The following is a 57,671-nucleotide window of genomic DNA, read 5'->3' as shown; positions in this document are numbered from 1 at the left end:
GGCGTTCCATCAGGTAAAACCCAGCGACATGATACCCGAGCTTCAGGGAAGGTTTCCCATCAGGGTTGAGTTAAAACCGTTAACAAAGGATGATTTCATAAGGATATTGAAAGAGCCAAGAAATGCGCTAATCAAGCAATACAAGGCGCTCCTTGATACAGAGGGCATAGAGCTTACCTTCAGTGATGATGCCATAGAAAAGATCGCAGAGATAGCAGAAAAGATAAACAAAGAAACAGAAAATATAGGGGCAAGAAGGCTCCATACGCTGCTTGAGAGACTCCTTGAGGATATATCCTTCGAGGCGCCAGACATAGAACCCAAAAACATAGTGATAGACGCAAAATATGTCGAAGAGAAGCTCTCAGGCATTGTGGAGGATAGGGATCTAAGCCGCTATATCCTTTAGGGAAGCTGCCCTGCCCTTTCGCCTATGAATTCACACAGCCTATCTATACCCTTCTTTTTCTTTGAGGATGTCAAGAAGTAATTGAAGTTGCCTATCTGCTGCTTAAGGTAGGATATGCTGGCCGAAATGGATTTTTGGGTGGATTTATCGGTTTTGGTAAAAACCACACTAAAAGGCTTTTTGTAAAACCTAAGCCAATCAAGAAAAACCACATCGCTATCCATCGGTAAGTGTCTTGAGTCTATCAAAACAAACACATGGTAAAGCAGATTCGAGTTTTTCAGATAATCCTCGATGGTCTTTCTCCACTTATTGCGCATCTGCTTTGACCGCCTTGCATAACCGTATCCGGGCAAATCGATAAAATAGAACCTGTCGTTGACCTTTATGGCGTTTATCATTATGGTTTTTCCGGGATTTTTGCTTACATAGGTTATTTTTCTGTTCAAAATGGCGTTTATAAGCGACGATTTGCCAACATTGCTCCTGCCCGCAAAGGCAATCTGGGGCAGCCCGAGGAGCCTTGCATCCTCATAACTGCCCTCAAAAACAGCCTTTTTAAAAGCTAAACATCCATCAGCTTGACCTCGTTGGTCGTTGTATCCAAAATCGCCAGCGTCCTTCTTTTGCTCAAACATCCGCATAACTCCCCGGGGTTTATTATCATTCCCCTCTGGGTCTTTCTTATGTCTATCCTGTGCAGGTGACCATACAGCACATAATCGTATTCGTTTGCAAGTCTATTAATGCCAAACGGTTCATGCATCAAGACAAAATCCTTACCGTCGATCTCAACCTCATAAGGTGGCTTAAACAGCTTACCCTCGCTCTTCTGCTGCAAGAATAAAACCTCACCGTCGTTGTTGCCAAAAACACCAATAAAATCGCTTTTTAGCCTATTGAAATAGTCAAAACAGAACGGCGACACAATATCGCCTAAATGGATCGTAAGCTGAACGCCCTCACTATTCAAAAGCTCAACAGCCCTATCGATGGCCTCTATGTTGTCATGACTGTCCGAGATGATGCCGATTATCATTCCACATCACCTATAGCCTTTGCTATCAAATCACCCATCTGCTGGGTGTTCACCTTCCTTTTGCCCTCACTCATGATGTCTGGGGTTCTATAGCCCATCTTAAGCACCATATCCACCGCCTTCTCTATGATTTCTGCCTCCTTATCGAGCTTAAAACCGTATTTAAGCATCATGGCTGCAGACTCTATCTGGGCTATGGGGTTTGCTATACCCAAACCGGCAATATCCGGGGCTGAACCGTGTATCGGCTCAAACATGCCCACCTTACCACCGATCGATGCAGACGGGAGCATGCCGATTGATCCTGTTAACATGCTGGCCTCATCGGATAATATATCGCCAAAGATATTGCCCGTAACGATAACATCAAACTGCTTGGGGTTTCTTACAAGCTGCATAGCGGCATTATCAACAAGCAAATGGTTGTATTCAACCTCAGGATAATCCTTTGCCACCCTATCCACCATATCACGCCACAGCTGGCTCACATCAAGGACATTGGCCTTATCGACGCTGGTAAGCTTCTTTCTCCTTTGCATTGCAAGCTCAAAGGCAAGCCTAACGATGCGCTCTATCTCAGGTTCGGTATAGACCATTGTGTTTATGCCCTTCTTAACACCGTCCTCTTCAACTATGCCCCTGGGTTGACCAAAGTATATACCACCGGTAAGCTCCCTAACCACCAAGATATCTATGCCCTGCACCACCTCGGGCTTCAATGTGCTTGCATCCACAAGCTCATCAAATACCCTGGCAGGCCTCAGGTTAGCAAAGGCATTCAGCGCCTTTCTGATCTTGAGCATGCCCGTCTCCGGCCTTTTCTGGCGTGGCAGATTATCCCATTTAGGTCCACCCACAGCACCGAAAAACAAAGCATCGCACGACAGGATCTTCTCAACCTCGCTATCAGGCAGCGGGTCGTCAAACTTATCCACGGCTATACCACCGATATAGACCTTCTCATAAACAAACTCGTGATTGAACTTTGATGCTATCTCATCCAAAATCTTTATGCCCTCTGCAACAACCTCAGGGCCTATACCATCGCCCTCTGCAACCGCTATCCTGAATTTAGCCATAACCCACCTCAAACATTCAGTAATTTTTTAGCATAGCCAAACAGGCCGCCGCTTTCTATCAACTGCTGCATGAATTCTGGTATAACACTGGATTTAAACACCTTGCCGTTTTTCAATATAATTATCTCGCCCTTGGCCGTATCAACCTCTATCTCATCGCCCTTTTCAAGCTCATCAACAACATCGCTTTCTAATATGGGCAGACCTATGTTAAAGGCGTTGCGATAGAATATCCTCGAAAACGACTTAGCTATAACACAGGCCACGCCGCTTGCTTTAATGGCAATGGGTGCATGCTCCCTGCTTGAGCCGCTCCCGAAGTTATAACCAGCCACTATAATATCGCCATTTTTTACCTCTTTGGCGAAGCTTTCGTCTATATCCTCCATACAGTGCTTTGCAAGCTCTGCGGGGTCTGATGTATTTAGATACCTTGCAGGTATAATTACATCCGTATCCACATTGTCTGGATAGACCCAGACCCTTCCCTTTATCTTCATCTTACCACCTCATCGGGATGAATGATTTTTCCCGCCACGGCGCTTGCTGCCGCAACGGCCGGCGAGGATAGATAGACATAGGCCTTTTTTGAACCCATCCTGCCCACAAAGTTCCTGTTTGATGTGGATATACACACCTCACCGTCTGCCAAAATACCCATATATCCACCCAGGCACGGGCCACAAGTCGGCGTTGAGATAACAGCCCCAGCCTCTAAAAAGATGTCAAATAACCCCTCTTTCAATGCCTGTTTATAAACCTCAACCGTTGCAGGAATAATAATGAGCCTTACATATTTGGCAACCTTATTGCCTTTTAAGACCCTTGCCGCCTCTCTTAGGTCTGATATTCTTCCATTTGTGCACGAACCGATAAAGGCCTGATCTATCTTGATATCCTCCTTTATCTGGCTTATGCCCCTGGTGTTTGACGGCAAATGGGGAAAGGCAACCTGCGGCTCTATCTGGGAAACATCTATCTCTATTACATCGGCATATTCTGCATCCTCATCGCTTTTAAATATCGTATAGTCCTCCTGTTTTATGCCATGCTCACTTAAGTATTTAATGGTTATATCATCAGGTTCTATGATGCCGTTTTTAGCGCCTGCTTCAACGGCCATATTGCACATGGTAAGCCTATCCTCTACAGGAAGCCCGGCAATTGCCTCACCACCAAACTCCATCGATTTATACAAGGCGCCGGCAACGCCGATTTTTCCTATCGTATAGAGGATTAGATCCTTACCACCAACCCATTTGTTTCTCTCGCCTTTATAGATAAACTTTATACTCTCAGGAACCCTAAACCAGCTCTTGCCCGTTGCAAAGGCAAAACCCACATCGGTTGAGCCCATACCCGTTGCAAAGGCGCCCAATGCACCGTGGGTGCAGGTGTGTGAGTCTGCGCCAACTATCAACATACCGGGCTTGATGTATCCCTGCTCAGGCAGGAGTGCATGCTCTATGCCGACCTCGCCGCTTTCCCAATACAGGGGCAGCTTCCTCTCTTTAACAAAATCACGCATGATCTTGCACTGGTTGGCCGAGTTTATGTCCTTGTTGGGCGTAAAATGATCAGGAATCAAGGCTATCTTGTTCTTATCAAAGACATCAACGCCCAGCCTTTTGACAAAATCTATGGATATTGGTGCCGTAATGTCGTTAGCAAAGGCCAAATCCACATCGGCCAACACAATCTCTCCCGCCCTGAGAGAGTCCCTTCCGCTTTTTGCTGCGAGTATCTTCTGCGATATGCTCATCCCCCCCATAAAAACCCCCTTCTGCTAAACATTAAATATGGAGATATTCTCAAGCAGCGTCTTGATGTGATCGTTTAAGGCATCTATATTGCTCTTTAGTGAGGATATGGCCTCTATGAGCTGTTTTGAGCTTGACGAGCTGTAATCTATCTTCTCAATCATATCCCTTGAGCTCTTCTCTATCGCCTTTATGGCCTCGGCTATATCCCCTGTTGCCCTCTGGCTCCTCTCTGCTAAGTTCCTGATCTCATCGGCAACAACGGCAAAGCCTCGCCCTGCCTCCCCGGCCCTTGCTGCCTCGATTGCAGCATTTAGGGCAAGCAGATTGGTCTGGTCTGCTATGTCGCTTATCAGGCTCAATATGCTTTCGATATTCCTTGTTGCTTCACCCAGCTCCTTTGCCAGCTTAACAAGCTCATCCTGCGATGCCTGGAATATGTTTTCATTCCAGTCGTCTATCCTCTCAACGCCTTCGGCCGTTTTGTTGGATATATCATCGACAACCTCTGCCGATTCCTTAACACCCCTAACAATCGTCTGCAAACTCTCAATGATGGCATTTATCGGACCCTCTAAATCCTTAAGCTCGTTATCATCCGGTATATAGGCAGGCTCGGCTATATCACCGTTGGCAACCCTGTTTAGTACATCACGGATAACCGAGATATTCTCCTCAAGGTATCTCTTCTTCTCCGCCTCTTCCTTCCTTAGATCCCTCAATATGACATAGACATACAAAACCTCACCGTTCTTCACAATGGGCATGGCGTTAACCATCACCGGTATCTTCTCACCACTCCTGTGCATAATCGTGGCTCTTCCTATAACCACTTCCTTTTTCTGCATACACTCAACAACAAGCTTACAAACGGTGCAGGCCTGCGGATCCTCAGGCCATAGAACCTTTGCAGCAGAATCTATGTTGAACAGCTCATGATAGCTCCATCCGGTAACTTCTTCAAATGCCTTATTGAAATAGATAAACCGTCTCTGGGGGTTTACGGCAAATATGATAAAGAAATTCTCCCTAAAGAAACGCCAGCAGTAAACATCGGTTGAGTATATCTCCAAAAGCTTCTCCACCCTCTTAACAAACGGCCCATTCTTCAACACTTCCTTGTCTTCCTGTGTCAGTTCCTTGGCCTTATCCTGAATAACCTCATCTACCAACCTATCCACAAGCTCCGACTTAAGCTCATCCCCTGCCGTATCACTCCTTTTTCTAAAAAACATACAGCTCCCCCCCTATCTAACTATAAAAACCTTTTCTTTCAACAGTTTCCCATTGTTATCTATAACCTCTAACTTCCATACGCCCCTCATGGATGGATAGATGGTCTTGTAAGACCAGGTTCTAAACCTAAAAGACGGCCTTACGGATAGCCTAACATCAAAATGCCTATCATCCAGCACCCATCTGTGGATGATGTATGTCTTATCCCTTATGTCTTTAAGCGTGGTAAGGCAATAAATGCGATCACCCTCCTTAAACTCGTCCGATTTGGAAACGATCGCCCTGTTTTTTATGCCCAAACCACAAACAATCGAATCCACAACAAGCGCAAAGCTATTTAGGGAAAACATCAACAAAACCAACAAAGATACTATAACCCTCACCTTTTCACCTCTCTTGTTGTTTACAAGTTATTTTATATAAAAAAATTGTTGAATTGTCTATTTTTTGGAGCCTGTCCTGTCGAATACGCCGCTTTTGCCACCCTCTTTATAGAGCAATTGGATGTTTTTTATCTGAATGGATCTATCTATTGCCTTGCACATGTCGTATATGGTCAATGCGGCTATGCTAACGGCAGTTAAGGCCTCCATCTCAACGCCTGTTTTGTGGGTTATCTTAACCTCTGAGAATATCTTAATGGTGCAGTTTTTATCGTCCATCTCAAAACTTATATCCACACCCTCTATGGTTAGCGGATGGCACATGGGAATAAGATACGGCGTCTGCTTTGCCCCCATTATGCCACCAACCTGAGCAACGGCCAATACATCACCCTTCTTTATTTTGCCCTCTTTTACGGCAAGATAGGCTTCTTTCGATAGCTTTACCTCGCCGTATGCCTTAGCTATACGCAATGTGTAATCCTTATGGCTAACATCAACCATCCTCGCCCTTTTCTGGGCGTTAAAATGCGTAAAATCCATCACTAACCCCCAACAGCCGACATGCTTGAGTGTATATTCTCGCTCAACAGGGCATGTTCTTTAGGCTTGATCCTGATAGCCTCTCTAAGGAGTCTCTTAAGTCTATCCTTATCACCCTTCCTTGCTGCTTCTTTTATGGATACCCTATCGGGGTGTCCTAAGCATGGCAGGATAGCCCCATCGCTTGTTAGCCTGATTCTATTGCATACGCTGCAGAAGGTCTTAGAAAGCGGTGTTATAAAACCGACAAAGCCATCGCCAACGCTATAGTAAACAGAAGGCCCGTTGCTCTTTTTATCGGCCGGCTTCAAGGTGTATCTTGTCTCAATTATGCTCTTTATGTCGTTTATGCTGATAAAATAGCGCTGCCAGTCCTTAACCACATCGGTCGGCATAAACTCGATAAACCTTATATCGACACCCCTATTTAGGGCAAACTCCATCAAATCCAGCACCTCATCGTCGTTTACACCCCTCATGACGACGGTGTTTATCTTGGTATTTTTAAAACCCAACTCATCCAATACATCAAACCCCTCAAGCACATCCTCTATATTGCCAAGCCGTGTAATCAGTCTAAACCTATCGGGTTTTAGCGTATCAAGGCTAATGGTTATCCTATCAAGGCCTGCCTCCTTTAGGCCCCTTGCATACTTTTTTAGCAGGCTTCCGTTGGTCGTTAGAGATATTTCATCTATGCCGTTTATGCTTTTAAGCATAGAAACGAGCCCATCGATGCCCTTTCTTACCAAAGGCTCGCCGCCTGTAAGCTTTATCTTGTTAATGCCAAGCTCGGCTGCAACAAGGACAAAAAGTGCTATCTCCTCATAGCTCAAAATCTCACTCATGGGCTTCCACTCTATGCCGTCCTTAGGCATACAATAGATACACCTGAAGTTGCACCTATCCGTTATCGAGATGCGAAGGTAATTTATGCGCCTGCCGAATCTATCTATCAGCTGTTCCATATTTCCAACATCCTTTCAAAATGAGTTTTATCGTTAGCCAGAACATCCCTGACACTAACAAAGCCCCATGCGGGTATGTGTTTTATTGATTCTATATTATCCAAAGCTATACCGCCAATTAAAAAGGCCGGATAGGGGCTTTTGATTACCATCTCTTCAGCAAGCTCAACGCCCAAAGTGGGATGGGGCTTATCCTTCGTTGTCGTGGCAAACACAGGCCCGACGCCTATGTAATCGCAGCATGAGGCATGCTCAACATCCTCAAGGCTATGCGTCGAAAGGCCTATAATGAAGCCTTCAGGAACGATCCTTCTAATCTCGCACGGCGGAAAATCCTTATCACCCACATGAACGCCGTCTGCCCCAACAAGGAGCGCCAAATCTACCCTATCGTCTATGATAAAAACCACACCGGCATCCCGTGTCAGTTTTCTGATTAGCTCAGCCTCCCTTAGCATCTGCCTATCGGTTTTATTCTTGCAGCGGTATTGAATGATCTTGGCGCCAAAGTCTATGAGTTTTTTGGCAGACTCAACGCAGCCAAAACGCTCATCGGTTATTCCATAGAACCCTTTTGGCAGATCCATCTTGCAGCCTCATAAATATCCTTAAAAATCAATCTTGCCTTCGTTGAATCCCTATACCTTTCACCGTATCCGGTCAAAACCAGCACAGGCTCAATGCCTGCATTTATGCCCAATTCAACATCGCTCTCCTTATCGCCTATCACAAACGAACCATCCTTTGAGAGATTAAAGTCCCTTATGGCCTCATCGACCATACCGGTTTTGGGTTTTCTGCATGAGCAGTTATCCTCAGGCAGATGTGGACAGAAATAGAAACCGTCAATCAGACCATCGACCATCTCATTTAAGAGGTTATTGGCCTCTTTTACAAACTCAGAGGAGAAATAGCCCCTCCCAACACCCGATTGATTGGAGACAACGATGATCTTAAACCCGTTATCCTTAAAAAGCTCAAGCGCCTCCCTTGCCCTATCTATAAGCCTTATATCCTCAAGCCTGCTTAAGTAATTAACATCCTCTATAATCGTTCCGTCTCTGTCCAAAAATACAGCCTTCATTCCTTCCACCTGTTATGCATCCAGAAATACTTATGGGGTTGTTTTTTAATCCAATCCTCAAACCGCTCATAGACCCTATCCATAACCCCCTGGATAGCCTCCCTTTTTGGCTTATCCGTATCGCATAGGATAGCCTCTTCAATCACAATTGTAAAGCTATTGCCATCCTCTTTTAGATAGGCGGGCAAGACAGGCACGCCGAGCTTGCATGCAAACACACCAACACTCTCGCTAACCTTAGCCTTCCTGCCAAAGAAGTTCACCTTAAAAGAGCCATCGCCCCCTGCCTGATCAATCAGAATGCCCAAAACCTCGCCCCTTTTCAACATCCTGATAAACTCAAAAGCGCTCATGCGTGATGATAATACCCTGTTGCCGCAGGATGAACGGATAGACTCAACAAGCTCATCGACGCTTTTGTTATCAATAGGCCTTACCATGATATTTATGGGCTCCTTAAGCACGGCAAAGGCGCAGACAAGCATCTCCCAGTTGCCAAAATGGGCGGTGGTGAATATAACACCCCTCTTTAAGGATTTCGCCTTTAGATAGTTCTCATAACCCTCTACGGTGAAGTGTTTTTTTATAAAATCCCTATTCTGGAGGTATTTTACATTAAATGCAACCATATCGGCAAAATAGAGATAGCTCTTAAGTGCAAGCCTTTTGTAATCCCCGCCGATGGCAAACCTTATGTTATTTTGCGTAATCCTTCTGCGCTTTGAGAGTATAAAATAGACCAGAACAACAACCGCTCTGAATAAAGCCTTCAGACAACAAAGCGGCCACAGCCTCAAGAAGCGATAAATGAACCTCAACTCAAAAGCTCCCTGTATATGGATTCAAGCCTCTCTATCTTCTTTTCTGCCAACAGGTTATCCAGGGCAAACCCTTTCGCTCTATCAGCCATAGACTCCCTATCGGCAAAGACCATCCTCTCCATAGCATCACTCAAGGAGTCTGCATCGGGTTTAGCTAAAATCCCCCTGTTATCGGATAGAAGCTCAACAACACCACCAACGGCGCTCCCTATAACAGGAACCCCCAACAGAAAGGCCTCGATTACAACATTGGGAAAGCTCTCCTTAAACGAAGGCACAACCAGGGCATCAAAACCGTTCATAATATCGACCGCATCGGTCCTAAAACCGAGTGCCTTAACCCTATCCTCAATACCCATGGCCTTAGCCTTATCCATCAGCATTTCTGTATCCTTGCCCACAAAAACGAGCATGGTCTCTTTTAGGTCCAGCCTAAAGAAGGCCTCAAGCAACAGATCATGCCCCTTGTAAGAGGAGTAATTGCCCACAACACCAAAGACAAAACCCCTAAAACCAAATCTATCCCTGACCTCTTTTTTATCTATTCTTCTTATCCTGTCGATATTTGCCGCAGAATAGACAACCCTTATCTTGTCTTGCCTGACAAAATGCCTCACCAAAACATCCCTAACGGCTTTTGAGTTTGCTATAAACAGATCGATCCTGGGGTTTAGGTATTTAAACAGGTTTCTTGTTGGAAACAGAACGCTCCTTTGAACAACAAGCTTCTCTTTCTTTCTAAACATCAACGCCCACAGGCCTATCTCATGCCCTTTAGAGTGGTGGGTGTGGACAATATCGACAGGATTGTTCTTTAAAAAACCCCTAACAACCCCAGCAGAATACAAAACCCTATCCTCATCTATAAAGACAAAACCTACACCCTTACCCTTTAGCCTTTTGTGGATGGGGGAGTTGTAAACGCAGGCAAGATATACCTCATGCCCTCTCTCCTTAAGCCCCAAGCAGTTTATGATTGTCTGATTTACACCACCGGAGAAGTTTGTGGCGGATTCTATGTTAAGTATCCTCATTGCCCTTTAAGAAGGTCTTTAAAAAGGAAGCCAAACCATCGACATCGTTTATATCAAAGCACTCAACGGGCAGATCAAGCCTCTCATCCGATGCAACGGCAATGATGTTTTCTATTCCCCGATTGATAAGCAAATCCCCACCCTTCTGTCTTCTGTAAACCTCAATCTTTGCTATATCACCGAGCTTATACCCCTCAACAAACACAATATCACAATCGCCAAAAAGCCCCTTTATCTGGTCTAAATCCTTCTCCTTATCCCTATCCTCTATCAGGGCAAACTTCTTGGATGAGGATAGAACCACACGCTTGGCGCCTGCATGCTTCATCCTGTATGAATCCTTACCCGGATAGTCAATCTCAAAGCCGTGGGCATCGTGCTTTATGGCACCGACAACATACCCATCGTAAGAAAAACGCCTTATCAGCTTCTCTATGAGGGTTGTCTTGCCCATGCCTGAATGGCCTACAAAACCGATAAAAAACGGCTTCATCTCTCTAAAAGCTTGCAGATAAAGTTATAGACCCTCTCTGTCGATGAGATGCTCAGTCTTTCCTGGGGGGTGTGCGCATCCTCTATATTCGGCCCCAATGAGATCATATCTATCCCTTTTTTCTTTGAGCCTATTATGCCGCATTCGAGGCCGGCATGTATAATCTCAACGGCCGGCTTTTGTCCGTACATCTCACCCCACAGATGAACAGCCTTCCTCAAAAGGTGAGAGTCTTCGTTTGGAGTCCATGAGGAATACCTGCTGTGTCTTCTAAAGGAGCAGCCAAACTCGCCCGCTATCCTCTCTATAACACCCGTAATCTCATCAAGGCCATCCTCCGTTAAGCTCCTCTGGTTTGTCGCTATATCCAGCCTATCCTCAAGCAGTTCAACTATGGCCAGGTTGTTGGATATCATGGGGATTTTATCATCATACATCCTATAAACGCCGTGTGGCAATTCCTTTAGAAGTTTAACAATAGCCAGAAAATCTGCTTTAGAGACGGGCTTTTTATCAAAATCCCCGTCAACAAGCTCTATTCTTATCTCTTCATTGGGGTATTCATCCCTGAATTTCTGCCTCAAAAACGACAATACACCCTTAAGCCCATCCAGGTTCTTTGCATACACCTCCGCCTCTGCATAGGCAGGTATGGCGTTTCTCATCTTGCCGCCTTTAAGATGCACAAGCTCAACAAACTCAAATGCCTCGCTCAATATCTCGTTTATGAGCTTTATGGCATTAGCCCTCTTTTTGTTAATCTCCATACCTGAATGTCCGCCAAGCAACCCAGAAACCGTTATCCTAAACGGCTTGTCCACTTTGTAATCAACCCTTGATACCCTCAACGACAGCTCGCTATCCTCACCTCCAGCACAGCCTATAACAAACACGCCTTCTGTTTCTGAATCTATGTTTATAAGCTCGCAGGCCTTGATCATGCTGCCGTCTATCCTTGATGCCCCAACCAAACCGATCTCCTCATCAGCCGTAAATATCAACTGAAGCGGCGGGTGCTTTGAATCCCTATCCAATGCTATAGACATGGCCATCGCCAGGGCTATACCGTTATCGGCGCCCAGCGTTGTGCCGTCTGCCTTCAGCCAGTCGCCGTCTGCATAAACCCTTATCGGGTCTTTGGAAAAATCGTGGTTCGATGTATCGCTTTTTACGCAAACCATATCCATATGGCCCTGAAGGGCCACAACTGGCCTGTTCTCATATCCCTCTGATGCAGGCACATCTATAAACACATTCAAGGCGTCATCCTGCCTGCAGTCAAAACCGTTCTCTTCTGCCCACCTGCACAGATACGACGACATGGCAGAGCAGTTTTTGGAGCAGCGTGGAATATTAGATATCTCTTTAAAAATATCAATAACCCTATCTATCATAGAAACATCTCCTCAAATTCCTTTTTCTTCTGTTTACACTCATACATCATCTCCTCAACGGTCTTACCCGGTATGAACTCAGAAAACGACACATAGTAATTTATGATCCTCTTCCAGCTGCTCATAAAGAACTCTTCCTCAGATAGTTTATCTATGACAAAATCCTTAACCCTCTTCTTCACCTCAACACTAAACACAGCGGGCTCTATCTCATCATCATAGACAAAATAGAAGGCATCCGGCTCGACCCTTGCCAAAAACCTCACCTCTTTCATCGACTTTAAGGCCTCGGCTGTGTATATGATGATCTTATCGCCTATATCCATGGAATAGCTGTAATTGATATAGCTTAGGTTCTTTATGTCAAAGTAAAACACCCAGAATTTTTTGTTGTCCTCTATAAACTTAGAAACCCTCTCTATAAACTGCTTTCTCCTTAGAAGGCCTGTCATGTAATCGGTGGTGAAGATCCTCTTTCTGATCTCCTCTATCTCCTCAGGCACAAACTCCCTCTTCTCCTGATAGCTCTCTATATCGTAATAGGTCTGTCTCAAAACATCCAATACCCTGCCCACGATGTTTTGATCCAGTCCCTTTTCCATCTCGACCAAGACCTCCAAGGCCCTATCGACCGACAGCTTCTTTCTGTATGGCCTTGTCGATGTTATGGCATCAAACACATCGGCTATAGCCAAGATCCTTGCGCCTATCGGTATCTCATCGCAGACCAAGCCCTTGGGATAACCGCTACCGTCGCACCGCTCGTGATGATACCTAACAAAATAGGCTATACTGTCAAACTTCTTTATGTTCTTTATTATCTGGTATGAAAACTCGGCGTGGTTCTTTATGATCCTGTATTCGTTGGGCGTGAGCTTTCCAGGCTTTAAGAGTATGTTATCCGGTATACCGATCTTGCCTATATCGTGAAGTATGCCGGCTAAATATATCATATCCTGGTCCTTCGCAGACCAGCCCAACTCTTTTGCCATGGCCTTAGCATACAAAGCAACCCTCTTTGAATGGCCCTTGGTGTATGAGTCCCTTGCCTCCATCATCAATATAAAGGATTCTAAGAAGCTCTCCTCCGTATCGGCCAGCCTATCGTTCAATATGGATAAATTCTTTGCCGCAACCAACATAAAGGCCAGATGGGCAGCTGAGTTCTGCAGGGCCAATTTGAAATCGTGGTCTATGTTTATGTTCTGGCCAAAGCCAAAGCCCATAGCCACAATAACCTTATCGTTGTATCTTACAGGAACAAAGAGGGCAGATTTAATCTGAAAGCTCTTAAACAACCCCGAAGGTTTAAGGTTGTATTTCTCAAGCTGCGTGGCCTCCACCACCTCGCCAATGGAGTTCTCCCACATCCTGTATAGTATCCAATCCTTAGCCTCGGTATTATCGGTATAAAATATACACCTAACCCCCTCACCGTCCCTGCTTACAACGGCATATATATTCTCATCGGGGAAAACAAAACCCACGGCCCTGGCCCGTGTTATGTTGAGTATGTTTTCAAGGTAAGAGGAGACCCACTCCTTAAGCTCCTCCTTGTTAAAATAGTGCGGCAGCCGCTGGTTGTAAAAAAACTCAAACTCCTTCAGCATCAAGGAGAGTATGGTATCTGTCGCCTTGAGCTTTGAGTCGTAATACAAAGAAAAGGACATTACCCTGGCTATGGCCTTTAGAAGCTCAAGTTGCCTTGCGGTAAACCTCTTCTGCTCCTTAAGCCTGACCAGCAATAAAGCACCAAATACCCTATCCTCAAAGGAAACGGGCGTGCTTGCAACACATTTCACATCCTTCTTTACCCAAAACTCATCGGCAAACTCACTCTGCTGGTAATTAGAGACAACTATAGTATCGTTCTGTTTAATAGTCTTTGCAGCTATGGATGTATCGGGTATTTTGCACCGCCCAAGCTCCTCATCTGAGCAATAGCACTCAACTATCCTGTCATCCACAACCTCGGCAAAGAAGGCAGCATCTGCCCCAAAAAAGGCTGCAATCTCCTTTAATATGGGCTGCCAGCCCATCTTGCAATGGACACAGCTATGAAGAACCTCTATGATTTTTAAAAATTGATCCTGCTTATTCATCAATCACTTTCAAAAAAGGCCTTGTAAGCCTTGTATGTCTCAAACAGGTCGCTCTTTGAGGCTATCTCATACGGCGAATGCATCGAGATCAAAGCAGGCCCGCAGTCGATGACATCCATATTCCAGGCGGCCAGATATTTTGCTATCGTTCCACCACCGCCTTCATCCACCTTCCCAAGCTCGCCAATCTGCCAGTTAACATTGGCATCGTTAAATATCCTTCTTATCTTACCAACGAATTCTGCATGGGCATCATTTGCCATATATTTGCCACCGTGGCCTGTAAACTTGGTTAGCACAACGCCGTGATTCAGATAGCTTGCATTATCCTTCTCATGAACCTCTTTATACATCGGATTAACAGCGCCGTTAACATCAGCGCTCAAGACCTCGGAGTTCTTCAAAAACTCCGATATATGCTCAAAATTGGGCTCAAGACCCTGCTTCTTCAGTATTTCAACCACAACATCTAACAGAAACCTCGATTTTGCACCGGTGTTGCCGTCTGAACCTATCTCCTCTTTATCTATCATAAGGGCAACAATCGTCTTTGAATTGGCTTGGGATTTAAAGAAAGCCTCCTTTGAACAGAATGCGCATATCCTATCGTCATGTCCGTATGCAGCCAAAAGCCCCCTATCAAAACCCACATCCTTGGGCTTAAAGGCCGGCACTATAGACAGCTCTGCAGATATAAAATCCTCCTCCACGATGCCGTATTTCTCATTCAGGATGCTTAAAACATTGAGCTTAACCGTCTCCTTTTCCTGTTTATCCAGCGGTATGCTGCCGACTATAAGGTTCATCTTCTCGGCCTCAAAGGCCTCCTTTACCTTTTTATCATCCATAATCTTATGGGAGAGATGGGGCAATAGATCCGGTATGACAAAAACAGGATCATCATCGTTTTCGCCTATGTTAACCTCTAAAACATCACCGTTTGAATTAACAACAACGCCGTGTATGGCAAGCGGTATGTTAAACCACTGATACTTCTTTATACCGCCATAGTAATGGGTGTGGAATAAGGCGATCTCGGTATCCTCAAAGAGCGGATTCTGCTTTATGTCTATCCTGGGCGTATCTATATGGCTTGCGACAAGCTTCATCCCGAATTTATCGCCCAGCCTAATCAGTGCAATATTCTTACCCCTGTTTATAATAAAGAAATCACCCTTTTTAGAGAGCCTTCCAAATTCATCCCTTACATACCTAACCGTTTCCCTCTCGGTTTTGCACCTTCCTATAAAATCCTTGTATTTTTCGGCAAACTCAAAAACCTCACTCTTATACGATTCATCCTTCCAGCCGTTTTCACTCTTATATGCCAGCTTCTTTTTTATCTCTTCTATTCTTTCCTTATCCATTCTTACCCTCCTCTATCTCCTTATAGAGCATATCCCTAAGCTCCTTTATCTTCTGAAGAACCCTATCCTTCTCAACGGTCTGCTTCTTCCTATTCCTGCGTAAGGAGACCTCAACCTCTCCTTTTTCAAAGGCCTTCTTACCAACTATAACCCTGATGGGTATCCCAATCAAGTCCATATCGTTTAATTTAATTCCCGCACGCTCATCCCTATCATCATACAAAACATCAAGACCCTCCTGTTTTGCCTTCTCATACAGGGCATCACAGAAGGCAACCAACTCCTTATTTCGAGTATCGAGCGAGACGATCTCTATCTCAAACGGCGCAATGGAGATAGGCCAGATTATGCCGTATTCGTCGTGGTTCTGCTCAATCGCAGCCTGGGCTGTCCTTCCTATGCCTATGCCATAACACCCCATATAATAAGGAACGCTCTTGCCGTTTTCATCTAAGAATGTGGCATTCATCGCCTTTGAGTATTTCTGGCCGAGCTTGAATATATGCCCAACCTCTATGCCCCTAACCTTCTTCAATCTTCCCTTTTTGCATTTTGGACACAGCTCACCTTCCTTTACAAGCCTCAGATCGGCCGTTGGGCATTCAAAATCCCTGCCGAATTTAGCGCCCGTTAAATGATAACCCTCCTCATTAGCACCCACAACGAGGTTGTTTCTGTTTTTTATCCTTTCATCGCACAACACCTTAACGCCCTTGCCTGGAAAATCCACAGGTCCTATATAGCCCTTGGCAAGGCCGAGTTTTTCAAGCTCATCATCGCTAACCATCTCAAGCTCAACGCTGCCCGTTGCCCTCATGGCCTTGATTAGGTTCAACTCATCATCACCCTCAATAAAGAAGCAGAACACCTCGCCCTTCTCGTTCTTGTAAACTAAGGCCTTGGCCGAAAAGGCCGGGTCTGAGCCCAAAAAATCGCAGACATCCTTAATCGTCTGCTTATTTGGTGTTGCCACCTTTTTTAGCTGCATCTCCTCACCAGGCTCATCCTCCACTATGCTTGCTGCCCTCTCCACATTGGAGGCATAATTGCAGCTGTCGCAAACCACTATCTCATCCTCACCGGTCTGGCTTAAAACCATAAACTCCTCAGAGTCCTTGCCCCCGATAGAACCGGTATCGGCCTCAACGCTTCTGAAGGCCAATCCGCAACGCCTGAATATATTGTGATAGGCCACACTCATCTTTTCATAGCTTACATCCATTCCGGCCTCGTCCTTATCAAAGCTGTATGCATCCTTCATTATGAATTCCCTGCCACGCATAAGGCCGAATCTGGGGCGCAACTCATCCCTGAACTTCGTCTGAATCTGATATAGATTCAAAGGCATCTGCTTATAGCTCTTCACAAAGCGCCTGACTATATCGGTGACAACCTCCTCATGCGTCGGGCCAAAAACAAAATCCCTATCGCCCCTGTCCTTTATACGCAAAAGCTCCTTGCCGTAATCGTTCCACCTGCCGGACTCCTTCCACAACTCCGCAGGCTGGATTGCAGCCATGAGGATCTCTTGGGCTCCGGCTTTATTCATCTCCTCCCTTACAATATCAGAAACCTTCTTTATAACCCTAAGGCCAAGTGGGAGATAGTTGTATATACCGCTTGCGAGTTTTAATATAAAACCACCCCTTAAAAGCAGATTGTGGCTGACTATCGCAGCCTCTTTCTGATCCTCCTTCAGCGTGTATATAAACGATTCAGAATAACGCATCTTACCTCTCCTGCTTTATTTTTCTAACCCTTATCGGCTTATTCATATCGGGTGTGTATATTATCGTCAATGTCCTTAGGCCTATGATAGCCAAGATGACAACCGAGTATGCTATGGCCATCTTGAAGTTCAATTCATGATAGAATGTGGCAATCATAACCTCCCTTAAGACAAAAACGATCGCTGCATCGGCTATGTATGACAGCTTTATCCTTTCAAAATCGAAATAGGATATGGTGCCCCTGAAGAACTCTATCAATACAAACAGATTGAGCACCTCCTCAACGGCTCTGGACATGGTCTTATTGGGCGGCGGAAACGCAAATATGATGTCTTTTAGGTCAAATATAAGCTTAAGCAGGTAAAAGAGTATTATAACAAGGATAAGTATGGAGAGTATGTATAGGATAAAATCCATTGCCTTCTTGACTAAATCTACTTTCATGGTTGTAAGGATATATGAAAAAATAATTTAGGTCAAGAAAGAAGGAAGGCAAAAAATGGAGCGGATGACGGGACTCGAACCCGCGACATCAAGCTTGGGAAGCTTGCGCTCTACCACCTGAGCTACATCCGCCCAAACCGCTATAGATTTTAATCAAACAAACAAAAAAGTCCAGCCCCTTTTAAGGGGCTGGTGCATTGCTTATTCTATCCTGCAAGCCCGTGCGGATACTGGAATACTCCAGCCCACACAATCAGATACCTCAAAAGGAATCCACCTACCAATACCAGCAGGGAGGCAAAAACGGCCAAGCCCTTGGAATGCTCCTTTGTTGATGCATAAGCCTCAAGAATAAGGGGCATAATAAGACCCATAACAAGGAAGCCAATGGTAAACATAGGATTATGTAAAAGAAGCTGAGCGCTCTTCATAACGGCTGCATTGCCCAATCTTGCAAAATCGAAGTATGCAAATATTACAAGCAGTTCTAAGGAGATAAGGAATATATCGAATCCCTCTATAAAGTGGAAATAGTGATCGGCCTCATGGGATTTTAAGGCTGCCAAAACCCACATCAGCAAAGCACAACCCGTGGAGAATGCACTAACCGTAAACAGAACAGGTAAAGCCGGTGTGTGCCAGAATGGAATACCGACATTGGCATTGAGCAACAAACCGGTGTATGTTGTAACGCCGAATCCGCAGAACATAGCCAGATAACCCATCCATTTCTTAAATGTCTCCCAGCCGTAAAAAGCAGCCAGAGCGTAAAGAACACCGAAGATATAAGCACCATTAATGATAACCATACCGCGTGCGATCCAGGAGTGGCCTATACCTTTAACCCAGAAAGCCAAAAGGAACCTGAAGGGGTCAATCAAGTCAAGAACCAACCATATAAGACCGAAGCTCAATATGGCAAGACCGAGCATTGCAGTTCCAATGCCGAACCATTTGCCCATCTTAAATCTCAATTCACCCAATATACCCAAAGCCATAGTGGCTCCACCCAAACCACCGAAAAACAGATAGATGGCGATAAACCATCCCCATGTATGCTGTTGTACCAAATCCATTTTTCCCTCCTTTACTTTATATAGTAAACCTTCGGTTTGGCGCCCATATACTCGCCCAAAGGTTTAGCCTTTCCAGAATTAACAAGCTTTGCCGCCTCTGAATTTGGATCGTCCAGATCACCGAATATCCTTGCATGGCCCACGCATGTTGCAGCACAGCTGGGCTCCAACCCCTCTTCGAGCCTATCGACGCAGAATGTACACTTATCTATGTGAACCTGATGGTGCCTTGCATCCTCGCCAAAATAGAACTCATCCTTCTCTAAATCCTCTTTCTCATACTCATATCTGGCATCATAGGGGCATGCCTCTATACAGTATCCGCAACCTAAGCAGAGGTCGTAATCAATCAATACGATGCCGTCCTTGTTTATGTATGTAGCACCGGTTGGACAGACGGAATGACAGGGAGGATTCTCACAGTGCATACATATCGTTGGGAAGAAAACCTTTCTTACCTCTGGAAACTTACCTTCCTCAAGGGGTGTCACCCTCGTTCTCCACTTGCCTTCGAAATCTTCAGCCCAGAAAGGCGTCTGATTCCACTGGGAGCAAGCCGCCATACAAGCCCTGCACCCCAGACAGGAGCTAACATCCATTACCATTCCATATCTTGCCATCGTTTAGCCTCCGACTATATTTTTCTTATCTTGACCGTAAACTGACAGCTCATAGCAGAAGCTGTAACCGGCCCCAATCTATAAGGTATAAGCCTACCTAAATCAACACCCTTACCGGCAGCATAGGTAAGCTTCTTGTTTTGAACACCGAAATCACTCATTACATATACCGTATCTTCCCTTATACCCTCTGTTATATGAACAAAGGATTTTACCTTCTGACCAGATACGGTGTTTTCAACCTCTATCTTATCTCCCTCTTTAAGCCCGAGCCTTGCAGCTGCCTTAGGATTCATCCAGAAGCCGTAATTCTCCTCTTTATGCCTTTCAACAAGCGCATGCAACAGCGGGTTGTCGGCCGTTGTCAGGTATGTCATCTCAGGCACCTTACCGAATGCAAAGAAGAACTCATTACCCGTTGGTTTGTAATCCAATCCAGCGCCTTTTTTGTATTCAAACGGTATGAACTTCAATATAGGATCCCAGTGCGGATCCACACCATAGACATGATTGAAGTGTGCAAAGAGTGTGGAGTATATCTCGACCCTTCCTGAGAAGGTCGGAACGGGGACCTTGTAAGGCATTCCGGCTTCTTCCATCAACTCCTCTTTCTTCTTAAGAACCAAAACACCCTTCTCCTCCAATGCCTTCTCAAGCTGCTTGCTTGTCATGCCGAGCTTCTTTGACACCTCAGACAGGGCGATGTCTCTATTTGCCTTATACAGAGGCTTTTTACCCCTCCAGGCAAGTGCGTACTCCTTTGTTACAGTCTTCATATTCCAGCCGGTGAACTGGCTTACTATCATGGCTGCTGAGAAATAATCACCGCCTCTTTTGCCTGCGATGGCATTGGAGAGCATGCAATATACCTCATCGCCACCCTTAACATCGCCGATCTGGCTGACGCTTGGGAATCTCATTCTTATGGCCATGTCGCTGTTGGGCCCATCTGGCATGATCGTGCTGTATTTTTCAAGGTATGTCTTATCCGGCAGTATAACATCGGCGTATGCTGCCATATCGGACGGCAAAATCTCATCCACAACGACCAACTTCAGGTTGGGGTTTGTGAATGTCTTTACCCAGCTTTTATATCCATAGTAATCCTTCAACGGATTTGTAGAATAGATGTATGCAAACTTTATCTGATAGGGTTTACCGTTCCAGGTTAGCTTACCCTCAACCGCCTCCTGGAATCCAGCGTTTGTAAAGAGTGAGAACGGTATACCCTTCTTACCTTCCTTCTTTGCCCTGTATTCAAAATAGGCCCTGGAGAAATGGGGGTATCCTCTGAATAGAGGGAATTTACCTGAATACATCATACCCTCAAGCTTGCCTACCATTCCAAGCAAGCCCGGAGCCATAGCTGTTGCCATCAATAGATTCATGGGGTTTTTAAGCTGACCGGACTCATAGGCCTTGTGGAACCTCTCCATACCCTCTCTTAATTCAGGCGTATAGATCCAACCGCCAACCCTATCAACGCCTCCGATTAACACATTTATGATGGCTGCGGTCTTCCTTGCCTGAACAACATCCTCATACCTTCCGTCCATCCATCCAAGATAGACATTTGCAGGCCTGATTGTGCCCAACATCTCAGCTGTCTCTTCTATATCCTTTGCGGGTATATCGCACAGCTTTGCAGCCCACTCTGGTGTTGCATCCTTAACAGCCTCCCACAGGTAATCGAAGGCGGTTTTGGCTGGCTTACCCTGGAAAGTTAAGCCCTTTGGTGCAAAGAGAGCTGGCTTTATCTTTCTATTGCCTATATTATCATTTGTGAAGCCCTCAACCTCAACAACCTGCTCGGAGATCTCATCATATACATAGTATTTCTCGGCAAACGGCAATGCCTCAGGATTGGTATTCTGGCCGAACGCCTCGGGTGTGCCGTTGTTGTCAAATACAAGGAACGGTGCCGTTGTATACCTTCTTAAGAACTCCTCTTCATACCACTCATTCTTGATGATAAGCCTCAAAACGGCCATCAAGAACGGCATGTTTGTTCCGGGTTTTGCAGGAATCCATTTATCGGCCTTAGATACAGTCTCGCTCATCCTCGGGTCAACAACGATGACCTTCATTCCATTTCTTTTACCTTCAGCAAATCTGACAGCCCTTGAAACAGAGATACCGGTTAAAGCAGCGTTGCTACCCACGACCAACATGACCTTAGTGTTGTCCATATCCACCAGAATCTCGTCGTGGGATGTCATGGTTCCAACGGTTGCATTGGTTCCGGCATGCTCAGCCATAACGCACTGCTGCATAGGGGAGCCAATCATGTTTGGAGAACCAATGGATGCCAAGAAAGCGAACGCACCCAATCTTTCATAAGCACAGGCCCTCTGACCTGCAAAGATGGCAAATTCATGGGGCTGTATGTTGTGTTCCTGAACCTTCTTCCTGATGTACTCCTCCACCTCTTTCCAGGTGGCCTTTCTGAATTTCCACTCGCCCCTCTTTGAACCCTCAACCCTTATAAGTGGGTATTTAATCCTGTCGGGATTGTAAACAGTTCTAATTCCAGACTGACCCCTTGCGCAGATCCTGCCCCTATTGAGTGTGGAGTTGGGGTTTCCATCGATCTTCTGCGGTTTCTTAAAATCCCCATCAACCCTCGTTCTAACCTTAATGTCGCAAGCCGTGGAGCAGAAGCTACAGATGTTGGGGTAATACTTAATCTCACCCTTCGGCTTCTCATAGTGGGGTGTGTAAAGACCGGCTTTGGCAGACGGCTTAAAAAAGAGCAAACCGCCACCAACCAAAGAGGAGAGCTTCAAGAAGTCTCTTCTATTCAACGAGATCATAATTCAACCTCCGCCATAATTAATTCCCTATGTTTTACTCAAAACCCAGAACATTATACAGCCGTTAAGCTAAAAGTCAAACCGTTGTAAACGGTTTTAGTCGATCCTGGGCAGATAATCCAATGCCTTCTTAACCTCCTCCTCAGGGTATTCATAATCCTTCATCTCACCGGATAAGAACCTGTCGTATGATGTCATATCAAAGTGTCCGTGGCCTGAGAAGTTTATCAATATGGTTTTTTCTTTACCTTCTTCCTTGGCTTTTAAGGCCTCATCTATCGCACCCTTTATGGCATGGCATGTCTCAGGCGCAGGGACTATACCCTCCGTCTTTGCAAACAAGGCGCCGGCCTCAAACACCTCCGTCTGATTATAAGCAACAGCATCCAACAGCCCATCCTTCCTTAGCTGACTCAAAATGGGCGAATCACCGTGATACCTCAAACCGCCTGCATGGATGCTGGGTGGCATAAACCTATGGCCCAATGTATACATGTAAAGCAGCGGTGTCATCCTGGCCACATCCGCATAATCGTATGTGAATATACCCTTGGTTAGCGTTGGGCAGCTTGCAGGTTCAACCGCTACAACCCTGACATCCTTGCCGTTTATCTTATCCCTGATAAACGGCAAGCCCACGCCGCCTAAATTGCTGCCACCGCCACAGGGTGCAAATATAACATCCGGGTAATCGCCTATCTTTTCAAACTGCTTCTGCGCCTCAAGGCCTATTATCGTTTGATGGAGCAGAACATGATTCAAAACGCTGCCCAGTGCATAATTGGTGTTATCGTGCGTTGCTGCATCCTCAACCGCCTCGCTGATGGCAAGACCCAGACTCCCGGGATTATCAGGGTCTTCTTCCAACGCCCTCCTGCCCGCTTCGGTCTTGTTGCTCGGCGATGGATAGACCTCAGCACCCCATAGATGAATCATTGATCGCCTAAAGGGTTTCTGCTCATAGCTGACCTTAACCATATAGACCCTGACATTTAACCCCAACAAGGCACCGGCTAAGGCCAAGGCAGAACCCCACTGACCTGCGCCTGTCTCCGTTGTTAGGGTCGTTATGCCCTCCTTTTTATTGTAATAGGCCTGTGCTATAGCCGTATTGGGTTTGTGGCTTCCTGCAGGGGATACCGACTCGTTCTTATAGTAAATCTTAGCAGGCGTCCCTAAGGCCTTCTCGAGGTTGTAAGCCCTAACCAAAGGCGTCGGTCTCCAAATGGCATAAATATCCAACACCTCCTGCGGTATGGGTATCTCCCTTTGATTGCTCATCTCCTGCTCTATAATCTCAGAGGGGAAAATAGCCTTAAGATCGTCGGGGTTTATGGGTTTCATCGTTTTGGGATTTATCGGTGGTTTGACGGGTGTGGGCATATCCGGCAGGATATTATACCAGTACCTCGGCATTTCGTCCTCTTTTAAAAGCACCTTCCTCTCCATGGCTTTCTCCTTACACACACTTTATTCTCAAAGTGGGAGTATAACAAAAAACAGGCTTAATTTAAATAAAAAAGGAAGGAAGGCGGCCACACCGCCCGGTTTTTAGTCTTTCTGGGGCTTTCTAACCCTTATTGAAAGCTCGTTGAGTTGCTTTTGGTCCACCTCACTGGGGGCATCCGTAAGCATACAAACACCCTTCTGGGTCTTGGGGAAGGCTATAACATCCCTGATCGACTTCTCCTTAAGTATCAAGGTCATGATCCTATCAAAGCCCAAAGCCAATCCGCCGTGCGGTGGTGCACCGTATTTTAGAGCCTCAATTAAAAAGCCAAACTTAATCTGGGCCTCTTCATCCGATATACCCAACGCCTTAAACATCCTCTTCTGAACATCGCTTCTGTGGATCCTGATACTGCCGCCGCCTATCTCAACACCGTTTAGGGTTATATCGTATGCCCTGGCCTTAACCCTTGAAGGATCGCTTTCCAAATACTCCAAATCCTCCGGCTTGGGTGAGGTAAACGGATGGTGCATAGCCTCCCATCTGTTTTCATCCTCGTTCCACTCAAATAATGGGAAGTCCACAACCCAGACAAAGTTGAACTCATCATCGCTGGCAAGATTCAACTTCCTTCCTATCTCGAGCCTCAAGGCACCCAGGGAATCATAAACGACCTTTGGTGTATCGGCCATGAAGAACAACAGATCGCCCGGTTCTGCCTCAAGCCTCTTTAGGATGCCGTCTATCTCCTCTTTGGAGAAGAACTTAACGATGGGCGATTGAAGCTCATAGTTTGCCTTAACCTTTATCCAGGCAAGCCCCTTGGCACCATAGACGGCAACAAGCTTGGTCAGATCATCTATCTCTTTCCTGGAAAAATCTATACACCCCTTGGCATTTAAACCGTAAACAATGCCGCCCTTTTCAACCACATCCCTGAACACCTTGAAGTTGGTATGCTCAACTATGTCTGTCAGTTTTTTCAGCTCAAGGCCAAACCTCATATCCGGTTTGTCTGAGCCAAACCTATCCATGGCCTCCTGATACGAAATCCTCTCAAACGGGGGATTTATGTCAATGCCTGCCACCTCTTTAAATATGCTTGCAAGTATACCCTCGGTTATCTCTATTACATCGTCCTCCTCAACAAAGCTCATCTCAAGGTCGATCTGGGTAAACTCAGGCTGCCTGTCTGCTCTAAGATCCTCATCCCTGAAACACTTGGTTATCTGATAATACCTATCATAGCCTGCCACCATGAGCAACTGCTTAAACAGCTGCGGAGACTGGGGCAGTGCATAGAACTTGCCCGGTGAGAGCCTGCTTGGAACAAGGAAATCCCTTGCCCCCTCAGGTGTCGATTTTGTCAAAACCGGCGTTTCTATCTCGATAAATCCCTGCGAATGCAGATAGTTCCTTGCGGCAAATGCTGCCTTTGAGCGCATGATGAGGTTTCTCTGCATGTGGGGCTTTCTCAAATCCAAATATCTATACTTAAGCCTTACCTCCTCATTTACATGCACATACTCCTCAACGGGGAACGGCAGATTCTCACACTCTGAGAAAACCTTTAGTGTATCTGCCACAACCTCAACCTCGCCGGTCTTAAGGTTGGGGTTTACCGTGCCCTCAGGTCTATGCCTAACCCTGCCCTTAACGCCTATGCAGTATTGACTCCTGAGCTTTGAGGCCTCCTGGTGTATCCTCTCATTAACGGAAGGGTCAAAGACTATCTGGACTATACCCTCCCTGTCCTTTAAGTCTATAAAGATAACACCGCCGTGATCCCTCCAGTTTTGAACCCAGCCAAAAAGCACAACCTCTTTGTCTATATCGTCTGCTCTAACATCGCCGCAATAGTGGGTTCTCTTCAGTGAGCCTATCGCCATCTTGCCACCTCATCCTCTATAAATTTATTTACCTGTTTCTCCTCTTGTGTCGAATCGGCCATATCCCTGACAACAACGACGCCCTTATTCTTCTCATTCTCTCCAACTATAACAACAAAGCGGGCATTCATCTTGTCGGCCTTCTTTAACATCGACTTTAAGCTTCTTTTCTCATATTCCACATACACACCCCTGCCGGTCAAAGAGAGCCCCCTTGCTATGTCCATGGCATAGATATCCTCATCCAGGCTGGCTATATAGTAATCGATGCTTTGTGCCTCTTCCTCATCCATCAAGCTTATAAGCCTCTCGCAACCCGAGGCAAAGCCTATACCGCTTGTGGGTTTTCCACCCAACTGCTCAACGAGGTTGTCATATCTTCCACCGGCAGAAACCGTCCCCTGGGCTCCAAGCCTGTCTGTGATTATCTCAAAGACAAATTTGGTATAGTAATCAAGCCCCCTTACCAAGCGTGGGTTTTCCTCAAACTCTATGCCCAACGCTGAAAGATTGTCCTTAACCTTATTATAGTGATCCTTGCAGCTGTCGCACACAAAATCCGTAATCTTTGGCGCATCATTGGCAATTTGTGAGCAGGTCTTGTTCTTGCAATCAAGAATCCTCAAAGGGTTCCTCTGAAGCCTCCTTTTGCAATCATCGCACAAGCTATCCCTATGCGATTGAAAATACTCCTTAAGCCTTCTTGAGTATTCAGGCCTGCATTCCGGGCAGCCTATGTTGTTTATCTCTATCCTCAAATCGCTTATATTGAGCCTATCAAGCATAATCTTATCAACCAAGACCACCTCAGCATCCACAGCCGGGTTGTCTATACCAAATACCTCTATGCCTATCTGATGAAACTGCCTCAGCCTGCCCTTCTGAGGCCTCTCATATCTAAACATAGGCCCGATATAGTAATACTTCTTAAACGGATAGTTCTCTAAGTGGTTGTCGATAAACGCCCTTACCGTGCCGGCTGTGCCCTCGGGCCTAAGTGTAACCGACTCACCGCCCTTATCCAAAAAGGTATACATCTCTTTCTCAACTATATCCGTCGCCTCGCCTACGCCACGGGCAAACAGGGCGGTCTTTTCCAGTATGGGCGTTCGGATCTCCTTATACCCAAACGATTCAAGCGTCTGTCTTGCAATCCTTTCAAGCCTTTGCCATTTCTTTATATCCTGTGGTAAAATATCCTTAAAGCCCCTTAAGACCTCCATCTGCCTACCTCCAAAACACAACGAGTATCCACATGATTGCCTGTTTTGTCAAGACTTAAATGATATGAGACAATTTTGTATCCTAACTGACATTTTTGTTAATAAAAACCGTTTACATTTTACATATTTTTCCTAAAAATCCTTATAAAAACAACATTGGAACAACAAATGCTAATAATCGGTGATTTCGATGAAGGGGGTGGTTGTATGAAGAAGATCGAGGCCATTATTAAACCGTTTAAGTTAGATGCGGTTAAAGAAGCCCTGATGAACATAGGCATAAAGGGCATGACCGTATCGGAGGTAAAGGGGTTTGGAAGACAGAAGGGACATACCGAGATTTACCGTGGCGCAGAGTACATCGTGGATTTCCTGCCAAAGGTAAAGATAGAGGTGGTGGTTTCAGATGAAGTAGCTCAAGAAGCTGTTGAGGCTATCTTATCGAGTGCGAAAACAAACAAGGTGGGGGATGGAAAAATATTCATTATACCCGTTGAGAAGGCCATAAGGGTCAGAACGGGCGAGGTTGACAAAGATGCTATTTAAGGAGGTTGATATGGGATTGTTCAAAAGGACAACGCTATTGGGTTTACTTCTGCTTGCCATACCGTCTATAGCAAAAGCGGCCACACCGCACATCGACTCAGGCGATACGGCATGGGTTTTGATATCTGCAGCGCTGGTAATGATGATGACCCCGGCCGGTCTTGCGCTGTTCTATGGCGGCATGGCACGAAGCAAAAACATACTAAACACCATGGGCATGTCGTTTGTAAGCTATGGAATAGTTAGTGTTTTATGGGTCATATTTCAGTTCAGTTTGGCCTTTGGAGCAGATATAAACGGCATAATCGGCAACCTTAAGTATTTCCTTCTAAATACAGACATAAACACGGTTTTTAAGCCGACACATGTCTCTGTGTTTGCATTTGCCGCCTTTCAGCTGACATTTGCGGCCATTACCACAGCACTCATAAGCGGCTCTATTGTTGAGAGGGTCAAATTCAGCTCCTGGGTGGTATTCAGCATAATCTGGTCAACCATTGTATACACACCCCTTGCCCACTGGGTCTGGGGCGGTGGCTGGCTTGCCAAAATGGGTATAGCCGACTTTGCCGGCGGTCTTGTGGTTGAAACCTGTTCTGGTATTGCCGGATTGGTGTTTGCCCTCATGATAGGCACAAGGAGGGGTTTTAAAAAAATAGCCATGCCGCCCTCATCCATAGCCCTTACGGCATTCGGTGCGGCTATGTTGTGGTTTGGGTGGTTTGGATTTAACGCAGGAAGCGCCATCTCTTCAGGCGCACTGGCATCCAACGCATTCCTAACAACAAACACGGCAGGGGCAATGGGCGCAATAGCATGGATGATAATGGACTGGTCTGTACATAAACACCCAACGATCCTGGGTTTTGTCTCAGGAGCCGTTGCAGGATTAGTGGCTATCACACCCGCAGCCGGCTTTGTCAACAATGCAGGCGCCATCGTGATAGGATTTATAGCAGGCCTAATCAGCTGGGTTGCAACGGGCTATCTAAAATACAGACTGGGTTATGATGATTCATTGGATGTCTTTGGTGTCCATGGACTAAACGGCATCTGGGGCATGATAGCCATAGGGTTGTTTGCCGACCCGAAGGTTAATTTTGCAAGGGGCTTGATTTACGGTGGAAGCCATCAGATCATCGTGCAGCTTATAGGCGTTATAGCAACAATAGCCTTTGTGGCAGCAGGCACATTTATCTCTGTAAAGATAACATCTATCCTAACCGGTGGCCTAAGGGTCGATGAGGAGGATGAGATCAGGGGTCTGGATATAGCCATACACACAGAGAAGGGATTTGAACTTTAAAGGAATCAGGCCTGCTTGTGCGGCTTAATTGCCCATACAAGCAGGCTTCCTGCTATTGCAATCGCCACATTGAAGCCAAAGGCAACCCTGAAACCGAAATGATCCGCCAATGCCCCGACCACGCTGGGTGCAATGGATGAGCCTATCATCACCATCCCGAAAACAACAGCAATATTCGAATTAACCTTCTTACCGCCAACCTCGGCAGCAAAGGCGTGTCTTACAGGAATGGAAAGCGACATAAAAAAGCCCATAAAGAAGAGGAAAATCAGGCTGGGCTTTGATATAAACAAGGCCAGAAAGACACCCATCATAAAATAGCTTATGGAGATGGTCTGCCTTCTCCCTATCTTATCCGATATTGCACCGCCCAACGGCTGAGCCACAAGACCTGCAAGCAACATAACAGAGGCCTTCAGGTTGGCATCCAATATATTTGAACCGTTGGCGTAAAAATAGGCAGGCAGAAAGGAGGATATACCCCTTGAGAAAAACGGTATAACGATTGCAACAAGGCCGAGCATAAGCAGGTCTTTTGTTATGGTGCTTTTGAACGATGTCTTTATGGGCTGCTCCTCTATCCTGACAAAGACAAAGAGTATAAAGGCTATAACAAAACCCGGTATGGCCACAATCAAGAAGGCCTTTGTGCCGTATAGGGATAACAGATAACCCATGGAGATGGGGGCAAAGAAATAGCCCAAAGCCCCGCCAACACCGTTCAGGCCAATGGCCATACCCTTCTTCTCCTTAAAAACGCTGCTTAGAATCCCCATCCCCTGGGGATGGTATGTTCCAAGCCCAACGCCTATCAGGATCGTGGCAAAAAGCGCCGAATAATAGGAGTTGGACAGATAGAACAGAAGATACGACAAAGAAAGAATCAAAAAGCCGCCTATAAGAACCATTCTCCTTTTTGCATGATTCTCAGAGAAATGGGCAATCGGAGCCTGCAAAACAGCAGATAAAAAATAGGGCACACTCAGCAGCATGCCCGATTGCAGGTAATTTATGCCGTATGAGTTTTTAATTAAAGGAATGGCCGGCGCAATTAGAAGCGAATACCAATCGTTGACAAAATGGGCAAGCGCAATGGAAAACAGCAAAGCAAAGGGATTGACTAAAGCCCTCATTATTTGTTGACGCGCTCTACATACTCGCCCGTTCGTGTGTCTATCTTTATAATATCGCCTTCTTTTAAGAAAAACGGCACCTGAACAACGGCACCGGTTTCCAAGGTTGCAGGCTTTGTGCCTGTTGCTGCCGTATCACCCTTAAAACCGGGCTCTGTCTCAACTATCTTAAGCTCAACGAAGTTGGGCAGCGACACACCTATGGGCACGCCGTTATAGAGCATTACCGTAACCTCTTTATTCTCCTGGATAAACTTGGCCGCATCGCCCATAACATCCTCTGGAATGGAGTATTGATCATAGGTATTCAAATCCATGAACTGATAGCCGTCGTTGTCCTTGTATAGATACTGCATCATCCGCTCTTCCACCTCGGCCCTCTGAAGCTTGGTGCCGGATTTATAGGTCTTTTCAACCACATTACCGGTCTTTAGGTTCTTCAACTTTACCCTGACGAAGGCCTGGCCCTTGCCGGGTTTTACATGCTCATAATCGACAATTTCGTAAGGCTCACCTTCTATCTCGAGCTTAACGCCCCTTTTAAATTCGTTGGTTGCAATCATATCGGCCATGGCTTTCTCTCCTTTCTATTCCTCAAGTCCTATTGCTTTTGCGTTATTCTGCAAACACTCAGCCACAAAGAGTATGTGCTCACCCAAATCAACACCGAGCTCTTTTGCCCCAAGTTCTATATCCTCCCTGTTTACACCCCTGGCAAACGCCTTATCCTTCAGCTTCTTCTTAACCGATTTTAGCTTTACATCCTTTAGATTTCTGGTGGGTCTTACCAGGGCATAGGCATAGAGGAATCCGCTCAACTCATCCACGGCAAACAGCGTCTTTGCCATTAATGTCTTTCTCTCAACGCCCGTATAGTTCGCATGGCCTAAGATGGCCTCTATCATATCCTCATCAAGCCCCTTTTCCTTTAATATCTCAGCGCCCCTGTAGGGATGCTCATCGGGGTATTTCTCATAGTCAAAATCGTGCAACAGACCAACAATAGCCCACTTCTCTTCATCTTCTTTAAACTTTTTAGCATAGCACCGCATAGCCGCCTCAACGCAGGCTGCATGCTTCAACAAGCTTTCGCTCTTTGTGTATGTCTCAAGAAGCTTTTTTGCCTCTTCATAGGTCATAAGCCACCTCCCAAAAATTACCGCCTTTTAGTTTATATGAATTTTGCCATTTTTCAAGAAAAAGGTTAAAATGGGGCGCATGAATGTCTCTTTAATCGGCATGCCCTCCTCGGGCAAAAGCAGCATAGGCGTAATCCTGGCCAAAATGATGGGGCTTGATTTCACAGACACAGACATACTCATACAAAACAACACAAAGAAGACCCTGCAGCAGATAGTGGATGGTGAGGGATACCTGAAGCTGAGGCAGATAGAGGAGGAAACGATACTCTCCCTAAATGTGAAAAACAGCATCATAGCCACAGGCGGTAGCGTTGTATATTCAAAAAAAGCCATGGAATACCTAAAAGGCATAAGCCTGATTGTCTATATAAAGGTGGACTTTGATCAGATAAAGAAAAGACTCGGCGATTACAGCCTAAGGGGGCTTGCAAAACCAAAGGATCAAACAATATACCAGATGTATGAGGAAAGGACAGCCCTGTATGAGAGATACGCAGACATCGTGTTCGAAAACCACTTCGAAAACGCCACAATAGCAGCAGAAAAACTAAAAGAGATCTTAGATGAGGGTATCTAAACCGCTCCTTATCCTGCTTTTTTCCATATACCTATTTGCAGCGTTCTTCAATTTGGGCAAGATGTATTTTCAACATGAAGAGCCAAGAAGAGCCATCATAGCCCTTGAGATGAACTATACCCACGACTATATAACACCCCATGTGCTTGGCAGGGATTACTTTAGAAAACCCCCTCTGCACAATATAGTTATAGCGATGTTTTTTAAACTCTTTGGAGAAAATGAGTTCTCAGCAAGGGCTGTGTCCGTTTTGTCGATGTTTGGCATACTTCTGTTGATACTGCTTCTGCTTAAGGACACACTGGGGCTTGAGGCAGGACTGTTCGGGGCATTCTCCTTCGGTTTGTCATACATAGCCTATTTTCATTACGGTATGCTTGCAGAGACGGATATGTTCTTCTCCTTTTTACTGTTTGCATCAATGGTATGCATATTCTATGAGAGGATATTTTTGGGCAGCGTTATTACTGCATTGGCCCTGCTCACCAAAGGCTTGCCTGCTCTGCATTACTTCTATTTTACGCTTTTAAGTTTTGCCATCATAAGGAAAAACAAGAAACTCATACTATCAGAAAACACAATCCTGGGTGGTTTTTTCATTGTTGGCCTATTCACAGGCTGGCTTGCCCTTGTATCAAAGGGGGACATACACCGATTCAACTATGCTTTAGGGTTTATCATACAGGCATCGGGCAGCAGGGTGTTGAGCATAGAAAGGATAGGCGATGCCGTTGGACACTTTCTATTCTTCCCCTTAAACTTCTTTATTCATTACCTGCCATTCTCATTAACCCTATTGCTCTTTATAGACAGATCCATCAGGGATGGATTTAAGGAACTCCTAAAAAGCGAGCCGCAAATAAAGAGGTTGTTCGACTTCTTCCTGGCCGCCTTCATACCCAATTTTTTGGTGTATGCCATACTGCCCGATGGCAGAAGCCGATACGCCCTGGTTCTTTTTGCCGTGATCGCCATAGTTTTGGGTATACTCTACTATGAGCTGGAATACACAGAGACGCTTAATTTTAAAAAAATCATAAGCTGGTTTTTGATTTTTGAGGTGTTTCTGTTCCTGGTCGGCTTTGTCTTCTGTGCAGAGTTTGTCAAAAACCCGTCCTATTTGGGATGTTTGTTGGGTATCATAACCGCAGCAACAGGCATATTTATATTAAAAAAGGAGCTAACTCAACCTTTTGGCCTGCTTTTGGGGCTTGTAATACTCTCTGTTTCGCTAAAGTTCCTCTTCGATGCAACCTATAAGGGCTATCTTTACTCATACTATACCAATTACAGAAAGATCGGGGGCGATCTGGCAAAAATTGTTTTGCAAGAACGACCAAAGTATGTTATGACTGATGGTGGAAATTTGAGGCTGTTTTTCTATCTTGAGAGGGGCTTAAAGATGCAGATGCATCCAATAAACAGAAAGAGGAAAGGCGTAATTATAACAAGAAACAAAAACCTCATAAAGAAGCTCATAACAAAGGTTGAACTGCCCGACCACATATACTATGTAGGAAAAAATTAGGAGGTGAGTTTGATGAATAACTTAGATGAGAAAATCATATCAAAAGCCATTGTCGAAAGGTATATGAACAAGCTGATCGATTACCTGGAGTGCGATGCAGCCATTGTCGGCGGCGGACCAGCTGGATTGGTTTGTGCATACTATTTAGCAAAGGCCAATGTAAAGGTGGCCATATTCGACAAAAGGCTAACCATCGGTGGCGGCATGTGGGGCGGCGCAATGCTCTTTAACGAGATAGTCGTGCAGGATATAGGAAGGGAGATATTAGAGGAGTTTGGCATCAACTATGAGAAATATACAGACGGCTATTACACCGCAGACTCCATAGAGGCCACAACAACACTCATATCAAAGGCCGTTAAGGCGGGTGCAAAGATATTCAACGCCATAGAGGTTGAGGATGTTGTCTTTAAGAAGATAGACGGTCAATACAGGGTCAACGGTCTTGTGGTCGGATGGACAACCGTCAATATGGCCCATCTTCTGGTGGATCCACTGGTTATAACAAGCAAGTATGTTGTCGATGCAACAGGGCACGATGCAGAGATAGCCAGCATCCTAACACGCAAAGGGGGTATAAAACTCAACACACCTCAGGGTGTTGTGGTTGGCGAGAAGCCCATGTGGGCTGAGGTTGGTGAGCAGTCAACAATAGAGGAAACCCAGGAGGTCTATCCCGGTCTAATAGTGGCCGGTATGGCTGCGGTTGCCGTTAGTGGCTCTCACAGGATGGGGCCTGTTTTTGGAGGAATGCTCAACTCAGGCAAAAAGGCCGCACAGTTGATCATAGAAAACCTAAAAAAATAGAGAGCCCCCATTGAATTTCTGCAAAAAAGTGTTAAGTTTAATGTAAAGAAAAGAGAAAGGGGGAGCTTATGAATATAAACACATCTGTAAGCGGTATTAAAAATGCCTTTTACAGACAGGATGTAACGGCTAACAATGTGGCCAATATAAACACCAAGAACTACAAACAGATCAATGTCATAAATGAGGAAGCAGGAGGCGGTGGGGTTGAGGCCAAAACCACCCTATCCAAAGCAGCCCCCAATAGAAACGGCAACAATGTAAGCCTCGTTGACCAGACGGTTAACCAGATAAACAACCAGGCCCAAAACAAGGCCAATGTCAATGTGTTAAGGGCGCAAAACGAAATGATAGGGAGTCTAATCGACATCAAAGCCTAACAGCTTGTTGGCTTTGGGATTTTTTTAAAAAAGGGGAGTCTTCAGAGGCTCCCCTTTTTTGTTTGATTTACTTTTTTGCCCACAGGCCGTGGATATTGCAAAGCTCCCTTGCTGAAACCTCTTTCCCTTCAGGCACCTCAAACCTTGCCTCGGGTGCATCACCAGGACTTAAGAATTTCCTGTAAACAACACCGTCAACAATGAGCTCAATCCACTCTATATAGTGCTTCTCCTCCATTGGATGTGCCTGATTCTCACCCACCTTAACCACATAGGCATTACCCTCTCTTGCTATGAAGGGCACATGCTTCTCTGTGGATGAATCTGCTGTCTGTTCCTCTAAAAGCTTCATGGGTTGACCGCAACATACCAATGCATCCGCACCCTCATGAATCACCTCAACGATATTACCGCAAATATCGCACTTCCATACCTGCAACTTCTGTGTCATAACATCACCTCCTCTTGTTTTTTATATTTCAGGCTTATATTGCCTTTGAGCCAACTCTTTATCCACAAGCAGTATGCCGTGCTTGCTGTCTTCAACGAGTTTGAGTTTATCGATTATATCCCTGTCGTTCTCCTCTTCCTCGACCTGCTCATCAACAAACCACTGCAGCATGTTATAGGTCGCTCTATCTTTCAGCTTCTCAGCCAAATCCACAAGCTCGTTGATGCACTTTGTTATATGCTGCTCATGCTTAAGCGTCTCCTCCATTGCATGAAGGGGCGATTTCCACTCCTTTGGCGGCTCTGCAATTGCCTTAAGCTCTATCTTGGCACCCTGCCTTGACAGGTAATTAAACAACCTCATGGCGTGATCCGTCTCTTCCTTATACTGAACCATCATCCAGTTGGCAAAACCCTTAAGTCCAATAGAATCAAACCACGCAGACATCGACAGATACAGATACGCAGAATACAACTCCTCGTTTATCTGCTTGTTCAGCGCCTCTTCCATCTCTTTAGCAATCATCCTAAACCTCCTTTGCCTGGTAATAACATCTTTTTGGGCTTTCTATCCTGCCCTCTTTCTTAAGCTTTTTTATGATCTTTTCGATTTCCTTCTTATCGGCATTGAGCATCTCGGCAATATCCTTTGTCTTTAGAGGCCTATCCTTAAGAACCTCTATCACTGTCTCCTCATTCACCACTTCTTCACTATTAATAGGTTGGTTTTTAAGATTTTCAAGTTCCTGCAAAACTTTATCCACATGCCCATTAACCCTCACATTTTTCCACTCTTTAACGATGTTTAAGTCGGGGTCTATTAAGAATGTGCTCCTTATTGTGCCATAATACTCCTTGCCGTAATTCTTCTTCTTGCCCCAGGCGCCGTATGCCTCCAAGACCCTATGCTCCTCATCGCTCAAAAGTAGTATGCTCAGGTTGTGCTTTTCTATAAACCTGGCATGTGATTTTGGTGAATCCTTGCTTATGCCTATGATGACAGCGCCCAGCCTTTCAAATTCCTCTTTTTTCTGAGAAAACTCAACCGCCTCCCTGGTGCAACCGCTTGTGTTATCCTTTGGATAGAAGTAAAGCACAATCCAGTTGCCTTTAAAATCCTCAAGGCAGTGCTGGTTATTCTCATGATCCGGCAGACAGAAATCTATAGCCCTTTTCATTTAATCAACCCCGCCTCTTTGTGTTTCTCATAAATCAACTGAGCAAACTCCTTAAGCTTCTCATACCCCTCTTTCTTGGGCAGGCCTTTGAGCAATACAGGCTCAAGCAGCTCCACCTTTAACGATGATAGGTTGGATTTTATAACATCCACAGCCTTACCACCCCAGCTAAAAGAGCCTATGATACCTGCAAACTTGGCCTTTGGCCTTAAGACATTGGCCAAATACGCTCCATATACGGCGTTGGGATGAGCCCCCGCAAGCACCGTGGGTGTGGCTATAATAATGGTTGCAACATCAACTAAATCCATGGCTATCTCGCCTACATCCGCCGTGGTAAGGTTTCTTATCTTTACATCAACACCCCTCTTCTCAAGCTCATCGGCCAAGAATTCAACCATCTTCCTGGTGCTCTCATGCATAGAAACAAAGGCTATCAAGACCATATTAAGCGGCTCAGGGTCGATCCACTCCTTGTATGCGTTTATGATGTATTCGGGGTTATCAAAAACCGGCCCGTGGCTTGGGGCAATCATATCAATATCCAAAGCCTCAACCTTCTTTATATTCTTCTCAATAAAGTTCCTAAACGGCATCATAATCTCTGCATAGTATCTTTTGGCCTCGTGATAGACCTTATCGTAATATTTTGCAAATGTATAGGATGTGGCCACATGGGAGCCGAAGAAGTCGCAGCTAAAGAGTATCCTATCCTCAACAAGGTATGTGCTCATGGTCTCTGGCCAGTGAACCCAGGGAGTCATGATAAACCTAAGCGTCTTGCCACCCAAATCGATCTCGTCGTTCTCTTTTATAACGGTGAATTTATCCTCGGGTATGTGGAGCAGATCCATCTCAAAGCCCTTACATTTCTCGTTGGTTATAAGCTCAGCCTCAGGATACATATCCAACATCATCGGTATGCTGCCCGAATGGTCCTGTTCTGCGTGGTTTGAGACTATATAATCGATCCTTTCAATACCCATTTCCTCTAAATTCTTCTTCAACTCATCAAATTTCTGAGGCTCAACCGTATCAATTAACGCCGTCTTGTCCTTCCCTATAACCAGATAGGCGTTATAGCTTGTGCCTTGCGGGGTCGGCACTATCTCATCAAACAGGGTTCTATCCCAATCGATAGCACCGACATTGTAAACACCTTCCTTAAGCTTCTTAATCATCTTGTTTCACCTCCTCAAAATCTTCTTTTGATGCTCCACATATGGGGCATGTCCAATCCTCGGGTAAATCCTCAAACGGTGTATTGGGCTCTATATCGTTCTCCTCATCACCCAACTGTGGATCGTAAATATATCCACACACGATACATCTGTACTTCTTCACTTCCATCTCCTCCTATTTAAATATCCTATTTGTCTGCATCTGCCATAGAACAAAATCCAGATGAGCCATCGGTATGGCTGTGGCGCTGGATAGCTTTTTAACCTTCTCCTCAAGCCTCAGATAAACCGAAGGTGTGATTGTCTTTGGAATTTCTCTTACAAGGCCTAAATCAACAAGCGCCCTTAAGATGTGCCTATCCAGAATTGAAAGCTCCTCTCCCCTTCCTATGTTCCTCAAAAAATGACTTGATTCTTTATACCCCATTCCCTTAACATTGTCAACCAGCCACTTTCGGGCCTCTTTCTGATCGTTAAACAGAGAAAGCCTCTCTTTTAATATAACCCTGCCGTTTCTTGAGAATCTATCCATAGCCATCCTTACATACCTTGCCTTGTTGTTTTTGAACCTAACACCCCTAAGCCTTTCCCTTAACTCCTCTTCATCGCAATCAAGCAGCTTGCCATCCCTTTTTAGGTTTTCAATTATCTGCCAGGCCCTTTCGGCCTTCGACTGTGGTGTCAGAAGGCAAAAAAGCAACTCCTCAAAAACCCTCTCCTCTGAAGAATCCCAGACCGCTCTGAATTCCTCAAGCTTCTTCTCTATCTGGGGCTTTAGTTGGTTGTGTATTTGAAGGAGTTTTTCAAACATTTACACCTCAAAGGAAAAATTTTATTAACTGCGAAGTATTATAATTAAAAATTCCACAAAGTCAAGAAAAAGAGACCTGGTGAAGTTTTGTTAACCACAAAAAATCCGATGCTTAACTTTTTTACAGGTTAACACGGTTTACCTTGATATTCAACAAAAATCAGACCAAAGGAGGATGGTTATAAGCTTGTTTTAGATGGGCTTTACAGAAGCTGATGGTTAGAAATGGTGGGCGGTACAGGTGTCGAACCTGTGACCTCTTGCGTGTGAAGCAAGCGCTCTTCCGCTGAGCTAACCGCCCACAGACCGCCTAAAAAGTTAATAGAAAAACCCGAATTTGTCAATGAAAAACACCACCTGTTAATCACCCAAACTGTTATTCAGCCCATCAAAACGGCAAGGAGCAGATAAACCAAAGGCGATAGCCAAACGACAGGGGACAGCTTTTTTAGGTAATCCTCATCCTTAACCAACATAATCAGAAGAAGGGGGACAAATACGGCAGAGCCCCTTATGCCCATAGACATATAGCTCCAATCCAGAATCTTTGAATCCAGGCCCAACACAACTATCAACATCGACGATGCAAGCACAACAAAGGCTATCGTTTTAAGTTTAAACACCTCGGATACCCTGAATTTTGCCAATATACCGTCTTTTAAGATATCCACATACAGATTGGTTGTAACACCTAAAGTCAGGCCCGATGCAGTGCCCACAATAATAATCGTTAGGCCAGCCATAAAGATAGCGGCAATTATTGGATTGAAATACATCTTTATAAAATAGGGAAACACCTGGGTCGTATTCTGGGCAAGTTCAGGATAGTGTATGCGCATATAGATCCCTATTATAATACCAAAAAGACCTATAGGGGGTATAAGCGCAGCGCTTAAGAATGCGCCCTTTCTCGCTGTTTTTATGTCTTTAGCAGAAAAGATGGCCTGAAGATAGGTCTGGGTTGACAAAACCCCTATAACCATGGAGAACATGTCCTTCAAGGCCTTGGCCTTACCGTATGAGAATAGGCTCAACATATTCATATCTGGCACGGCGTTTATAAGACTAAACAGTCCGTGTTGCTTAAAAAGTGCTATAGCTGCACCCATAACCATCAAGCCATACAAAAGATAGACCTTTATTTTGCCAACAGAGGATGAACTAACTATACCGCCGCTTGCGACAAACACAAATATCAACACAAAAACCACCAACATAGACGAAATACCACCGAATCCGAAAACGGTTTCAACTATAGACATAGCGGCAAGAAACTGGGCAACGATGTGTATATACATACCAACAGAACCAAAGATGCTTGAGTATTTTTGAATCCTTTTGCCAAATTTTAGGCCTATCAGTTCAGAAACCGTGACAACCTCAGAACTCCTCAATAGCTTAGAAAAAAACAATCCCAACACCAGGCAGGCAACACCGCTAAAAAGTGTAAATATCCAGGCCGCAAGCCCGAAGGTATAGGCAAGCTGAACCGTGCCTATTGTCGATGCACCGCCAACCAGCGTTCCTATAATGACAAAGGAGACACCGCCTGAAGACAACCCCCTTCCGGCTATGGTAAACTGACTCTCGCTCTTTATGTTCCTATGGGAAAACAGCAAAAAACCGCTGAAAACAACAAGCAAAAGAACAAACAGAACCTGCATATTGCCACCCCTCATTGTCTATTTTACAAAATGGACAAAAGCATTGTAAAGAGGAAGAGTAATGTTAAGATACAATTATCTTACAATATAAATACCAACACAAAAAATATTTTTAGGCATAGAAATTTACCAATTAAATATATATCACAACATAACCTCTTGAAAAGAAAAAAAAAAAAATATTTATACTCTGTTGCAACATAAAAAATTAGATGAAGTGTGAGTTTACAGAATGAAAAAAGTTAATATCTAAGAAAAAATCTAATTTAAGAATGGAGGTGCTGTAATGAAGAATATTTCTCTCCGTAAACTGTTTCTTTTTTCAGTATTGTTTGTTATTACAATCTCAGCTGTGTCTCTGGTGGTTAATTTCATTCTCTCAACAGACAACACAAAGAGGAGCTATCTTTTAGCATCCAAGGAGTTTACCCTGCTAACCAACCTTGAGGAGATAAAGTGTGATGCATCAAACATGTCAGATTATTTCAAACGGGCTGCATTAACCAAGAGTGAGGAAGATTTAGAGAAGGCGAGTTTTTACTTCAACAAAGCCAACAAGGAAATCAAAAACAGCTTATCCTTAAAAAACCTCGACCTAACGGTTAAAGAAAACTTGCTAAGGATCAAAGACCAACTCAAAGAGACATACATAGCGGGCAAGAACATGGCCTTGGGTTTTATAAACAACCAAAATACACAACAAACAAACCTGCTGATGGACAAGGTGGACAGAACCATAGAAAACATAAACAAAACCATGGATGAAATCGTGATCTATCAAAAGAAAACCGTAAACGACATGGCAAGAAAAATCAAAACCAACAGCATAAATGCAACAGTAATAGCGTCTGTCTCTCAAATCATACTCATCGCCTTGATGATCGTGCTTTATTTCATAACCAGCGCCTATATAATTACGCCACTGCTCAATGCCGTAAAGAAGACGGAGTATCTGGCAGAAGGGGATTTAACCAAGAGGTTTGACATCATAACAGGCAACGAGATAGGCATACTAAAAAGCGGCATAAACAGGGTAATAGACAGCATGAGGAACATAGTTATTCAGCTCAGAAGAAACGCCGAGGAGTTAAGCAATCAATCAACAACATTGGCATCGAGTGCAACCCAGATATCCGCATCGACAGAGGAAACCACACGAAATATGGAAGAGATGGCCAGTGCCGTTAAAGACACGGTTGAGGCCATACACAATGTTGCAAAAGCAGCAGAAAATGTTAACATACTCGCCCAGGATGTGGGTGAGGTTAACAACCAGATGCTTAAGGACATCGAGGAAAGGGTCAAAAGGATGAAGGAAAACGCAGCACTGGCTAAACAGGCAATTGAGCAGATAAACGCTGTTGGTGAATCCTCAAAACAGATAGGCCAGATCGTCAATGTCATAAACGAGATAGCAGACCAGACCAACCTGCTTGCATTGAATGCTGCCATTGAGGCGGCAAGGGCTGGTGAGGCAGGAAGAGGCTTTGCCGTTGTTGCCGATGAGGTCAGAAAGCTTGCTGAAAAGACCCAGAGGGCAACAAACGAGATAAAGGAAATGATAATAAAAATGCAGAATGACACAAAATTGGCCATAGAGAAGACAAACACGGCAAGCGAGATGATACTGGAAGAGGAAAAAAGGGCAGAAACAGACAAGCTCCATGTGGAGAGCGTGGTTGAGAAGGCCAACAGCGTAATCGATGAGCTCAACACCACATCCGCCGCAACAGAACAACTCTCTGCGACGGTTGCCGAAATCGATGCACAGGTAAAAGAGGTGGTTGAGGCGGCTCAAGAAAATGCCAAAGCGGTTGAGGATATAGCCAGAATCTCAGAGGAAGTAAAGGATATGTCTGATAAGGTTAAGGAGCTGGTTGAGATATTTAAGGTATGATGGGTAAAATAGAAAAATCCAAAGCTAAAATGGTATCGGAATCGCCTATATTCGACATATTTAAAACAACCGGTATTGTTGGTGTCTTCATATACCAGGAAGGCGGAAGGGTGGTCTTTGCCAACGATGTGGCAGCCAGGATATTTGGTTTTGAGAACGGGAATGATTTTATAGGAAAAAGCTTCCTTGATTTCATCCATTCCCACAAAGAAGAGATAATCGAGGCTGTAAAGGGCAGAACATCGACAACACCCAGAATAAACGGGTTGGGATCCCTAAAGGAATACAGGGAGATCGCTGTAAAAAACAACAAGAACGCCTTTGTCTGGATAGACAGCTTCACATACAGCATAACCTATGAGGGTAAACCGTCAGGATTAGCAATACTAATAGACAGAACAAAAGAGAAAACCTATCAAGCCCTATTTGAAGCCTTAAGCCGTATAGAATCGGTTGTCCTTAAAGAAACAGACGAAGATAGCCTTCTAAAGAAGGTCTGCTCCATCGTCGTGGATGAGATAGGTTTTGAGGGCTGCCTGCTTTTAAAAACAGAAAGCGGCGGCCTGTCTGCTTCTACAGCCAAAATTAGACAAAGCGCACAATTAGACCACCTGATCGACTTATTCATCAATAAAAACCCCTTCTTCATATCAGAAATTGCCAAAAACCGGGTTTCTGTATTGGTGCCAGATGTTTTAAGGGATGCCCATCTAAACGATCCTGATGGCATATTGAGGGATTGCAACATACACCCCCTATATGCCATACCGATCCTTAAAAACTCCATATCGGAATACATCCTGCTTGTAATGAGTAGGTTTAAGGGTTCGTTCGATGAAAGCCATTTAAGGCTGTTGGAGGAGTTAAAGGAAACACTATCATTTTCAATATCAAACATCGACCTAAAAAACGAATCCGTGCTTCTAAACAGGGCCATAGAGGCATCGCCCAACTGGTTTCTGGTCGCCGATAGAAACGGCAGGATCTTAAGGGTAAACGAGGCTGTTGAGGCAATATCAGGGTATTCCAAGGAGGAGTTAATAGGCAAGAGCGTATCTATATTCAAATCAAACAAAAGGGATGTAGATTTTTACAAAAACCTGTGGAAAACAATAAACTCAGGGAAAATATGGAGGGGTGTATTACCCAACAAGACAAAGAGTGGCAGTGTTTTTTATTTAGATGAAACAATACTTCCCATCTTTAAAAACAACAGACCCTTTAAGTTTGTAAGCCTGGCAAGGGATATAACAAAAGAGGTGTCCCTTAAGAAAACGCTAAAGATAGAGGTTAAGCTATACGGTGTTTTGTATCATTTAACCAAGCTCTCACTAAACCTCAAAAACCAGGAGGAGTTCTTAAAACAGTCCATAAAGATACTTGCCGATATAGGGGATTTTGAGGTTGCCTTCATAGCCGACTGCAAAATGAACATAAGGCATATATACGCCAAAGATTCAAGATACAAAAATATACCACAAACACTATCAGAAACCCTAAAACAACTAAAAAACAAAGACATAGCGCACATACCTGCCCTAAAGGCCATAAAGTATAACAGGGTATACATCCAAAGCAACATGAAGTCGTTTAAAGTCAAATCGATAAACGATATGGCCAACAAAAAGGAGATCGGCTCATGTTGCGCAATACCTATCATAACAAAAAACAACGAAAAATTTGTGGTGGTGTTAATATCAAAAAGGATAGGGTTCTTTGACAAGAAATCGTATAAATTGTTAGAGATTATCAAACAACAGCTTTCATCAACGCTCAGCAAGCTGCATGAGGAGATGTTTCATAAGATGATCCTAACTGCCCTGGATTGGGGATTCGACTTTATCGTGGTTCTGGATAAGAATTTTAACATAATCTATTCCAACAAAACGGCCGAAAACCTAAGTGGATACACAAAGGAAGAGCTCATAGGTCAACACCACTCCATATTTTCAACCAAAAATGACGACAGAGAATACACAAAGAGGTTTTACGAAAGCCTATCGAAGGGTAAACCGTTCTCCGGTGTATTATCGCACAGAAAGAAGGATGGAACGGTAATTGACTTTATCAATACCATTGTGCCTTATAAGGTAAACGGCCGTATAGAATACTTCATAGCGGCAGGCAAGCAGCTAACAAACGAAGAGCAACTGATGCAAGAGTTAAACCATATCATACATTACGACAGGCTAACATCACTGCCCAATTACAATACATTTATGGAATCCTTAGAGCGATTTATAGTAAGGGCAAAAGCAGAGAAGCTGGTGGGGGCTGTTGCCATAATAAACCCCATTTCGTTTAAGAGTATAAACGAAGCCTTCGGGTTTGAGACGGGCAATGAGGTATTAAAAGCCATCGGAAAGAGGCTAAAAGAGAGCGTTTACAAATACGATATAGCCGCCAAGTTGGAATCAGAGAGATTTGGGGTTATTCTAAAGGACTTAAAATTTGAGGAAAATGTGGCAACCGCATTGGCGAGGATAATGAACAACCTAAAAGAACCGTATAATATAGAAAACAAAACCATACACCTATCCTTTAACATAGGCATCAGCCTGTTTCCAAAAGATGGCAATGAGGCCAAAGACCTGCTCGATAAGGCCCAAATAGCCCTTGCCGATGCCAAAATCAAAGGTGAAAACCAATTAGGGTTTTTTAGGAAGGACTTTGAAACCACAGCCACACGCATATTGAAATTAAAATCGCAACTCCATTTGGCATTAGAGAGAAACGAATTCACGCCGTTCTTCCAACCCTATGTGGATAGCAAAGAAAAGATATGCGGTGCAGAATCGCTCCTTAGATGGAAAAATGATTCTAAACTCATACCACCTATGGAGTTTATACCTTATTTAGAACAGACCGATCTGATAAAGGCGGTTGAGATGCAGGTGGTCGAAGAGGTTATAAAAATCATCAAAAACCACCGCATAAACATACCCATATCTGTAAATCTATCAACAAAGAGTCTAAATAAAGAAAACCTCTATGGCGAAATATCCTCAAGGATAGACAGATACGGCATAAAACCATCACTGCTAAAGCTTGAGATTGTCGAAAGGGCATTTATAGAAAACTTTACCCATTTAAACAACCTCATAGAACGACTCAAAACTATCGGTGTTTCGTTTTCGATTGATGATTTCGGCACCGGATATTCATCGCTATCCTATCTTTCCAGACTAAAGATAGAAAGCCTAAAGATAGACATATCGTTTACAAAAGAGATAACACATTCAAAACACACAAGAAACATCGTTGAGTCCATAATATTCTTAAGCAAAAAACTCGGCATAAAAACCATAGCAGAAGGAATAGAAAAGAAGGAGCAGTTTGACATACTTAAAGACATGGGGTGCGATTACTTCCAGGGGTATTTCTTCTTCAGGCCCATGCCGGAAGAGGAGTTTAGAAGGATAGCATAGAACTTGACTTTTTCGGCCGTTTAGATAAATTTATATTGAGCCTATACATACTTTTGTTCTGCTAATTTCCTTAATTCTTCATTGTTTTTTCTTTTAAAAAACAATGTTTAAGGAGGTGGCAGAATGAAAGTATGGATTTTCGGACTCCACGGTATCGTTTCCACAACAGCCATAGTCGGGGCAAAGGCCATAGAGAAGGGAAAGGCGCCAAAGGTGGGACTGGTTAGTGAGTTGAGCCACTTCAAGGAAGAGTTAAGCGAGACAGTGCCGTTTGAGTTTGAATTCGGCGGGGTAGAGATAAGGGAAACAGACAAAAGCGTATACGAAACCGCACTGCACCACTGGGTTTTAAACCAACACTTTGATAAAGATATATTGGAAGAGACAAAAGACCAGACAAGCAAAATAAAGCCCAAGAAAGGAACGGCACTAAACTGTGGAAACGCCATAAGGGAATTGGGCAGGGTTGAGGCGCTTGAGGATAGCGGATTAACGCTTAAGGAGATCTCTGAAAAGATAGAGGCAGACATCACGGATTTTGCGGATGATGAGACCGTTGCGATAAATGTGGCTTCAACCGAGCCTGTAATAAAATACAACGAGGAATACCACGGAAGCCTATACGGCTTTGAGAAGATGATAAAGGAAAACAAGAAGGAGTTTGCCTCAGCCAGTATGCTCTATGCATACGCAGCATTAAAAAACAACATACCCTATGTAAACTTTACACCAAGCACAGGCTCATCCATTCCAGCCCTAAAGGAGTTAGCACAAAAAACCAATACCCCACATGCAGGCAACGACGGTAAAACAGGTGAAACATTGGCCAAAACGACCATAGTGCCGCTGTTTAGCTATAGAAACCTGAAGGTATTGGGCTGGATGGGATACAACATCTTAGGGGATTTAGACGGTGTGGTTTTAAACCATACTGAAAACAAGGAAAGCAAGATCATATCAAAGGACGGCGTATTGGAGAAGGTGTTGGGGTATTCACCGTATACAATCACAGAGATAAATTACTTCCCTCCGCTTCAGGACAACAAGACGGCATTTGATTTTGTCCACTATGAGGGCTTCTTAGGCAAAAAGATGAAATTCTACTTCATCTGGGACGGTATAGACGCCATATTGGCAGCACCGTTGGTTCTTGATCTTGCAAGGTTTGCCCTCTATGCAAAGAAAAAACAGCAGGCCGGCGTAATAAAGGAGCTTGCCTTCTTCTTCAAAAGCCCAATGGATACCAACATATACAACACGCATGAGCAGTTCATACTCCTTAAGGAGTGGTTTGATAGCCTAAGGAGCAGAAGCGATGCAGGCAGTAATATTGGCAGCAGGGTTTGGAAGCAGGATGGGAGGGGCTTTGCCAAAACCGCTTAAGCCCCTCTTCGGCTTACCCTTAATAGACCACAACATCATAAAGCTAAGGGAGATCGTTGGTGAGGAGAACATAATCGTCGTCTATTCAAACAAGGCATTGGCAGACCACATAAAGGAGCGCTTCCCCAGGATTCAGCTGGCATTCAACAGTCGGCCAGAAAGGGAGAACGGATACAGCCTGCTGTTTTCAGAAGGACTCATAAAGGACAATTTTATATTAACCATGGCCGACCACTATTTCAGTGATGATTTTATCTCAAATCTAAGATTAGATTCGCCCAATAAGGCGTTTGTAAGCCGATTCTGTGATGATCGGGACGAAGCAACAAAGGTTAAAACAGAAGGCATCTATATTACAGACATAGGCAAAACATTAAAGGATTACGACTATTTTGATACAGGCATGTTCTTCTGCAACAAGGATATATTCCCATACATAGAAAAACTATCCAAAGAAAGGGAGATCGTAAAGCTGTCGGATGTCTTTGGAGCAATGGCAAAGGAGAAAAAACTGACATATCAATTAATAGAGGGATACTGGATAGACATAGATACGCAAAGCGAGCTAACAAAGGCAGAGAGATTCATAAGAAACAACCTATCAAAACCGACAGACGGCCCTGTATCCAAATACATAAACAGAAAAATCTCAACCCTCATAACACCCCTCCTAATAGGTCGCATAAAACCCAATACCTTAACCCTTATCTTAAGCGTAATGGGCATAATACCTTCTATTCTTATGGCCTATGGACACTTCTTCTTGGGCGGCATCCTAACGCAACTAATCTCATCATTAGATGGATGCGATGGTGAGATAGCCCGCATAACCCATACAAAAAGCAGGCTTGGAGGCGTTTTGGATTCAACGCTGGATAGGTATTCAGATAGCCTGATATTCTTCTGCTCTTTCATGCCGTTTTCCGGCCTATTAGAGGCAAAAATCGCCCTGCTTTTGACCCTTGCAGGGACTATATTAATCAGCTATACATCCCATCTGACAGGCTGCAGGCCAAGGTTCATAACACGGGATGTCAGACTGCTGCTTGTAATGATTGGAGGCATTCTATCGCTTATAAGGCCCATTTACATGCTCCATACGATGCTTTTTATCGGTATTGTTTCGCACATAGGGGTATTTTTCAATCTGTTATCCTTTGCAAAAAAAGAGAAGACAACCAAACAAAATTTTGCCCTTTGACATTGACAAAAACCGACGCCATTTTGTATAAGTTTCATATGTATGTCTTGAGGATCCTTTTAGCCTTAATCCTCCTGGCCCAGCCGGTCCTTGCAGATCAAATATACATAGTAAAAAGCGGCGACTCTTTAATAAAGATAGCCCACAAATTCGGCATTAAACCGTCTTTAATAAAACAGGCAAATCCCAACATCAACTGGCTAAAGATAAAGCCAAACGATAAGATCATAATACCCACGCAAGGCAAAAGGATATATTACACCGTCCAGAAGGGCGATAGCCTCATAAAGATAGCCAAAAAGTTAGGGTATTCGTATAAAGAGATTAAACGGGCAAACCCCAATGTGGATTGGCTAAAGATAAAGCCAAATGATAAGATATTCTTACCCATACGAACCAATCAAATAACAATCAACAAAAGCCAGACACCGAACAAAACAAACATACAGCTAAAAACCGCCAAAAAAGAAAAACCCAAAGCAGAGCAATCCAGCAAAAACAAAACCCTGACATACACAATAAAACCCGGCGATTCATTGATTAGAATAGCAAAGAAGCTGCACTATTCTTACAAGCAGCTAAAAGAGGTAAACTCCGGGATAGATTGGTCTAAAATCAGACCGGGTCAGGTTATAAACCTCCCGAAGGAGCATGCAGTTGCCAAAAAAACACCCAGGCCGGGCGAGATTGGCGATGGTTATTACATCGTGGCCAGAGGCGACACACTAAGGGGCATAGCCAACAGATTCGGCCTGTCATTGCAAAAGCTCAGGGAACTCAACCCCAAAATAGGCAATATCATAAAACCCGGTGATTTGATTGTTATACCCAAGGATTTAACGGAAAAGATCATACTAAGCAGAAAAGAAAACCTGTTCATACCGCCTAAATACCTCGTCTATTCTGAGGTTTACAGGGTAAAACCGGGCGATAGCCTATGGAAGATAGCCAAAAAATTCAACACAAGCATAGACATAATAAAAACCCTTAACGATATATCGGGCAGAAACCTGCGTGTTGGACAGGTGCTGTTCGTCCCGAGTCTAAACCTAAAGGAAAGCGAAAAACTAAAGCTCAGATACTCCATATTGAACGAGGAAAGGCACGCCCTGATCAAGTATGCAGAAAGATTTATAGGCACACCTTATAGGTTTGGCGGCAACAGCCTAAGGCACGGTATAGATTGCTCTGCATTTGTCCAAAAAATATACTCCAAATTCAACATAAGACTCCCAAGAACGGCAGAGGAGCAATACAGGACCGCCGGCATTCCGATTTCTGTTAAGAAACTCCAGCCGGGCGATTTGTTGTTCTTCCACACAATGAACTATGCCAAGGTAACGCATGTTGCCATATACATAGGAAACGGAAAATTCATACATGCTGCAGGAAGAAGAAGCGGTGTAAAGATCTCACGCTTCGATAGGTATTACTGGAAGAGATTTGTAGGAGCCAAAAGAATACTCGGAGTTGATACCCGTTATGCTTATATTAGGGGTGGATCCGGGTAGCTCTATTACCGCATGCGGTTTTATCGACCCCTCCACCAAAAAAATAGAATTTGACTTTATAAAGTTCAAACAAAAAACCCCTCAAGAGGAGAGGATCTTTGGTGTATTTGAATTCATAAGCCAAATAATAAGGGCATTTAAACCACATGAGATAGCGGTTGAAAGCCCGTTCTATTCGGTAAACATAAAATCTGCAATGGTGCTTAGTCAGATAAAGGCAGCTGTAATCATAGCGGCAAAGCAAGAGGGTAAAAACATCTTTCAATACACACCCAGACAGATAAAACAGGCTATCTGCGGTTATGGCGCAGCGGATAAGAATCAGGTTAGATTCGTCTTAGAAAAGACATTGAATATAGACTTAGGCGACATGCCGCTGGATGTGTCCGATGCCTTAGCCGTCGCATTGACCCACATATACACCAAAGGCCTATGAAGCCCTGGTTGCAAGCATGCCGCAGGCCGCATTTATACTTGAGCCTTTGGATTTCCTAATGGTAACGAACATGCCCTTATTTCTAAGATAGTCCGCAAATGCCTCTATTTCATCCAAGGGTGTCGGATCGAATTTCGTTCCAAGCAGATCGTGTTTGTTCAGCGGTATTATATTGAGCTTGCATCTGAATTTAGACATAACCCTCACAAGGGACTTCAGATCCTCTTTTGTGTCGTTTATGCCTTTTATCATGACATACTCAAATGTTATTCTTTTTCTTTTAGGCATAGGGAAATCCTTAAGCTCATCTAAAACCTCATCCACTGGATAGGTCTCATTTATAGGCATAATCATACTTCTTTTGTCGGATATTACACTGTGGAGCGATAAAGCCATATTGATATTGGGCAGATCCTTCTTTAGCTTCCTTATGGCCGGCGTTATACCTGCTGTCGAAAGCGTGATCCTCCTTTTTGATATGGAAAGCCCCCTCTCGTCTGAGAGGATCCTTATCGATTTTACCGTGTTGTTGTAATTATCCAGCGGCTCACCCATGCCCATATATACCACATTGGCCGTTTTTAGATTGTTGTCCTTCAAAATATAAACAACCTGGGATACGATCTCCGATGTCGTTAGGTTTCTCTTAAATCCCATCCTTCCCGTTGCGCAGAACTTACAACCCATCCTGCAGCCCGCCTGGGTTGAGACGCAGATGGTAAAACGCCCCCTATTCATCGGTATCAATACGCTTTCGATAAAGACGCCGTCATTAAGTTTGAACAGGTATTTCCTGGTGCCGTCATCAGATGAAGAGACACTCTGTTTCTCTATCCTGTAGATAAAGAACTGCTCGGCCAAGGCCTTCCTTACATCCTTCTTCAAAACGGTTATATCATCAAAGGAGCTTACCTTCTGCTTATAAAGAAACGAAAAGATCTGCTCAGCCCTGTATCTTTCATACCCCAAACCCAGCAGTATATCCCTCAACTCATGGTATTCTAACGAAAGCACATCAATCATACAAAAAGCACCTCACCTGTCTATCACCATCTATATCAACAAGTTCAGGCCTATCGTGTCTGCATCTATCCATCCTGCTTGGACACACAGAATAGAACGCACAACCGCTATCGCCGGCCAAATCAACACCATCCTCAACCGTTCCTTCTATTAAAAGACGGGTATACGGATGCAGAGCATCACTGAGGCTCTTAAGCTTTTCAACGATCTCGCCCTTGTATATAACATAGATCTCATCGGATAGAAATCCCACCAATTTTACATCGTGGGACACAAAGACAAAGGAATACTCCCTGTCTTTGTTTATATCGCACAGCAGGTTAACTATCCTTGCCTGCGTTGATACATCCAGAGCGCTGCTAAACTCATCAAATAAGATATATTTGGCCTTTGAGAGTATAGCCCTTGCTATTGCAACCCGTTGCTGCTGGCCCCCGCTTAATTGATGGGGGTATCTGTAAAGAATGGATGGACTCAAGCCAACCCTAAGGCAGGTCTCTTTGATCTGCTCAACATTACCATTTGCCTCTTTAAGGGAGGAGATGATCTTCATTTTGGAGTCTAAGGATGTGATGGGGTCTTGAAAAACCATCCCCACCACACCCCTTATCTTCTTTATGTTCTTTCTGTTAACCTCAACGCCATCGACAGAAACCCTGCCCTTATCGGGCAACTCAAGCAGGCTTAAGATTCTGCACAGTGTCGATTTACCTGCACCGGATTCGCCAATTATGCCGGTGTGTTTACCCCTTTCTATTGTTATACTTACATCCCTTAAGACCTCAACGGTCTCCCTCTTAAAGTATGAGCCCTTCCTGTAATACTTACATACACCACTGAGCTCTATCAATCCTTCAAACCCAAAACGGCCTCTATTTTCTCCTTCAACACCTGAGGCGTGAACGGCTTAACAATATAGTTGTTCACACCGGCCTTAAGAGCCGTGATAATGTCCTCCTTTGCAGCCTCCGTTGTGACCATAATAATAGGCACATCGTCGTATTTGTGGTCTGACCTGATCTTCTTTACAAATGTCAACCCGTCCATAACAGGCATATTCCAGTCTGTTATAATCAAATCGACATCGTTGTTGGCAAGGATATCCAGCGCTTCCTTGCCGTTTTCGGCCTCCAATATCTCATCGCCGTATCCAATTCTCTTTAATGTATTCTTGATAATCCTTCTCATAGTTGAAGAATCGTCAATGGTTATAATCTTCATTTTACCTCACCCCTTTGCATTTGCTTTATTATTTCTTCAACCTCTTGATCGACTTTCTCCTTCTCAGATTCATCCACTATTGTATGGGCAACCCTCGCCCTGGGCACATCCTCATAGGAGGATGCAAACCAGTTGTTAAGATAATCGTGAAGCGCCTTGATAACAGAGATAACCCTTTCAATCTTCTGCCTGGTAATATCCTGAAACTGCAGTATGTCCATTGCTTCGTATGTGTTGTCCCTGACGCTGTTGACCTTATTCTCTATGTCGTTTAGTATGTTTATTATGTTTTTGAAATACTCATAGTTGTTCTTCACAACGGTTCTGGGGAAGTGCTCCACAAAGAAATCCATAAACTCTTTATGTTTATTAACATAGGGCTTGATCTCTTCTATCATGCCCTCAACCTCATCCACCTCTGCACATATAGCCTCAAGCTTTTCAAAAAGCTTATTGACCTTCTCCTCGCTCTCCTTGTTTATCTCATCTAACCTGTCGATTACCCTATGCTCCTTTGGCGGAAGCCTCACGCCCCTTAGTTTTTCTGCTTCTTCATCCTCAACCTTATCGGTCGCTTCCTTCTCGGCTTTAGGCCTCATGGCCTTTTCGACGATCTCATCGTCGCTTTTTTCCACAAACTCATCTATTACCGAATTGACCTCGTTCTTATCGGTCTTGTTAAATTCGGCAATCAATGCATCAATATCATCTTGATGGCCCATAACATTACTCCTCCGATGGATTTGGAACTAACGACACCTGTATGGCAAACTCACCCTCATCCGATGTGAACGGTATAACAATCGTCGGCGTCCCTTTGGGCGATGCAATGGTGTGGTTTTTTCCTATAACCACATTTGGGACGGATATTTTCAACTTTACGCCCTTGTCAGAGAAGATCTTTTTGGCTCTGCCGGCTATCATGTTCGTTAACTCACCAATAGCATCCGCTGTATCATTATCTATACCAAGCACCTCTTCACCTGTAAAATTACTGACAACCTTTATAGCTGTCTTCTTTGGGAAAGAAAGCGCTATGGAGCCTATGGCCTCACCCGTGATACCTATTATACCACTGACATCGTATTCCACGGTGCTGTCCTTCTTTAAGGCTAATTGACCCCTCTTTGGTGAAATCATGGCCACCGTTTCCAATATCTCCTCGGTTGCCTCGATAAAGGGATTTATCCATTCAACACTTAACTTAGCCGCCATACCTTAAGCTCCTTTCTCTTATATATGTTTCAACACAGCCTGAGTAAACTCCTCGGCTATGAACTTCGTGCAGAAATCATCAACACCGACCTCTTTGGCCTTCTGCAGGTTGGCATTACCAGATAGCGATGTATTCATGATTACGGGAATCTTTCTAAACCTGTCATCCTCCTTGACCAACTTGGTAAACCTATAACCGTCCATGTTGGGCATCTCCACATCGGTTATGATTATATCAACAGCCTCCTCTATATTCCCGTTTGTCTCATCATAAAGCTTGTTAAGCGTATCCCACGCTTCCTGGCCGTCCTTAACCTCAATGATCCTTTCGGCCAGAGGCTCCACGGCCGCCTTGATGATCTTCCTTGCTGTGGCTGAGTCGTCTGCAATGAGTATCTTAACCTTCTTTTGCTTATCCTTTGCACCCTCCAATGCCGTATCCCTGATCCTCTTAATATCGTCCTCTGAGAATATACCAAGCTCTTCGCAGATGCTCTCAAAGTCGAGTATAATCATAACATGTTCCTCATCCAGGTTGATGGTTCCTACGATCTTATTGCCGTATTGATGAATCAATACCTCGCTTGGTGGCTTAACGAATCTCCACGATACACGCCTGATCCTTTTTGCGTCATGGACGATGAAACCCACCGTTATATTGTTAAAGATCGTTATTATAACCTTCCTTGTCTTTATATCCGGTGGCTCATTAATACCCAACCACTTGGCCAAGCTGACTATCGGTATGACCTCACCCCTTAAGTTATAGATGCCTTCAATTAAGGAATCCTTCGTGGGTATCTTTATAAGGTTGGGGTATTTTATTATCTCCTTCACCTTTGCTATGTTTATGCCGTATATACCCTCATAGATCTTGCCGTCCTCTTTAAGCTCATACATCCTGAAGTCGACAAGCTCCATCTGGTTGGTGCCGACTTGTAAAATATCTATTTTATCCTCGTTCTTTTTATCAGCCATTTTCTACCTCCGCAGGATTGTTTGAAGATGAAGATTTAGAATAGAGACTTCCACCCTCATTCAAAAGCTCCTCTATGTTTAGAAGTGTAATGATCTTCTTTGGCATCTTTCCCACGCCCTTTACATACTTCTCTATGTTGGGGGGTATATTGGGCGGTGTGGGCTCTATGTTCTTCTTCTCCACATAGTAAACCTTCTCTATCTTATCCACAACAAATCCCACATTGTATTCATCGTGGGATATTATTATGATTCTGGTATCGGCGTTGATGGGTTTAACCTTAAAACCGAACTTAATCCTCAAATCCACTATAGGGATAATCTTACCCCTCAAATTGATCACACCAAGCACAAACGGCCTGGTATTTGGCACAAATGTGTAATCAACGGGCTTTATAATCTCCTCAACATCCAGAATGTCAACGCCAAAGAGCTCCTTATTCAAAAGGAAGCCCACCACCTGCTCATATTCATCCTTCATTATAATGGCATTGGATTTTTGACTCTTCTTTACTATCTCTTCCTCTAAATCCTCATTCAAAGCCAGGCTTTTATCGAATAGATCAACCTCTTTTGCACTCATTTATCCCCCCTTCAAGTCACAAGTATATTCTTTTTAGAGGCAGCCTCAATGGCCGCATCCAATTCCTCACCCGTAAACGGAGCAAACACAAGCTTGTTAATCTTGGCCTCCTTTAGCTTCTCTTTATCGAATGTCCCATCGGTGGAGATGCCTATGATCGGCGTTGTCTTATAGGCCGGCATCCTCCTTAGGGTCTTTGCTAAATTATAGCCGTCATTTATGTATATGCCCAGATCAACCATTATTAGATCGGCTATGTTCTCACAGGCTAAATCCAGAGCCTCTTTGTCGGAATAGGCGAATACAACATCGTATCCCCTCTCCTTTAGATACTTCTTAAGCTCTTGAGTCATATCGCATTCCCTTGCTGCAACAAGCACAACCGGCTTGTCCTTTTCATACAGCTCAATCAAATGATCCTCGATATTTGTTGTTATTATGGAGGCCTCGTTTACCACATTGGCCACATCAAGGATCAATGTCACAGATCCATCGCCCATTATCGTTGCACCAGAGATACCCTTGATGTTGGTTAGATAATTACCCAAAGATTTAATAACTATCTCTTCCCTTCCTATAAGCTCATCCACTATCAGGCCTATCCTCTTTTCAGCCACGGCAACCACAACAACATATATTTCCCTGCCATCGAGTGTGCGTTTGTTATCACCTATGCCGAGTGTATCACCCAAATACACAAGCGGTATTATGTTATCCCTGAGTCTTAAGACATCCTTATTCTCAACCTTGTCTATATCATCCTTGGATATTCTGACCGTCTCAACAACACTGACAAGCGGAACGGCAAAGAATTCCTTGGCCACCTTAACAAGCAGTGCCTGGATGATTGCAAGCGTCAACGGAATCTTGAGGATTATTGTTGTGCCCTTACCGATCTCGGATTTAACCTCTATAATACCGTTGAGTTTTTCCACATTGGTCTTAACAACATCCATACCCACACCACGGCCGGAGATGTTTGTCACCTGAGCTGCTGTGGAAAAGCCCGGCTTGAATATCAAGGCGTATGCCTCCTCCTTGCTCATCTGCCTGGCTTCTGTCTCGGTTATAAGACCCTTCTCAAGCGCCTTCTGCTTGAGCTTTTCAGGATCCATGCCCCTTCCGTCGTCCGTGGTCTCAATAACGATGTAATTGCCCTCGTGGTATGCAGAAAGTATTACCGTCCCTTTTGGCGGTTTACCGAGTTTTTTCCTCTCCTCAGGTGGCTCGATACCGTGGTCTATGGCGTTCCTTACAATATGGACAAGCGGATCGTTTATCTCCTCAACAACGCTTTTGTCCAATTCGGTTTCTGCACCCTTTATTACAAGCTCAACCTCCTTGTTGAGCTCTCTGGCTATATCCCTGACAACGCGGGGGAACTTATTGAAAACCTTACCTATTTGAACCATCCTTGTCTTCATTACACCCATCTGCAGATCGGTCGTGACAAGCGTTATCTGGCTTGCCACCTCACTTAACTCCTCAACTATCTCATCGCCGCCAAACTTCTCCTCAGCCCTCTGTGTAACACTAACCAGCCTGTTTTTGCCCAAAACAAGCTCTCCAACAAGATTCATCAAATCATCGAGCCTTTCAACATCAACCCTTATGGTCTGCTCGATAACAGGCTTGGTCTTCTTGCTTGCAAGGGCTGTTGTCTTCTTCTGTTGCTGCTGCGGCTTGGGTTGCTCTTTGGCTTGCGTTTCCTCTTTTTGTTTTGACTCCTCTTCAGCAGGCTGTTGTTTCTTTTGCATCCTCCTCTTTTTATCTTCTTCCATCCTCCAGGCCAAAAGCCTTTCTATCTCGGCATCTATATCGTCCTTGCTCTTTGATTCCTTCTTCTCCTCTTCGGGGTTTATACCCTCTTCCTCTATCATCTCCTGCTCTTGGGCCTTTATAAGCTCCTCTTCGCTCAACTCCTCCTCTGCCTTTTCCTCTTTCGGCTCCTCCTTGGCTTCCTGTTTGGCTTCACCTTCAGACTGCGTATAGTTATCATCCAAGAATTTGGCCAGCTGCGATATGTTGTCCTCTATATCTATAGCCTCTGGATCCTCGCCGTTTTTGATGGCCTCAATAATCATCTTGGCCTTATCAACACCGGCCAAGATTGCATCCATCATCTCTGTATTGAGTCTAATTTCAAACTTCCTGAGCCTATTTAGGACATCCTCCAGCTTATGCGTTAGCTCTGTTAGCTTTTCAAAACCCAAAAAGCTGGCAGACCCCTTTATCGTATGGAAGGCCCTGAATATCTTATTGAGCAGATCCTCATCGTCGCTTTCATTCTCAAGCCTTACTAAATCCTCATCTAACTCCTCCAACAGCTCGTCTGCCTCAACCAAGAAGTCCTGTATTATCTCCTGCATCTCCTCCATATTCTCACTCATTTGCTGCCCTCCCCTTCATTATTTTCTCTATTACTAAAGTAATCCAACAATCTATTCACAACCTCTGCCAACTTATCCAGCTCCTCTGTGCCTGAAGGCTTCAGTCTCCTTGAATAATCACCCTTTAGTATAGCTTCAACGGCGTTGGCCGTTTCATTTATCGGCACCGTTATGCGCCTGCTGATAAAGAACGCAAGAACTATAGTCGATAGTATCATTATAACGCTAAACAAACCAAATAAGGCGAGCGTGTATATGGTCTTTGAGGCTATATCCTTCGATAGATCCTGTATAGGCTTGTAAAATATCTCGGTAGGTAAAGTCAAACCAAGCCCCCAGCCGTATTTCTCCACATAGGTATAACCCACAAACTTATCCACCCCTCTAAATACATACCTTGCAACGCCGGTTTCGCCCTTCAGGATCTTATCCTTCACCACCTCGGCCAACAGCTTGCCGTTTTTTGGATCGGTCAAATCCACATGGTCTGTAAGGGTAATCAGCGGATGTTGTTTTGATGGCGGATCGTAAATCAAAACACCCTCTCTGTTTATAACCCACAAATACTTCTGGGAATACGGGTAAAGCTGGGCCGTCCTGATGAGTGAATACATATCATACGGCTTGTAATCAAACACTATGTAAATGGGCTTCTTTTTACTATCCCTGCCAAAATACACAAAGGAAAAAGACACGCTCTCGTCCTTGTTTATGTGGAAATCTATATATTTAATCCTGTTTACAG

Annotated in this window: 56 protein-coding genes, 2 tRNA genes and 2 pseudogenes (2 of these 60 running past the window's edge); 13 read left to right on the top strand and 47 right to left on the bottom strand. The window is 44.4% G+C overall.

Annotation, left to right across the window (positions count from 1 at the left end):
* Positions 1-409, top strand: partial view of an ATP-dependent protease ATPase subunit HslU gene (hslU, locus tag D891_RS0102985; protein ID WP_025209549.1) — the 3' end only. Its footprint begins 944 nt before the window's first position; the window shows 409 of its 1,353 coding nt (coding positions 945-1,353); its start codon lies beyond the left edge, outside the window; its stop codon occupies positions 407-409.
* Here hslU and yihA read toward each other — a convergent pair.
* The 27 genes and pseudogenes from yihA to hisS form a co-directional block, all read right to left on the bottom strand.
* A complete protein-coding gene (gene yihA, locus D891_RS0102980; protein WP_025209548.1) occupies positions 406-1,047 on the bottom strand; it encodes a ribosome biogenesis GTP-binding protein YihA/YsxC in 642 nt (213 codons plus the stop codon). The genes hslU and yihA overlap by 4 nt on opposite strands.
* Positions 975-1,448: a metallophosphoesterase gene (locus D891_RS0102975; RefSeq protein ID WP_025209547.1), complete on the bottom strand. Its 474-nt coding sequence runs from the start codon at positions 1,446-1,448 to the stop codon at positions 975-977. Before D891_RS0102975 ends, yihA begins: the two co-directional genes overlap by 73 nt.
* Positions 1,445-2,527 carry a 3-isopropylmalate dehydrogenase gene (gene leuB, locus D891_RS0102970; protein ID WP_025209546.1) on the bottom strand — a complete coding sequence of 361 codons (1,083 nt, stop codon included), beginning with the start codon at positions 2,525-2,527 and terminating at the stop codon, positions 1,445-1,447. Before leuB ends, D891_RS0102975 begins: the two co-directional genes overlap by 4 nt.
* An 8-nt stretch (positions 2,528-2,535) precedes the next feature.
* Complete coding sequence (locus tag D891_RS0102965; RefSeq protein ID WP_025209545.1) at positions 2,536-3,027, bottom strand: 3-isopropylmalate dehydratase small subunit; 492 nt, start codon at positions 3,025-3,027, stop codon at positions 2,536-2,538.
* Positions 3,024-4,298: a 3-isopropylmalate dehydratase large subunit gene (leuC, locus tag D891_RS0102960; protein ID WP_025209544.1), complete on the bottom strand. Its 1,275-nt coding sequence runs from the start codon at positions 4,296-4,298 to the stop codon at positions 3,024-3,026. The genes D891_RS0102965 and leuC overlap by 4 nt, the downstream gene beginning before the upstream one ends.
* A gap of 15 nt (positions 4,299-4,313) precedes the next feature.
* Positions 4,314-4,661, bottom strand: a pseudogene (locus D891_RS10100) (methyl-accepting chemotaxis protein); the annotation flags it as partial.
* A 336-nt stretch (positions 4,662-4,997) separates the two neighbouring features.
* Positions 4,998-5,522, bottom strand: a pseudogene (locus tag D891_RS10095) (PAS domain S-box protein); the annotation flags it as partial.
* Positions 5,523-5,534: 12 nt separating this feature from the next.
* Entirely contained in the window at positions 5,535-5,906 is a 372-nt protein-coding gene (locus D891_RS0102950) for a DUF2914 domain-containing protein (RefSeq protein WP_025209542.1), read from the bottom strand.
* A gap of 57 nt (positions 5,907-5,963) precedes the next feature.
* On the bottom strand, positions 5,964-6,449 hold the full coding sequence (gene moaC, locus D891_RS0102945) for a cyclic pyranopterin monophosphate synthase MoaC (RefSeq protein ID WP_025209541.1): 486 nt from the start codon (positions 6,447-6,449) through the stop codon (positions 5,964-5,966).
* Between the two features lie 2 nt (positions 6,450-6,451).
* Positions 6,452-7,417 carry a GTP 3',8-cyclase MoaA gene (gene moaA, locus D891_RS0102940; protein ID WP_025209540.1) on the bottom strand — a complete coding sequence of 322 codons (966 nt, stop codon included), beginning with the start codon at positions 7,415-7,417 and terminating at the stop codon, positions 6,452-6,454.
* Entirely contained in the window at positions 7,405-8,004 is a 600-nt protein-coding gene (thiE, locus tag D891_RS0102935; RefSeq protein ID WP_025209539.1) for a thiamine phosphate synthase, read from the bottom strand. Before thiE ends, moaA begins: the two co-directional genes overlap by 13 nt.
* Positions 7,974-8,501 (bottom strand): D-glycero-alpha-D-manno-heptose-1,7-bisphosphate 7-phosphatase, encoded by a 528-nt coding sequence (locus D891_RS0102930; RefSeq protein WP_025209538.1) that lies wholly within the window; start codon positions 8,499-8,501, stop codon positions 7,974-7,976. The genes thiE and D891_RS0102930 overlap by 31 nt, the downstream gene beginning before the upstream one ends.
* The gene (locus tag D891_RS0102925; RefSeq protein ID WP_025209537.1) at positions 8,498-9,319 is read right to left on the bottom strand and encodes a lysophospholipid acyltransferase family protein; all 822 of its coding nucleotides are present in this window, start codon (positions 9,317-9,319) and stop codon (positions 8,498-8,500) included. The genes D891_RS0102930 and D891_RS0102925 overlap by 4 nt, the downstream gene beginning before the upstream one ends.
* On the bottom strand, positions 9,316-10,356 hold the full coding sequence (locus D891_RS0102920) for a glycosyltransferase (protein WP_025209536.1): 1,041 nt from the start codon (positions 10,354-10,356) through the stop codon (positions 9,316-9,318). The genes D891_RS0102925 and D891_RS0102920 overlap by 4 nt, the downstream gene beginning before the upstream one ends.
* Positions 10,343-10,849: a molybdopterin-guanine dinucleotide biosynthesis protein B gene (gene mobB / locus D891_RS0102915; protein WP_025209535.1), complete on the bottom strand. Its 507-nt coding sequence runs from the start codon at positions 10,847-10,849 to the stop codon at positions 10,343-10,345. Before mobB ends, D891_RS0102920 begins: the two co-directional genes overlap by 14 nt.
* Positions 10,846-12,243 (bottom strand): beta-Ala-His dipeptidase, encoded by a 1,398-nt coding sequence (pepD, locus tag D891_RS0102910; RefSeq protein WP_025209534.1) that lies wholly within the window; start codon positions 12,241-12,243, stop codon positions 10,846-10,848. Before pepD ends, mobB begins: the two co-directional genes overlap by 4 nt.
* Positions 12,240-14,345 (bottom strand): HD domain-containing phosphohydrolase, encoded by a 2,106-nt coding sequence (locus D891_RS09400; protein ID WP_025209533.1) that lies wholly within the window; start codon positions 14,343-14,345, stop codon positions 12,240-12,242. The genes pepD and D891_RS09400 overlap by 4 nt, the downstream gene beginning before the upstream one ends.
* Entirely contained in the window at positions 14,345-15,712 is a 1,368-nt protein-coding gene (locus D891_RS0102900) for an aminopeptidase (RefSeq protein WP_025209532.1), read from the bottom strand. Before D891_RS0102900 ends, D891_RS09400 begins: the two co-directional genes overlap by 1 nt.
* A complete protein-coding gene (locus tag D891_RS0102895; protein WP_025209531.1) occupies positions 15,705-17,441 on the bottom strand; it encodes a proline--tRNA ligase in 1,737 nt (578 codons plus the stop codon). Before D891_RS0102895 ends, D891_RS0102900 begins: the two co-directional genes overlap by 8 nt.
* Before the next feature lies 1 nt (position 17,442).
* The gene (locus tag D891_RS0102890; RefSeq protein WP_084042296.1) at positions 17,443-17,886 is read right to left on the bottom strand and encodes a phosphate-starvation-inducible PsiE family protein; all 444 of its coding nucleotides are present in this window, start codon (positions 17,884-17,886) and stop codon (positions 17,443-17,445) included.
* A 56-nt stretch (positions 17,887-17,942) separates the two neighbouring features.
* A tRNA-Gly gene (locus D891_RS0102885) sits at positions 17,943-18,018 on the bottom strand.
* 74 nt (positions 18,019-18,092) lie between these two features.
* A complete protein-coding gene (gene nrfD, locus D891_RS09395) occupies positions 18,093-18,962 on the bottom strand; it encodes an NrfD/PsrC family molybdoenzyme membrane anchor subunit (protein ID WP_025209529.1) in 870 nt (289 codons plus the stop codon).
* An 11-nt stretch (positions 18,963-18,973) separates the two neighbouring features.
* Positions 18,974-19,582, bottom strand: coding sequence for a 4Fe-4S dicluster domain-containing protein (locus tag D891_RS0102875; RefSeq protein ID WP_025209528.1), 609 nt, complete (start codon positions 19,580-19,582; stop codon positions 18,974-18,976).
* A 14-nt stretch (positions 19,583-19,596) separates the two neighbouring features.
* The gene (locus tag D891_RS0102870; RefSeq protein ID WP_025209527.1) at positions 19,597-22,395 is read right to left on the bottom strand and encodes a molybdopterin-dependent oxidoreductase; all 2,799 of its coding nucleotides are present in this window, start codon (positions 22,393-22,395) and stop codon (positions 19,597-19,599) included.
* Positions 22,396-22,491: 96 nt separating this feature from the next.
* Positions 22,492-23,844, bottom strand: coding sequence for a TrpB-like pyridoxal phosphate-dependent enzyme (locus D891_RS0102865; RefSeq protein ID WP_025209526.1), 1,353 nt, complete (start codon positions 23,842-23,844; stop codon positions 22,492-22,494).
* Between the two features lie 102 nt (positions 23,845-23,946).
* Positions 23,947-25,734: an aspartate--tRNA ligase gene (aspS, locus tag D891_RS0102860; protein ID WP_025209525.1), complete on the bottom strand. Its 1,788-nt coding sequence runs from the start codon at positions 25,732-25,734 to the stop codon at positions 23,947-23,949.
* Entirely contained in the window at positions 25,725-26,957 is a 1,233-nt protein-coding gene (gene hisS / locus D891_RS0102855; RefSeq protein ID WP_025209524.1) for a histidine--tRNA ligase, read from the bottom strand. Before hisS ends, aspS begins: the two co-directional genes overlap by 10 nt.
* 207 nt (positions 26,958-27,164) lie before the next feature.
* Between hisS and D891_RS0102850 the strand changes: the two genes are divergently transcribed.
* Entirely contained in the window at positions 27,165-27,503 is a 339-nt protein-coding gene (locus D891_RS0102850) for a P-II family nitrogen regulator (RefSeq protein ID WP_025209523.1), read from the top strand.
* Between the two features lie 10 nt (positions 27,504-27,513).
* Positions 27,514-28,809 (top strand): ammonium transporter, encoded by a 1,296-nt coding sequence (locus D891_RS0102845; protein WP_025209522.1) that lies wholly within the window; start codon positions 27,514-27,516, stop codon positions 28,807-28,809.
* Between the two features lie 5 nt (positions 28,810-28,814).
* Here the strand turns inward: D891_RS0102845 and D891_RS0102840 are convergent, their stop codons facing one another.
* The 3 genes from D891_RS0102840 to D891_RS0102830 are packed head-to-tail and all read right to left on the bottom strand — an operon-like array spanning position 28,815 to position 31,081.
* A complete protein-coding gene (locus tag D891_RS0102840) occupies positions 28,815-29,942 on the bottom strand; it encodes an MFS transporter (protein ID WP_025209521.1) in 1,128 nt (375 codons plus the stop codon).
* On the bottom strand, positions 29,942-30,505 hold the full coding sequence (efp, locus tag D891_RS0102835) for an elongation factor P (protein ID WP_025209520.1): 564 nt from the start codon (positions 30,503-30,505) through the stop codon (positions 29,942-29,944). The genes D891_RS0102840 and efp overlap by 1 nt, the downstream gene beginning before the upstream one ends.
* Before the next feature lie 24 nt (positions 30,506-30,529).
* Positions 30,530-31,081 (bottom strand): HD domain-containing protein, encoded by a 552-nt coding sequence (locus D891_RS0102830; RefSeq protein ID WP_025209519.1) that lies wholly within the window; start codon positions 31,079-31,081, stop codon positions 30,530-30,532.
* A gap of 70 nt (positions 31,082-31,151) precedes the next feature.
* Here D891_RS0102830 and D891_RS0102825 point away from each other — a divergent pair, with 70 nt between their 5' ends.
* From D891_RS0102825 to D891_RS0102810, 4 genes are all read left to right on the top strand, one after another.
* The gene (locus D891_RS0102825; RefSeq protein ID WP_025209518.1) at positions 31,152-31,661 is read left to right on the top strand and encodes a shikimate kinase; all 510 of its coding nucleotides are present in this window, start codon (positions 31,152-31,154) and stop codon (positions 31,659-31,661) included.
* On the top strand, positions 31,648-33,189 hold the full coding sequence (locus D891_RS0102820) for an ArnT family glycosyltransferase (protein ID WP_025209517.1): 1,542 nt from the start codon (positions 31,648-31,650) through the stop codon (positions 33,187-33,189). The genes D891_RS0102825 and D891_RS0102820 overlap by 14 nt, the downstream gene beginning before the upstream one ends.
* 12 nt (positions 33,190-33,201) lie before the next feature.
* Complete coding sequence (locus D891_RS0102815) at positions 33,202-33,996, top strand: sulfide-dependent adenosine diphosphate thiazole synthase (RefSeq protein ID WP_025209516.1); 795 nt, start codon at positions 33,202-33,204, stop codon at positions 33,994-33,996.
* A gap of 68 nt (positions 33,997-34,064) precedes the next feature.
* Positions 34,065-34,376, top strand: a complete 312-nt coding sequence (locus tag D891_RS0102810) for a flagellar basal body protein (protein ID WP_025209515.1) — start codon at positions 34,065-34,067, stop codon at positions 34,374-34,376.
* A gap of 67 nt (positions 34,377-34,443) precedes the next feature.
* Here the strand turns inward: D891_RS0102810 and D891_RS0102805 are convergent, their stop codons facing one another.
* From D891_RS0102805 to D891_RS0102770, 8 genes are all read right to left on the bottom strand, one after another.
* Complete coding sequence (locus tag D891_RS0102805; RefSeq protein WP_025209514.1) at positions 34,444-34,827, bottom strand: desulfoferrodoxin; 384 nt, start codon at positions 34,825-34,827, stop codon at positions 34,444-34,446.
* A gap of 21 nt (positions 34,828-34,848) precedes the next feature.
* A complete protein-coding gene (locus D891_RS0102800; RefSeq protein WP_025209513.1) occupies positions 34,849-35,352 on the bottom strand; it encodes a ferritin in 504 nt (167 codons plus the stop codon).
* Position 35,353: 1 nt separating this feature from the next.
* On the bottom strand, positions 35,354-36,004 hold the full coding sequence (locus D891_RS0102795) for a peroxiredoxin (protein WP_025209512.1): 651 nt from the start codon (positions 36,002-36,004) through the stop codon (positions 35,354-35,356).
* A complete protein-coding gene (locus D891_RS0102790; protein WP_025209511.1) occupies positions 36,001-37,185 on the bottom strand; it encodes an FprA family A-type flavoprotein in 1,185 nt (394 codons plus the stop codon). Before D891_RS0102790 ends, D891_RS0102795 begins: the two co-directional genes overlap by 4 nt.
* Positions 37,178-37,348, bottom strand: coding sequence for a rubredoxin (gene rd, locus D891_RS09690; protein WP_084042295.1), 171 nt, complete (start codon positions 37,346-37,348; stop codon positions 37,178-37,180). The genes D891_RS0102790 and rd overlap by 8 nt, the downstream gene beginning before the upstream one ends.
* A gap of 12 nt (positions 37,349-37,360) precedes the next feature.
* Positions 37,361-37,996: an N-glycosylase/DNA lyase gene (locus tag D891_RS0102780; RefSeq protein WP_025209510.1), complete on the bottom strand. Its 636-nt coding sequence runs from the start codon at positions 37,994-37,996 to the stop codon at positions 37,361-37,363.
* Between the two features lie 226 nt (positions 37,997-38,222).
* Positions 38,223-38,297: transfer RNA gene (locus tag D891_RS0102775), tRNA-Val, on the bottom strand.
* 79 nt (positions 38,298-38,376) lie between these two features.
* Entirely contained in the window at positions 38,377-39,675 is a 1,299-nt protein-coding gene (locus tag D891_RS0102770; RefSeq protein ID WP_029951939.1) for a sodium:solute symporter family protein, read from the bottom strand.
* Positions 39,676-40,012: 337 nt separating this feature from the next.
* Between D891_RS0102770 and D891_RS0102765 the strand changes: the two genes are divergently transcribed.
* From D891_RS0102765 to ruvC, 6 genes are all read left to right on the top strand, one after another.
* The gene (locus tag D891_RS0102765) at positions 40,013-41,557 is read left to right on the top strand and encodes a methyl-accepting chemotaxis protein (RefSeq protein WP_198014774.1); all 1,545 of its coding nucleotides are present in this window, start codon (positions 40,013-40,015) and stop codon (positions 41,555-41,557) included.
* Complete coding sequence (locus tag D891_RS0102760) at positions 41,554-44,985, top strand: EAL domain-containing protein (RefSeq protein ID WP_025209507.1); 3,432 nt, start codon at positions 41,554-41,556, stop codon at positions 44,983-44,985. The genes D891_RS0102765 and D891_RS0102760 overlap by 4 nt, the downstream gene beginning before the upstream one ends.
* Positions 44,986-45,108: 123 nt before the next feature.
* Complete coding sequence (locus tag D891_RS0102755; protein WP_025209506.1) at positions 45,109-46,368, top strand: inositol-3-phosphate synthase; 1,260 nt, start codon at positions 45,109-45,111, stop codon at positions 46,366-46,368.
* Entirely contained in the window at positions 46,301-47,569 is a 1,269-nt protein-coding gene (locus tag D891_RS0102750) for an NTP transferase domain-containing protein (protein WP_084042294.1), read from the top strand. Before D891_RS0102755 ends, D891_RS0102750 begins: the two co-directional genes overlap by 68 nt.
* Positions 47,570-47,607: 38 nt before the next feature.
* On the top strand, positions 47,608-49,080 hold the full coding sequence (locus D891_RS09390; RefSeq protein ID WP_025209504.1) for a LysM peptidoglycan-binding domain-containing protein: 1,473 nt from the start codon (positions 47,608-47,610) through the stop codon (positions 49,078-49,080).
* Positions 49,052-49,516 carry a crossover junction endodeoxyribonuclease RuvC gene (gene ruvC, locus D891_RS0102735; RefSeq protein WP_029951937.1) on the top strand — a complete coding sequence of 155 codons (465 nt, stop codon included), beginning with the start codon at positions 49,052-49,054 and terminating at the stop codon, positions 49,514-49,516. The genes D891_RS09390 and ruvC overlap by 29 nt, the downstream gene beginning before the upstream one ends.
* On the opposite strand, the gene rlmN is transcribed toward ruvC, so the two are convergent.
* The 9 genes in view from rlmN to D891_RS0102690 are tightly spaced (at most 18 nt apart) and all read right to left on the bottom strand, a layout consistent with a single transcriptional unit that may run on beyond the window.
* Positions 49,511-50,539, bottom strand: coding sequence for a 23S rRNA (adenine(2503)-C(2))-methyltransferase RlmN (rlmN, locus tag D891_RS0102730; protein ID WP_025209503.1), 1,029 nt, complete (start codon positions 50,537-50,539; stop codon positions 49,511-49,513). The genes ruvC and rlmN overlap by 6 nt on opposite strands.
* A complete protein-coding gene (locus tag D891_RS0102725; RefSeq protein WP_025209502.1) occupies positions 50,532-51,389 on the bottom strand; it encodes an ABC transporter ATP-binding protein in 858 nt (285 codons plus the stop codon). The genes rlmN and D891_RS0102725 overlap by 8 nt, the downstream gene beginning before the upstream one ends.
* A complete protein-coding gene (locus tag D891_RS0102720; protein WP_025209501.1) occupies positions 51,386-51,760 on the bottom strand; it encodes a response regulator in 375 nt (124 codons plus the stop codon). Before D891_RS0102720 ends, D891_RS0102725 begins: the two co-directional genes overlap by 4 nt.
* Positions 51,757-52,482 carry a hypothetical protein gene (locus tag D891_RS0102715; protein ID WP_025209500.1) on the bottom strand — a complete coding sequence of 242 codons (726 nt, stop codon included), beginning with the start codon at positions 52,480-52,482 and terminating at the stop codon, positions 51,757-51,759. The genes D891_RS0102720 and D891_RS0102715 overlap by 4 nt, the downstream gene beginning before the upstream one ends.
* A 4-nt stretch (positions 52,483-52,486) precedes the next feature.
* A complete protein-coding gene (locus tag D891_RS0102710; protein ID WP_025209499.1) occupies positions 52,487-52,975 on the bottom strand; it encodes a chemotaxis protein CheX in 489 nt (162 codons plus the stop codon).
* 18 nt (positions 52,976-52,993) lie between these two features.
* Positions 52,994-53,953: a chemotaxis protein gene (locus D891_RS0102705; protein ID WP_025209498.1), complete on the bottom strand. Its 960-nt coding sequence runs from the start codon at positions 53,951-53,953 to the stop codon at positions 52,994-52,996.
* Positions 53,946-54,536, bottom strand: a complete 591-nt coding sequence (locus D891_RS0102700) for a chemotaxis protein CheW (RefSeq protein WP_025209497.1) — start codon at positions 54,534-54,536, stop codon at positions 53,946-53,948. The genes D891_RS0102705 and D891_RS0102700 overlap by 8 nt, the downstream gene beginning before the upstream one ends.
* An 11-nt stretch (positions 54,537-54,547) precedes the next feature.
* Entirely contained in the window at positions 54,548-56,926 is a 2,379-nt protein-coding gene (locus tag D891_RS0102695) for a hybrid sensor histidine kinase/response regulator (protein ID WP_029951935.1), read from the bottom strand.
* Positions 56,923-57,671 carry the 3' portion of a PDC sensor domain-containing protein gene (locus tag D891_RS0102690; RefSeq protein WP_025209495.1) on the bottom strand. It continues 445 nt past the right edge of the window, so 749 of the gene's 1,194 nt are visible here — the last part of the coding sequence; the start codon falls outside the window, past its right edge; the stop codon is at positions 56,923-56,925. The genes D891_RS0102695 and D891_RS0102690 overlap by 4 nt, the downstream gene beginning before the upstream one ends.

The organism is Hippea sp. KM1 (genome assembly GCF_000526195.1).
Lineage (GTDB): Bacteria > Campylobacterota_A > Desulfurellia > Desulfurellales > Hippeaceae > Hippea.
This window is presented reverse-complemented; position numbering and strand designations above follow the sequence as displayed.

Excerpts from the sequence above, each read along its gene's own strand:
- yihA (WP_025209548.1), bottom strand. The coding sequence starts at position 1,047 with ATGTTTGAGCAAAAGAAGGACGCTGGCGATTTTGGATACAACGACCAA.
- D891_RS0102975 (WP_025209547.1), bottom strand. The coding sequence starts at position 1,448 with ATGATAATCGGCATCATCTCGGACAGTCATGACAACATAGAGGCCATC.
- leuB (WP_025209546.1), bottom strand. The coding sequence starts at position 2,527 with ATGGCTAAATTCAGGATAGCGGTTGCAGAGGGCGATGGTATAGGCCCT.
- D891_RS0102965 (WP_025209545.1), bottom strand. The coding sequence starts at position 3,027 with ATGAAGATAAAGGGAAGGGTCTGGGTCTATCCAGACAATGTGGATACG.
- leuC (WP_025209544.1), bottom strand. The coding sequence starts at position 4,298 with ATGGGGGGGATGAGCATATCGCAGAAGATACTCGCAGCAAAAAGCGGA.
- moaC (WP_025209541.1), bottom strand. The coding sequence starts at position 6,449 with ATGGATTTTACGCATTTTAACGCCCAGAAAAGGGCGAGGATGGTTGAT.
- moaA (WP_025209540.1), bottom strand. The coding sequence starts at position 7,417 with ATGGAACAGCTGATAGATAGATTCGGCAGGCGCATAAATTACCTTCGC.
- thiE (WP_025209539.1), bottom strand. The coding sequence starts at position 8,004 with ATGGATCTGCCAAAAGGGTTCTATGGAATAACCGATGAGCGTTTTGGC.
- D891_RS0102930 (WP_025209538.1), bottom strand. The coding sequence starts at position 8,501 with ATGAAGGCTGTATTTTTGGACAGAGACGGAACGATTATAGAGGATGTT.
- D891_RS0102920 (WP_025209536.1), bottom strand. The coding sequence starts at position 10,356 with ATGAGGATACTTAACATAGAATCCGCCACAAACTTCTCCGGTGGTGTA.
- mobB (WP_025209535.1), bottom strand. The coding sequence starts at position 10,849 with ATGAAGCCGTTTTTTATCGGTTTTGTAGGCCATTCAGGCATGGGCAAG.
- pepD (WP_025209534.1), bottom strand. The coding sequence starts at position 12,243 with ATGATAGATAGGGTTATTGATATTTTTAAAGAGATATCTAATATTCCA.
- D891_RS09400 (WP_025209533.1), bottom strand. The coding sequence starts at position 14,345 with ATGAATAAGCAGGATCAATTTTTAAAAATCATAGAGGTTCTTCATAGC.
- D891_RS0102900 (WP_025209532.1), bottom strand. The coding sequence starts at position 15,712 with ATGGATAAGGAAAGAATAGAAGAGATAAAAAAGAAGCTGGCATATAAG.
- D891_RS0102895 (WP_025209531.1), bottom strand. The coding sequence starts at position 17,441 with ATGCGTTATTCTGAATCGTTTATATACACGCTGAAGGAGGATCAGAAA.
- D891_RS0102890 (WP_084042296.1), bottom strand. The coding sequence starts at position 17,886 with ATGAAAGTAGATTTAGTCAAGAAGGCAATGGATTTTATCCTATACATA.
- nrfD (WP_025209529.1), bottom strand. The coding sequence starts at position 18,962 with ATGGATTTGGTACAACAGCATACATGGGGATGGTTTATCGCCATCTAT.
- D891_RS0102875 (WP_025209528.1), bottom strand. The coding sequence starts at position 19,582 with ATGGCAAGATATGGAATGGTAATGGATGTTAGCTCCTGTCTGGGGTGC.
- D891_RS0102870 (WP_025209527.1), bottom strand. The coding sequence starts at position 22,395 with ATGATCTCGTTGAATAGAAGAGACTTCTTGAAGCTCTCCTCTTTGGTT.
- D891_RS0102865 (WP_025209526.1), bottom strand. The coding sequence starts at position 23,844 with ATGGAGAGGAAGGTGCTTTTAAAAGAGGACGAAATGCCGAGGTACTGG.
- aspS (WP_025209525.1), bottom strand. The coding sequence starts at position 25,734 with ATGGCGATAGGCTCACTGAAGAGAACCCACTATTGCGGCGATGTTAGA.
- hisS (WP_025209524.1), bottom strand. The coding sequence starts at position 26,957 with ATGGAGGTCTTAAGGGGCTTTAAGGATATTTTACCACAGGATATAAAG.
- D891_RS0102850 (WP_025209523.1), top strand. The coding sequence starts at position 27,165 with ATGAAGAAGATCGAGGCCATTATTAAACCGTTTAAGTTAGATGCGGTT.
- D891_RS0102845 (WP_025209522.1), top strand. The coding sequence starts at position 27,514 with ATGGGATTGTTCAAAAGGACAACGCTATTGGGTTTACTTCTGCTTGCC.
- D891_RS0102840 (WP_025209521.1), bottom strand. The coding sequence starts at position 29,942 with ATGAGGGCTTTAGTCAATCCCTTTGCTTTGCTGTTTTCCATTGCGCTT.
- efp (WP_025209520.1), bottom strand. The coding sequence starts at position 30,505 with ATGATTGCAACCAACGAATTTAAAAGGGGCGTTAAGCTCGAGATAGAA.
- D891_RS0102830 (WP_025209519.1), bottom strand. The coding sequence starts at position 31,081 with ATGACCTATGAAGAGGCAAAAAAGCTTCTTGAGACATACACAAAGAGC.
- D891_RS0102825 (WP_025209518.1), top strand. The coding sequence starts at position 31,152 with ATGGGGCGCATGAATGTCTCTTTAATCGGCATGCCCTCCTCGGGCAAA.
- D891_RS0102820 (WP_025209517.1), top strand. The coding sequence starts at position 31,648 with ATGAGGGTATCTAAACCGCTCCTTATCCTGCTTTTTTCCATATACCTA.
- D891_RS0102815 (WP_025209516.1), top strand. The coding sequence starts at position 33,202 with ATGAATAACTTAGATGAGAAAATCATATCAAAAGCCATTGTCGAAAGG.
- D891_RS0102810 (WP_025209515.1), top strand. The coding sequence starts at position 34,065 with ATGAATATAAACACATCTGTAAGCGGTATTAAAAATGCCTTTTACAGA.
- D891_RS0102805 (WP_025209514.1), bottom strand. The coding sequence starts at position 34,827 with ATGACACAGAAGTTGCAGGTATGGAAGTGCGATATTTGCGGTAATATC.
- D891_RS0102800 (WP_025209513.1), bottom strand. The coding sequence starts at position 35,352 with ATGATTGCTAAAGAGATGGAAGAGGCGCTGAACAAGCAGATAAACGAG.
- D891_RS0102795 (WP_025209512.1), bottom strand. The coding sequence starts at position 36,004 with ATGAAAAGGGCTATAGATTTCTGTCTGCCGGATCATGAGAATAACCAG.
- D891_RS0102790 (WP_025209511.1), bottom strand. The coding sequence starts at position 37,185 with ATGATTAAGAAGCTTAAGGAAGGTGTTTACAATGTCGGTGCTATCGAT.
- D891_RS0102780 (WP_025209510.1), bottom strand. The coding sequence starts at position 37,996 with ATGTTTGAAAAACTCCTTCAAATACACAACCAACTAAAGCCCCAGATA.
- D891_RS0102770 (WP_029951939.1), bottom strand. The coding sequence starts at position 39,675 with ATGAGGGGTGGCAATATGCAGGTTCTGTTTGTTCTTTTGCTTGTTGTT.
- D891_RS0102760 (WP_025209507.1), top strand. The coding sequence starts at position 41,554 with ATGATGGGTAAAATAGAAAAATCCAAAGCTAAAATGGTATCGGAATCG.
- D891_RS0102755 (WP_025209506.1), top strand. The coding sequence starts at position 45,109 with ATGAAAGTATGGATTTTCGGACTCCACGGTATCGTTTCCACAACAGCC.
- D891_RS0102750 (WP_084042294.1), top strand. The coding sequence starts at position 46,301 with ATGCAGGCAGTAATATTGGCAGCAGGGTTTGGAAGCAGGATGGGAGGG.
- D891_RS09390 (WP_025209504.1), top strand. The coding sequence starts at position 47,608 with ATGTATGTCTTGAGGATCCTTTTAGCCTTAATCCTCCTGGCCCAGCCG.
- ruvC (WP_029951937.1), top strand. The coding sequence starts at position 49,052 with ATGCTTATATTAGGGGTGGATCCGGGTAGCTCTATTACCGCATGCGGT.
- rlmN (WP_025209503.1), bottom strand. The coding sequence starts at position 50,539 with ATGATTGATGTGCTTTCGTTAGAATACCATGAGTTGAGGGATATACTG.
- D891_RS0102720 (WP_025209501.1), bottom strand. The coding sequence starts at position 51,760 with ATGAAGATTATAACCATTGACGATTCTTCAACTATGAGAAGGATTATC.
- D891_RS0102715 (WP_025209500.1), bottom strand. The coding sequence starts at position 52,482 with ATGGGCCATCAAGATGATATTGATGCATTGATTGCCGAATTTAACAAG.
- D891_RS0102710 (WP_025209499.1), bottom strand. The coding sequence starts at position 52,975 with ATGGCGGCTAAGTTAAGTGTTGAATGGATAAATCCCTTTATCGAGGCA.
- D891_RS0102705 (WP_025209498.1), bottom strand. The coding sequence starts at position 53,953 with ATGGCTGATAAAAAGAACGAGGATAAAATAGATATTTTACAAGTCGGC.
- D891_RS0102700 (WP_025209497.1), bottom strand. The coding sequence starts at position 54,536 with ATGAGTGCAAAAGAGGTTGATCTATTCGATAAAAGCCTGGCTTTGAAT.
- D891_RS0102695 (WP_029951935.1), bottom strand. The coding sequence starts at position 56,926 with ATGAGTGAGAATATGGAGGAGATGCAGGAGATAATACAGGACTTCTTG.